The sequence below is a fragment of the Roseateles sp. GW835-FHT13E02 genome, from assembly GCF_058794035.1.
This window is the reverse complement of sequence record NZ_JBXAGJ010000025.1, coordinates 1-57,671: the sequence shown is the minus strand read 5'-3', so window position 1 is coordinate 57,671 and position 57,671 is coordinate 1. Positions and strand designations below refer to the sequence as shown.

At 67.0% G+C, this 57,671-nt stretch carries 41 protein-coding genes (1 of these 41 running past the window's edge); 23 read left to right on the top strand and 18 right to left on the bottom strand.

The window, feature by feature from the left end:
• From rpsA to AC1Q6P_RS20745, 7 genes are all read left to right on the top strand, one after another.
• Positions 1 to 818: the 3' portion of a 30S ribosomal protein S1 gene (gene rpsA / locus AC1Q6P_RS20775; RefSeq protein ID WP_102770221.1), read on the top strand. It extends 889 nt beyond the left edge of the window; 818 of the gene's 1,707 nt are visible here — the last part of the coding sequence; the start codon falls outside the window, past its left edge; its stop codon occupies positions 816 to 818.
• Between the two features lie 307 nt (positions 819 to 1,125).
• Positions 1,126 to 1,446, top strand: a complete 321-nt coding sequence (locus tag AC1Q6P_RS20770) for an integration host factor subunit beta (RefSeq protein WP_102770220.1) — start codon at positions 1,126 to 1,128, stop codon at positions 1,444 to 1,446.
• 98 nt (positions 1,447 to 1,544) lie between these two features.
• Positions 1,545 to 1,853 (top strand): LapA family protein, encoded by a 309-nt coding sequence (locus AC1Q6P_RS20765; protein WP_492663512.1) that lies wholly within the window; start codon positions 1,545 to 1,547, stop codon positions 1,851 to 1,853.
• On the top strand, positions 1,843 to 3,000 hold the full coding sequence (gene lapB / locus AC1Q6P_RS20760; protein ID WP_102770218.1) for a lipopolysaccharide assembly protein LapB: 1,158 nt from the start codon (positions 1,843 to 1,845) through the stop codon (positions 2,998 to 3,000). The genes AC1Q6P_RS20765 and lapB overlap by 11 nt, the downstream gene beginning before the upstream one ends.
• 112 nt (positions 3,001 to 3,112) lie before the next feature.
• Complete coding sequence (locus AC1Q6P_RS20755; protein ID WP_492663513.1) at positions 3,113 to 3,835, top strand: glycosyltransferase; 723 nt, start codon at positions 3,113 to 3,115, stop codon at positions 3,833 to 3,835.
• On the top strand, positions 3,832 to 4,806 hold the full coding sequence (locus tag AC1Q6P_RS20750; protein WP_492663514.1) for a glycosyltransferase family 32 protein: 975 nt from the start codon (positions 3,832 to 3,834) through the stop codon (positions 4,804 to 4,806). The genes AC1Q6P_RS20755 and AC1Q6P_RS20750 overlap by 4 nt, the downstream gene beginning before the upstream one ends.
• Complete coding sequence (locus AC1Q6P_RS20745; protein ID WP_492663515.1) at positions 4,803 to 5,855, top strand: glycosyltransferase family 2 protein; 1,053 nt, start codon at positions 4,803 to 4,805, stop codon at positions 5,853 to 5,855. The genes AC1Q6P_RS20750 and AC1Q6P_RS20745 overlap by 4 nt, the downstream gene beginning before the upstream one ends.
• On the opposite strand, the gene AC1Q6P_RS20740 is transcribed toward AC1Q6P_RS20745, so the two are convergent.
• Positions 5,845 to 6,999 (bottom strand): glycosyltransferase, encoded by a 1,155-nt coding sequence (locus AC1Q6P_RS20740; RefSeq protein ID WP_492663516.1) that lies wholly within the window; start codon positions 6,997 to 6,999, stop codon positions 5,845 to 5,847. The genes AC1Q6P_RS20745 and AC1Q6P_RS20740 overlap by 11 nt on opposite strands.
• Before the next feature lie 38 nt (positions 7,000 to 7,037).
• Between AC1Q6P_RS20740 and msbA the strand changes: the two genes are divergently transcribed.
• From msbA to AC1Q6P_RS20715, 5 genes are all read left to right on the top strand, one after another.
• Positions 7,038 to 8,825, top strand: coding sequence for a lipid A export permease/ATP-binding protein MsbA (gene msbA, locus AC1Q6P_RS20735; protein ID WP_492663517.1), 1,788 nt, complete (start codon positions 7,038 to 7,040; stop codon positions 8,823 to 8,825).
• Positions 8,826 to 8,860: 35 nt separating this feature from the next.
• Positions 8,861 to 9,208: a ComEA family DNA-binding protein gene (locus tag AC1Q6P_RS20730; protein WP_492663518.1), complete on the top strand. Its 348-nt coding sequence runs from the start codon at positions 8,861 to 8,863 to the stop codon at positions 9,206 to 9,208.
• A 160-nt stretch (positions 9,209 to 9,368) separates the two neighbouring features.
• On the top strand, positions 9,369 to 10,295 hold the full coding sequence (locus AC1Q6P_RS20725) for a peptidase associated/transthyretin-like domain-containing protein (RefSeq protein ID WP_492663519.1): 927 nt from the start codon (positions 9,369 to 9,371) through the stop codon (positions 10,293 to 10,295).
• Between the two features lie 53 nt (positions 10,296 to 10,348).
• Positions 10,349 to 11,086 carry a response regulator gene (locus tag AC1Q6P_RS20720; RefSeq protein ID WP_492663520.1) on the top strand — a complete coding sequence of 246 codons (738 nt, stop codon included), beginning with the start codon at positions 10,349 to 10,351 and terminating at the stop codon, positions 11,084 to 11,086.
• A complete protein-coding gene (locus AC1Q6P_RS20715) occupies positions 11,083 to 12,309 on the top strand; it encodes an ATP-binding protein (RefSeq protein WP_492663521.1) in 1,227 nt (408 codons plus the stop codon). The genes AC1Q6P_RS20720 and AC1Q6P_RS20715 overlap by 4 nt, the downstream gene beginning before the upstream one ends.
• A 2-nt stretch (positions 12,310 to 12,311) precedes the next feature.
• Here AC1Q6P_RS20715 and AC1Q6P_RS20710 read toward each other — a convergent pair whose 3' ends face one another.
• Positions 12,312 to 13,604, bottom strand: a complete 1,293-nt coding sequence (locus tag AC1Q6P_RS20710) for a patatin-like phospholipase family protein (RefSeq protein ID WP_492663522.1) — start codon at positions 13,602 to 13,604, stop codon at positions 12,312 to 12,314.
• A gap of 139 nt (positions 13,605 to 13,743) precedes the next feature.
• The gene (dnaE, locus tag AC1Q6P_RS20705) at positions 13,744 to 17,361 is read right to left on the bottom strand and encodes a DNA polymerase III subunit alpha (protein WP_492663523.1); all 3,618 of its coding nucleotides are present in this window, start codon (positions 17,359 to 17,361) and stop codon (positions 13,744 to 13,746) included.
• Positions 17,362 to 17,464: 103 nt separating this feature from the next.
• Here dnaE and AC1Q6P_RS20700 point away from each other — a divergent pair, with 103 nt between their 5' ends.
• On the top strand, positions 17,465 to 18,409 hold the full coding sequence (locus AC1Q6P_RS20700; RefSeq protein ID WP_492663524.1) for a peptidylprolyl isomerase: 945 nt from the start codon (positions 17,465 to 17,467) through the stop codon (positions 18,407 to 18,409).
• A gap of 13 nt (positions 18,410 to 18,422) precedes the next feature.
• Here the strand turns inward: AC1Q6P_RS20700 and AC1Q6P_RS20695 are convergent, their stop codons facing one another.
• On the bottom strand, positions 18,423 to 19,376 hold the full coding sequence (locus AC1Q6P_RS20695; protein ID WP_492663525.1) for a DNA ligase: 954 nt from the start codon (positions 19,374 to 19,376) through the stop codon (positions 18,423 to 18,425).
• Positions 19,377 to 19,559: 183 nt separating this feature from the next.
• Here AC1Q6P_RS20695 and AC1Q6P_RS20690 point away from each other — a divergent pair, with 183 nt between their 5' ends.
• Positions 19,560 to 20,330: a substrate-binding periplasmic protein gene (locus AC1Q6P_RS20690; RefSeq protein ID WP_492663526.1), complete on the top strand. Its 771-nt coding sequence runs from the start codon at positions 19,560 to 19,562 to the stop codon at positions 20,328 to 20,330.
• Between the two features lie 34 nt (positions 20,331 to 20,364).
• Here AC1Q6P_RS20690 and sbcB read toward each other — a convergent pair whose 3' ends face one another.
• Positions 20,365 to 21,807 carry an exodeoxyribonuclease I gene (gene sbcB / locus AC1Q6P_RS20685; protein WP_492663527.1) on the bottom strand — a complete coding sequence of 481 codons (1,443 nt, stop codon included), beginning with the start codon at positions 21,805 to 21,807 and terminating at the stop codon, positions 20,365 to 20,367.
• Positions 21,808 to 22,059: 252 nt separating this feature from the next.
• On the opposite strand from sbcB, the gene AC1Q6P_RS20680 reads away from it, so the two are divergent.
• From AC1Q6P_RS20680 to AC1Q6P_RS20670, 3 genes are all read left to right on the top strand, one after another.
• Positions 22,060 to 26,211, top strand: coding sequence for an MBG domain-containing protein (locus tag AC1Q6P_RS20680; RefSeq protein WP_492663528.1), 4,152 nt, complete (start codon positions 22,060 to 22,062; stop codon positions 26,209 to 26,211).
• Positions 26,208 to 27,950 (top strand): ShlB/FhaC/HecB family hemolysin secretion/activation protein, encoded by a 1,743-nt coding sequence (locus AC1Q6P_RS20675; RefSeq protein ID WP_492663529.1) that lies wholly within the window; start codon positions 26,208 to 26,210, stop codon positions 27,948 to 27,950. Before AC1Q6P_RS20680 ends, AC1Q6P_RS20675 begins: the two co-directional genes overlap by 4 nt.
• 128 nt (positions 27,951 to 28,078) lie before the next feature.
• Complete coding sequence (locus tag AC1Q6P_RS20670) at positions 28,079 to 30,358, top strand: penicillin-binding protein 1A (RefSeq protein ID WP_492663530.1); 2,280 nt, start codon at positions 28,079 to 28,081, stop codon at positions 30,356 to 30,358.
• A gap of 31 nt (positions 30,359 to 30,389) precedes the next feature.
• Here AC1Q6P_RS20670 and AC1Q6P_RS20665 read toward each other — a convergent pair whose 3' ends face one another.
• Positions 30,390 to 31,520, bottom strand: coding sequence for a beta-ketoacyl-ACP synthase III (locus AC1Q6P_RS20665; RefSeq protein WP_492663531.1), 1,131 nt, complete (start codon positions 31,518 to 31,520; stop codon positions 30,390 to 30,392).
• 334 nt (positions 31,521 to 31,854) lie between these two features.
• Between AC1Q6P_RS20665 and AC1Q6P_RS20660 the strand changes: the two genes are divergently transcribed.
• The 3 genes from AC1Q6P_RS20660 (at position 31,855) to AC1Q6P_RS20650 (ending at position 36,235) form a co-directional block, all read left to right on the top strand.
• Entirely contained in the window at positions 31,855 to 32,832 is a 978-nt protein-coding gene (locus AC1Q6P_RS20660; protein ID WP_492663532.1) for a GMP reductase, read from the top strand.
• Positions 32,833 to 32,976: 144 nt separating this feature from the next.
• Complete coding sequence (locus tag AC1Q6P_RS20655) at positions 32,977 to 33,225, top strand: hypothetical protein (RefSeq protein ID WP_171826090.1); 249 nt, start codon at positions 32,977 to 32,979, stop codon at positions 33,223 to 33,225.
• Between the two features lie 163 nt (positions 33,226 to 33,388).
• A complete protein-coding gene (locus AC1Q6P_RS20650; RefSeq protein WP_171826089.1) occupies positions 33,389 to 36,235 on the top strand; it encodes a valine--tRNA ligase in 2,847 nt (948 codons plus the stop codon).
• Here the strand turns inward: AC1Q6P_RS20650 and AC1Q6P_RS20645 are convergent.
• Entirely contained in the window at positions 36,183 to 37,157 is a 975-nt protein-coding gene (locus tag AC1Q6P_RS20645) for an NAD(P)-dependent oxidoreductase (RefSeq protein ID WP_171826088.1), read from the bottom strand. The two genes, AC1Q6P_RS20650 and AC1Q6P_RS20645, sit on opposite strands and share 53 nt — an antisense overlap.
• 84 nt (positions 37,158 to 37,241) lie before the next feature.
• Here AC1Q6P_RS20645 and galU point away from each other — a divergent pair, with 84 nt between their 5' ends.
• On the top strand, positions 37,242 to 38,135 hold the full coding sequence (gene galU, locus AC1Q6P_RS20640) for a UTP--glucose-1-phosphate uridylyltransferase GalU (RefSeq protein ID WP_492663533.1): 894 nt from the start codon (positions 37,242 to 37,244) through the stop codon (positions 38,133 to 38,135).
• Positions 38,136 to 38,139: 4 nt separating this feature from the next.
• Here galU and AC1Q6P_RS20635 read toward each other — a convergent pair whose 3' ends face one another.
• The 11 genes from AC1Q6P_RS20635 to orn all read right to left on the bottom strand — a co-directional run bounded on the left by AC1Q6P_RS20635 (position 38,140) and on the right by orn (position 55,218).
• Positions 38,140 to 38,535: a VOC family protein gene (locus tag AC1Q6P_RS20635; RefSeq protein ID WP_102770196.1), complete on the bottom strand. Its 396-nt coding sequence runs from the start codon at positions 38,533 to 38,535 to the stop codon at positions 38,140 to 38,142.
• A gap of 105 nt (positions 38,536 to 38,640) precedes the next feature.
• Positions 38,641 to 39,333 carry a helix-turn-helix transcriptional regulator gene (locus tag AC1Q6P_RS20630; RefSeq protein WP_171826087.1) on the bottom strand — a complete coding sequence of 231 codons (693 nt, stop codon included), beginning with the start codon at positions 39,331 to 39,333 and terminating at the stop codon, positions 38,641 to 38,643.
• Between the two features lie 13 nt (positions 39,334 to 39,346).
• Complete coding sequence (locus AC1Q6P_RS20625) at positions 39,347 to 42,166, bottom strand: ATP-binding protein (RefSeq protein WP_492663534.1); 2,820 nt, start codon at positions 42,164 to 42,166, stop codon at positions 39,347 to 39,349.
• Positions 42,166 to 42,930, bottom strand: coding sequence for a hypothetical protein (locus AC1Q6P_RS20620; protein WP_492663535.1), 765 nt, complete (start codon positions 42,928 to 42,930; stop codon positions 42,166 to 42,168). The genes AC1Q6P_RS20625 and AC1Q6P_RS20620 overlap by 1 nt, the downstream gene beginning before the upstream one ends.
• Complete coding sequence (locus tag AC1Q6P_RS20615; protein WP_492663536.1) at positions 42,927 to 44,273, bottom strand: hypothetical protein; 1,347 nt, start codon at positions 44,271 to 44,273, stop codon at positions 42,927 to 42,929. The genes AC1Q6P_RS20620 and AC1Q6P_RS20615 overlap by 4 nt, the downstream gene beginning before the upstream one ends.
• Positions 44,274 to 44,328: 55 nt before the next feature.
• Positions 44,329 to 46,455, bottom strand: a complete 2,127-nt coding sequence (locus tag AC1Q6P_RS20610) for a putative bifunctional diguanylate cyclase/phosphodiesterase (RefSeq protein WP_492663537.1) — start codon at positions 46,453 to 46,455, stop codon at positions 44,329 to 44,331.
• Between the two features lie 151 nt (positions 46,456 to 46,606).
• Positions 46,607 to 47,227, bottom strand: coding sequence for a DUF1294 domain-containing protein (locus AC1Q6P_RS20605; RefSeq protein WP_492663538.1), 621 nt, complete (start codon positions 47,225 to 47,227; stop codon positions 46,607 to 46,609).
• A 155-nt stretch (positions 47,228 to 47,382) separates the two neighbouring features.
• Positions 47,383 to 49,113, bottom strand: coding sequence for a DEAD/DEAH box helicase (locus AC1Q6P_RS20600; RefSeq protein ID WP_492663539.1), 1,731 nt, complete (start codon positions 49,111 to 49,113; stop codon positions 47,383 to 47,385).
• A gap of 568 nt (positions 49,114 to 49,681) precedes the next feature.
• Positions 49,682 to 52,660, bottom strand: coding sequence for an SNF2-related protein (locus tag AC1Q6P_RS20595; protein ID WP_492663540.1), 2,979 nt, complete (start codon positions 52,658 to 52,660; stop codon positions 49,682 to 49,684).
• A gap of 72 nt (positions 52,661 to 52,732) precedes the next feature.
• Complete coding sequence (locus AC1Q6P_RS20590) at positions 52,733 to 54,577, bottom strand: chorismate-binding protein (protein ID WP_492663541.1); 1,845 nt, start codon at positions 54,575 to 54,577, stop codon at positions 52,733 to 52,735.
• A 50-nt stretch (positions 54,578 to 54,627) separates the two neighbouring features.
• Positions 54,628 to 55,218, bottom strand: a complete 591-nt coding sequence (gene orn, locus AC1Q6P_RS20585; RefSeq protein ID WP_102770188.1) for an oligoribonuclease — start codon at positions 55,216 to 55,218, stop codon at positions 54,628 to 54,630.
• Positions 55,219 to 55,277: 59 nt separating this feature from the next.
• Between orn and AC1Q6P_RS20580 the strand changes: the two genes are divergently transcribed.
• Together AC1Q6P_RS20580 and rsgA are read left to right on the top strand one after the other, a co-directional pair.
• A complete protein-coding gene (locus AC1Q6P_RS20580) occupies positions 55,278 to 56,612 on the top strand; it encodes a M48 family metallopeptidase (RefSeq protein WP_271009217.1) in 1,335 nt (444 codons plus the stop codon).
• On the top strand, positions 56,609 to 57,526 hold the full coding sequence (gene rsgA, locus AC1Q6P_RS20575; protein ID WP_492663542.1) for a ribosome small subunit-dependent GTPase A: 918 nt from the start codon (positions 56,609 to 56,611) through the stop codon (positions 57,524 to 57,526). The genes AC1Q6P_RS20580 and rsgA overlap by 4 nt, the downstream gene beginning before the upstream one ends.
• Positions 57,527 to 57,671: the final 145 nt, after the last annotated feature.

Sequence of the window (57,671 nt, the reverse complement as noted above, 5' to 3'; positions counted from 1 at the left end):
ACTACGGCGCGTTCGTGGAAATCGAGCCGGGCATCGAAGGTCTGGTGCACGTGTCCGAAATGGACTGGACCAACAAGAACATTGCGCCTTCGAAGCTGGTCACCCTGGGTGACGAAGTCGAAGTCATGGTCCTGGAAATCGACGAAGACAAGCGTCGCATCTCCCTGGGCATGAAGCAATGCAAGGCCAATCCTTGGGAAGATTTCGCTGAAACCGTCAAGCGCGGCGACCGCGTCAAGGGTCCGGTCAAGTCGATCACCGACTTCGGCGTGTTCGTGGGCCTGGCCCAAGGCATCGACGGTCTGGTGCACCTGTCCGACCTGTCGTGGAACGAAACCGGCGAAGCTGCTGTGCGCAACTTCAAGAAGGGCCAGGAAGTCGAAGCCCTGGTGCTGGCCGTGGACGTCGAGCGTGAACGCATCTCCCTGGGCATCAAGCAGCTGGACAGCGACCCGTTCACGACCTACACCACGGTCAATGACCGCGGCCAGATCGTGACCGGCAAGGTCAAGACTGTGGACGCCCGTGGCGCCGAGATCGAGCTGGCTGACGAAGTGCTGGGCTACCTGCGCGCTTCCGAAATCAGCCGCGATCGCGTCGAAGACGCCCGCAATGTTCTGAAGGAAGGCGACGAAGTCTCCGCCCTGATCATCAATGTGGATCGCAAGACCCGCAACATCCAGCTGTCGGTCAAGGCCAAGGACAACGCCGACAACCAAGAAGCCATGCAGCGCCTGTCGGCCTCGGCCGAGCGTGAAAACGCTGGCACGACCAGCCTGGGCGCCCTGCTCCGCGCCAAGCTGGACAACCAGGGCTGAGCTCGCACGCAAACTCCGGAAGGAGTTTGTGGCTAGCGAAGGCCGAAACGCGATACACGCGTTTGGGCTGAGACCGGACATGAGTCCCGGAAGGGACTCATGCCTGTCGAAGGCCAATTCGCAATACCAGCGAAATGGCTGAGCTCGCACACAAACTCCGGAAGGAGTCTGTGGCTAGCGAAGGCCAAGTCGCGATACCAACGACTTGGCTGAGACCGCAAAGCCTCTACATCCAAAAGGCCCGCCCTCCGCAAGGAGCGCGGGCCTTTTTTATGAGAACCCCTGAGCCCACTGGACCCCGCATCCCATGACCCGATCCGACCTCGTTGCCCTGCTGGCCGACCGCTTTGGCCAGCTGACCCAGCGCGACACCGAGTTCGCCGTCAAGACCATTCTGGACGCCATGTCCGACGCCCTGGCGCGCGGCCACCGCATCGAGATTCGCGGCTTCGGCAGCTTCCAGGTCAACCGCCGTCCGCCCCGCATGGGCCGCAACCCACGCAGCGGTGAGCAGGTGCTGATCCCCGAGAAGCTGGTGCCGCATTTCAAGCCCGGCAAGGCCTTGCGCGAGGCGGTGGACGCCAACAGCTCGGCAGCCGCCGACTACGCCGCAGCCGCCAAGGTCTGAGTACCCCATGGACCTGCGGCGGGCGCCCTCTCGCGCCGCCACAGTGTCTCGCGCCAGCAGCGTGGCAGCCCGCGGCCACGCACTAGAATCATTGCTCCATGCGAATCCTTGTCTGGCTCCTGCGGGCCTTCCTCTTCTTCACGCTTTTCGCCTTCGCGCTGAACAACAGCCAGGAGAGCGTCGTGCGCTGGTTCTTCGGCCACGAATGGCGTGCCCCTCTGGTCATCATCGTGCTGCTGGCTTTTGGCCTCGGCTGCGCCGTGGGTGTGTTGGCCATGGTGCCGGCCTGGTGGAAGCACCGCCGCCTGGCCAAGCGCATCGCCCCGAACCCCGATGGCAGCACCCCGCCGGCCAGCGCTGCCCCCAACGACCCTTTGAACGGCCCCGCCCTGCACGATGGAATTTGACTTTCGCTGGCTTCTTTGGGTCCTGCCGATCGCCTTCGCGCTGGGTTGGCTGGCCTCCAAACTGGACACCCGCCAGTGGAAACGTGAGCAGCGCGATGCGCCCAAGGCCTATTTCAAAGGCCTGAATCTGCTGCTGAACGAGCAGCAGGACAAAGCCATCGACGCCTTCATCGAGGCCGTCCAGAACGACCCCGACACCACCGAGCTGCATTTCGCCCTGGGCAATCTGTTCCGTCGCCGCGGCGAGTACGAGCGCGCGGTGCGCGTGCACCAGCACCTCTTGCAACGCGGCGACCTGCCGCGGGCCGAGCGCGAACGCGCGCAGTCGGCCCTGGCGCAGGATTTCTTCAAAGCCGGCTTGTTCGACCGCGCCGAGGCGGCCTACCTCGCCCTGCGCGGCACGCCCTACGAAAACGAGGCGCAGCTGGCCCTGCTCTCGCTGTTCGAGCGTTCGCGCGACTGGCGCCGCGCCGTCGAGGTGGCGCGTGAGCTGGAGCGCAGCGGCACCGCCTCCTTCTCCGCTCGGATTGCCCACTACCTCTGCGAACTGGCCCTGGCCGCGCAGGCCCAGCAAGACCTTCTTGAAGCCGGCCGCCTGCTCGATGAAGCACGCCAGCAATCCCCGCAGTCGGCACGCGCCCATGTGCTGCGCGGCCAGATGCTGGCCCGCGCCGGCCAGCACGAAGCCGCCATGGCCGCCTACGCCGAGCTGCTGACGCTCAACCCCGAGGCCTTCAATCTCGTGGCACGGGACTACGCCGATGCGGCCCTGGCCCAGGGCCAGCCGGACACGCGCTCACGCGCGCTGGCGGCGCTGAGCGCCCAGTACCAGCGGGCGCCCGGCATGCATCTGCTGGCGGCCATCGCCAAGCTGGACCCTGATGGCCCGGCCCAGCGCCAGCGCCTGCAAGAGCATCTGCGCGAGCAAGGCAATCTCTCGGCCGCGCGCGGCCTGCTGCAACAATCCCACAGCCAGCTCAGCGAAGACGAAGCCCAGCTCGTCAACACCGCGCTGGAGCGCGCCGCGCGCCCCTTGCAGCGCTACCGCTGTGCCGCCTGCGGCTTTGAAGCCCAGCACTACTTCTGGCAATGCCCGGGCTGCCTCAATTGGGACACCTACCCGCCGCGCCACGTCGAAGAGTTATGACCCACCCCCTACCGGCTTCGCCGGCCCCCTCAAGGGGGCGCACCCGACGGCCCGGCCAAGCCGGTTCCGTGGGTGCCGCTCGGGAATACAGAAGAGTTGCAAAGTCGCTCCAATGAGAATCGTCATCTGCATGAAATGGGGCACCAAGTACGGCCCCGAATACGTCAACCGGCTCTACGCCATGGTGCGGCGCCACCTCAAGGGCGAGTTCAAATTCGTCTGCCTGACGGACCGCAGCGAAGGCATTCGCGCCGAGGTGCAATGCCTGCCCATCCCCGAGCTGACGCTGCCCAATGGCGAGCCCGAGCGCGGCTGGAAGAAGCTGACCACCTTCGAGGCTGACCTGCATGGGCTCAAGGGCACGGCCCTGTTCCTCGACCTCGATGTGGTGATCGTCGATGACATCACGCCCTTCTTCGAGGTGCCGGGCGAGTTCCTGATCATCCACGACTGGAAGCGCCCCTGGCGCATCACCGGCAACTCCTCGGTCTACCGCTTCGAGCTGGGCGCGCATGCCGATGTGCTGCAGCAGTTCCGCGAGAACCAGGCTCAAGCCAAGGCCGATTTCCGCAACGAACAAGCCTTCTTGACTGCCGTTCTGCACAAGCAGGGCAAGGTCCGCTACTGGGATGCCAGCTGGTGCGCCAGCTACAAATACCACTGCATACCCTTCTGGCCGAGCAGCTACTGGCGCGAGCCCTTCATCCCGCACGGCGCGCGCATCCTGATCTTCCACGGCGTGATGAACCCGCCGGACGCCCTGGAAGGCCGCACCAATGGCAACTGGCGCCACGCCAAGCCAGCGCCCTGGATCGCCCAGCATTGGCGGGAATGAGCAGCCTGGAATGGATGGGCCTGGCCGTTGGCCTGAGCCTGCTGCTGGCTCTGGGCCTGGCGCTGCGCGAACTGCTGCGCGTGCTGCGCGCCCAGGCACCGCTGCAGGTGCGGCAGCAACTGATTGGCGCGGACGCACAGCCCTCGCGAGCGCGCATCCCCAAGATCATCTGGACCTACTGGAACGAGGACCAGCCTCCGTTCTTGATCCAGCAGTGCCTGGCCAACTGGCAACGCCTGGCGCCCGACCATGAGTTGCGCCTGCTGCAGCGATCCACGCTGGAGCGCTGGTTTCCGGCCTCGGCTCTGGGCGCCTGCTTTGACGCCCTGCCCGCCTACCGCCAGGCAGACTGGCTACGCATCCAGTTGCTGGCCCGCCATGGCGGCATCTGGATGGATGCCTCCACACTGCTGAGCCAGAACCTGGATTGGGTGCACCAAGCTCAACAAGCGCAGCAATCCGAGTTCGTCGGTTTCTACATCGATCGATACAGCAACCGCCCCGAGCTGCCCTTGATCGAAAACTGGTTCCTGGCGGCCGTGCCCGGCAGCGGCTTTGCCAAGGCCTGGGCACAAGCCCTGGACCATGCCTTGCAGATTGGGGCCGAATCCTTGCTGCAATCGCTGCAAGACCAGGGACGCTTCGAACGTGTGGTGCAAGACCTGACCCCTGACTTTCAGCGCTATTTGCTGATGCACGTGGCCGTGGCGGACTTGCTGGACCGTGAGCCGCAGCGCTTCCGCCTCGCCCTGCTGCGCGCCGAGGATTCGGCCTACGCCCTGCATGCAGCCCTGGGTTGGCGCAAGCGTCATCTCTACACCCGCCTGGCCCTGACCCCCTGCCCCGCCCGACTACCTGCCTTGATCAAGCTTCGCGGCCCTGACCGCCGGGTTCTCGAACAAGGCTTGGCGCGACGACCTGTCCTGCCCTCCAGCGCCCTGGCGCAGCTGATGCCAGCGAGCCCACCATGAACCCGGCTCAATCCACACCCAGTTCCAGCTCGAATCCCTGGCTCAGCATCCTGATCCCGGTCTACAACGTCGAGGCCTACCTCGGCGAGTGCCTGAACTCGGTGCTCTCGCAAGAACTGAACGGGGTTGAAATCCTGCTGCTCGATGACGCCTCCAGCGACGGCTCGGCGCGCTTGATGGGCGAGCTGGCGGCGCAAGCGCCTCATCCGCTGCGCCTGCTCCGCCATGAGCGCAACCGCGGCCTCAGCGCCGCACGCAACAGCTTGCTCGAAGCCAGCCAGGGAGACTACCTTTGGTTCCTCGATTCCGACGACCTGCTGATGCCCGGGGCGCTCGCGGCATTGGCCGGCCAGATTCGCGAACTGCAAAGCCCGGATCTGGTTCTGGTCGATTTCCGGGTGCTGCGCGAACGGGAACGGCTCAAGCACCGCTTGCGCGGTGAATTGCACCGCCGGACTTTCGCAGGCCCTCCCGCCCAGCGACTGCAAGACCGTGGCGCCTTGCTCGAAGGGGTATTCCGCCAAGGTTTGCTGCACAGCTGGAGCAAGATCGCGAAGCGCGAGATCTGGGGCAGCGATCTCCGTTTCCCCGAAGGCCGCTACTTTGAAGACATGTACACCACGCCTGAGCTGCTGCTGCGCTGCCGCAGCTACAGCCACCTGCCACGGGTGTGCGTCGCCTATCGACAACGCGAAGGCAGCATCCTGGCCAGCATGAACACCCGCAAGGTGCAGGACATGATGGGCGCCCTGGTCGGCCTGCCCCAACGCTTGCGTGCTGCAGGCGTGCACCACGAAGGCGGCGAACAGGCCCTGGCACAGTACGCCGCACGAACCTTTGTCACGGCCTGCCGTTTTGCACAGCGCAGCCGTGAGCTCAGCGACGAGGCGCGCTCACAGCTGTTGCGTGACTATCGGGCCGATTTCGAGCGCAGTTCGCCGCTGGCGCCGCAGCAGCTGCTGCGCGCCTGCTGGCGGCGCGGCTGGTTCTGGCGAGGCCTGCGGCTGGCCCACTGGTTGCGGCAGGCCGGCGCCCGCTTCACCGGCTGAGCGACGCCGCCAAGCTGCGAAACAGCGCGGCATAGCGTTGCCGCATCAAATCCAGGCCATGCTCCTGCAAGGCCCGCTCTCGTGCGGCCCGACCGAGGCGGGCGCCGAAGTCCTCGTCTTCCAGCACCTTTTGCAAGGCATCGGCCAGAGCCTGGGCATCGTTCTCAGGCACCAAGAGTCCCGTGTGCCCTGACTGCAAAACCTCGCTGACACCGGCCACATCAGAGGCGACGCAGGCGCAGCCTGCAGCCATGCCCTCCACCAGAGCCAGTGGCATGCCTTCGTAATGCGTGGCAAGCACACAGATGCGCTGGCTCATCAGCAGTTCCGGCATGCCCGCGTGATGCCCGAGAAATTGCACCTGATCACGCAAACCCAGGCGCGCTGCCTCGGCCTCGGCACGGCGTCGATAGCCGGGCTTGCCGCTGCCGGCCAGCAGCAGCGAGGGACGCAAGCCACGCGCCTTCAAGAGCGCCAGAGCCCGCAAGAGCGTCAGGTGATCTTTCTGACGCGCGAAGCGCGCCGACATGACAATGCCCGGCTGCCGCTGTGCCCAATCGCGTTCGCCCGCCGAAGCAAAGGGCGCGAGATTCACCCCGTTGGGAATGGCCTGGGTTTTTTCAGCTGGCATGCCGAGCTTCAAGAGCTGCTGCCGCACGCCCTCGGAGACGCCGACCAAGCGCGCGCTGTGCAGGCTCAGGCGACGCGCTTGCCAGAGCTTCCAGGGGCTGTAACGCTCGCGTGAGTTGTGCTCCACCTGAACCAGCACGGGTACCCTCGCCCACCAGCCTGCCCAGCGGCCGAGCAGATGCTCGGGGAAACCATGCGCGACCAACAGATGTGGCTGCCAGCGCTGGCACACACGCCACAACGCCCACAAGGTCGCGAGATGCGACCAGCCCGGCACCAGTTCCACATCCAGCCCCCGATCTCGCAGCGCCTGAACCCGGGCCGCTTCGGTGCTGCGCTTGCTGCGCAAGACCAGCAAGGTCTGCATCCCGGCTTCCTGCGCGCCCGAGGCCGCCAGATCCACGGCCACCTGCGTGGCGCCTGAGAAACCGCCGGTGACGAAATGAAGCACGCGCAAGGGTGAACTGGTCGACGCTGGGCCTGTGGCGGATGCGGAACGGGGGGAATCGGTCATGCCCGGCAGTATAGGAACAGCGGCGACAATCCGAGGCTATGACCGCGCCTGTTCCCGAGCCCTCCTCCAGCACGCCGCCCGTTGAACCCGGCGACCTCGCCCCACAAACCGATCGTGAGATCGCGAAACGCCTGCGTCAGTTCGTGCGGCCCTACCGCGGCGGCCTGGCGCTGACCATCCTGGCCTATATCGGCGCCGCGGCCACCGAACCGCTGATTCCGCAGCTGATCAAGTACGTGTTCGGCGATGGCTTTGCCCGCGATGCCTTCAGCGTCTGGTGGGTGCCGGTGACGCTGATCGGCCTGTTCGCGGTGCGCGGCCTGTTCGGCTTCCTCGGCCAGTATCTGTTTCACTGGACGCTGAGCCGCAGCGTCATGGATTTCCGCGCCGCCCTGCTGGAGGCCTTGCTCAAGGCCGATGCGCGCGTCTTCACCAGCCTGCAACCGGGCACGGCGGTGACCAAGGTGGTCAACGATCCGCAGCAGATCCTCTCGCTGCTGGGCAATACCTTGATCACCGTGCTGCGCGACGGTCTGCCGGCCCTGGCCATGCTGGGCACCCTGCTCTACATGAACTGGCAGCTGACCCTGCTGGCCATGGTGGTGACGCCGCTGATGGCCGTGGTGGTGAAGAAGGTCAACCAGCGCGTGCGCGCCATGTCCAGCCGCAGCTACGAGGCCCAGCTGCAGCTGGTCAACAAGGTCGACGACATCACCCGCGCCTGGCGCGTGGTGCGCAGCTTCGATGCGGTCGAGCATGAGCGCAAGAGCTTTGCCGATCGCGCGCGCGAGCTGCAGCGCAGCAGCCTCAAGGCGGTGGCCGCCGGCGCTTTGAGCCAGCCGCTGTCGCAGCTGATCGCCAGCGTCGGTCTGTCCCTGATCATCTGCGTGGCCCTGCTGCAGGCGCGCCAGGCCAACACCGGCGTGGGTGAGTTCGCCGCCTTCGTCACCGCCTTGCTGCTGCTGACCTCGCGCCTGCGCCACCTCAGCGATCTGGCCCAGCCCATCACCAATGCCCTGGTGATCGCGCGCGGCTGCCTGGAGCTGCTGGACATGCCGGCCGAGCCCGACCGTGGCCAGCGTGAGCTGCAGCAATGCCGCGGCGAGCTGCAGTTGAGCGAAGTTCGATTGCAGTACCCGGGCAGCGAGCGCCCCGCGCTGGACGGGCTGAACCTGCACTTCTCACCGGGCCAGACCACCGCCCTGGTCGGATCCTCCGGCGCGGGCAAGAGCTCCATCATCCACCTGCTCTTGGGCTTCGGCACGCCCGACCAGGGTCAAGTCTTGCTCGACGGCGTGGACATCGCCGAGCTCAAGCGAGCCCATCTGCGCCGCCAGTTCGCCGTGGTGTCGCAAGACATCGTGCTGTTTGATGCCTCGGTGGCCGAGAACATTGCCTACGCCCAGCCGCGCGACCCGGCGCGGCTGGAGCAAGCCCTGCGCGCCGCCCATCTGTGGGACTTTGTGCAGCAGCTGCCCGAAGGCCTGGACACCCTCATCGGTGCCAACGGCAGCAAGCTCTCCGGCGGCCAGCGGCAGCGCCTGGCGATTGCCCGCGCGCTCTACCGCGACGCGCCGATTTGGGTCTTCGACGAAGCCACCTCGGCCCTGGACACCGAGAGCGAACGCGCCGTGCAGCAAGCGCTGGAGATGTGGCAGGGCCGCAAGACCCTGATCGTGATCGCCCACCGCCTGTCCACCGTCCGCAGCGCCGACCAGATCCATGTCATGAGCCAGGGTCGCGTCAGTGAATCGGGCAGCCACGCCGAGCTGCTGGCCCGCGACGGCGCCTATGCCGCCATGGTGCGGGCACAGAACGGCGAGTGAGCCCAGCGGCGAGGCGCGAGCACGAGATGACGCCGATGGACGCCGCCCCCTCTCGCCGCCAGCTGCTGATGTGCGGCCTGGCTGTGGCCAGCCTGGCGAGGCCACCCCTGGCCAGCGCCCAGAGCCATCCCAGCCTCAAGCCGCTGGAACTCAACACCGCCAGCCGCGCCCAGCTGGAATCGCTGCGCGGCCTGGGCCCTGCCCTGGTCGAGCGCCTGCTGCAGGCGCGCCAGCAGCAGGCCTTTGAAGGATGGGCCGATCTGCGCCAACGCGTGCGCGGCATCGGCCCGGCTCTGGCCCGGCAGCTGTCGGAGCAAGGCCTGCGCGTCGCAGGCCAGGCCTGGCTGGACCGCGAGCCCGCGGCCCGCGCGAGCGGCCCCTGAACGCGCTGTGTCAGCTCCGACACAAACTGACTGAACCGCCGACAAACGACGCCGCTCCAATGGCCTGCAGGCAGCCCCGCTGCCTGGCCGAGCCCCAGCATGCAGGTATGCCCAGGGCGCTCCGCCCCGATCAAGCCTTGTTGCAGCAGGAGTTCCCGTCATGTCGCGTCACACCTCATCCTCTCGCCCCATCACCGCCGCCCATGCCAGCGGCGAGCACCACGACCATGGCCTGCAGCTCGATCTGGCCCGCCTCGAAGCCGGTCGCCTGCAGCGCCGCCGGGCCCTGGCCTGGTTCGCCGCGGTGGCGGGCTCGGCCAGCAGCCTGGGCCTGGTGGCCTGCGGAGGCGGTGGCGGCTCGGACGGCAGCAGTTCCAGCTCCAATGGCGGCAGCTCGAGTGGAAGCACCGGCGGTGGCGGCAGCAACAACAGCGCCTGCCCCCTGATTCCCGAGGAGACGGCCGGCCCCTATCCGGGCGACGGCTCCAACAGCGCCAATGGCAGCATCGCCAATGCGCTGGCCCTGAGCGGCATCGTGCGGCGCGACATCCGCAGCAGCATTGCCGGCGCCAGCGGCCTGGCCGGCGGCGTGCCGCTGACGCTGACCCTGCGCCTGCAAAACAGCAACAGCAGCAGCTGCGCCGATCTGTCGGGTTATGCCGTCTACCTCTGGCACTGCGATCGCGAAGGCCGCTACTCCATGTACTCCAGCGGCGTCACCGACCAGAACTATCTGCGCGGCGTGCAAAGCAGCGGCAGCGACGGCCTGGTGGTCTTCGACACCATCTTCCCCGGCTGCTACGACGGCCGCATGCCGCATATGCATTTCGAGGTCTACCGCAGCCAGGCCCTGGCCAGCGGCTATGCCAACAAGCTGCGCACCTCGCAGATCGCCTTCCCCGAGGCGATCTGCCAGCAGGTCTACAGCAGCGCCACCGGTTACAACGCCAGCAGCAGCAACTTCGCCCGCATCAGCTTTGCGACCGACAATGTCTTCAGCGACGGCGTCAGCAGCCAGCTGGCCAGCGTCAGCGGCAACGTCAGCCAGGGCTATGCCGCGACCCTGAACGTCGGCGTGGGCGCATGAGGCCGGCGGCTGAGGTAGGCTCGGCAGCACCTGTGACGCGCGAGGAGCCGGTGATGGACTGCCTGGTGGTCGATGACGACCAAGAGATTCGCCTCAGCCTGCAAAGCTATCTGCAGCGCTTCGACATCCGCGCCCAAACGGCCGCCGATGGTGTGGAGATGCGCCGCCTGATCGCCAACCAGCATTTCGATGTCGTCATCCTCGATCTGATGCTGCCGGGCGAGGGCGGACTGAGCTTGTGCCAATGGCTGCAGCAGCGCGGCGGGCCGCCGGTCATCATGCTGACCGCTCACGGTGACCCGATCAACCGCGTGCTGGGCTTGGAAATGGGTGCGGACGATTACCTGGGCAAGCCCTTCGAGCCGCGCGAGCTGGTGGCCCGCATCCACGCCCTGATGCGGCGCATCAAGAAAGCCGGTGCGCCCGAGGACGTTCAGGGCGCCCACCTCGGTTCGGCCCGCCTGCTGCAGTTCGAGGGCTGGCGTTTCGACCGCATGCTGCGCCAGCTGATCTCGCCGGAGGACGTGGTGATGGCCCTGTCACAGGCCGAATTCCGCATGCTCAGCGCCCTGGTCGAGCGGCCCGGCCGCGTGCTCAGCCGCGAGCAGCTGATCGAGCTGACCCGCGCGCCCGGCGTGGACGTCAACGACCGCAGCGTGGACCTGAGCATCTCGCGCCTGCGCCAGAAGCTGGGCGACTCCTCGCGCGAGCCACGCCTGATCCGCACCCTGCGCGGCGAAGGCTATCTCTTCGATGCCACCCCGCAGGTGCTGAAGGACGGCACCGCATGAGCTGGGCGCAGCGCGCCTCGGCGGCGCTGTTCAAGGACAGCCTGGCCAAGCGGCTCTTCCTGCTGCTTTGGCTGAGCCTGGTGCTGAGCCATGTGCTGGCCTTTGCCACCGTGCGCTGGCTGCACTTCTCCGACGCCCCGCCACTTGGTTTGCAGCCAGCCGAGAGCCCCGGAGCTCACCCGCCGCCACCACCACCGCATCGAGCGGCAGGCCCGGAGGCCGGCCCGGGCGAACCAGGGCGCCTGCCCACCTTTCCTTCCCTGCCGCCCACGCGCGGCCTGCAGATGCTGGAGCAACCCTCCGGCCCGCCGCGCGGCGCGGGGCCTGGCGGCCCTCGCCCGCCCGGCCTGAATGCCGCGCAAACCGCGCTGGACTACGGCGTGCGCCTGCTGGTCATGGCGCTGGCTGCCTGGCTGGGATCGCGTTGGCTGGCCCAGCCCATGCGGCGGCTGATGCAGGCCTCAGCCGGCCTCGGCGACGCGGTCAAGGGCCGCGCGCCCCTGCCTCAGCTGGATGAAGGCAGCGGCACCTTCGAAGTGCGTGAAGCAGCGCGGCTCTTCAACCAGATGGCCCGGCAGATGCGCCAGCAGTTCAACGAGCGCGGCCTGCTGGTGGCGGCCATCTCGCATGATTTGCGCACGCCGCTGACCCGCTTGCGCATGCGCCTGGAAACCTTGAGCCTGGAAGAAGGCCCGCGTCGCGCGGCGGTGGGCGATATCGTCGAGATGAGCGCCATGATCGACTCGGTGCTGGAGCTGTTCCAGGGCGATGGCCTGGCCTCGACCGAGGCGGCGCAGATCCAGGACCTGAGTGCCCTGCTGACCGCCCTCAGCGACGACCTCAGCGAGCAAGGCCATGCCGTGCACTGCAGCGGCCCGCCGGCCCGGGTGCGGGCCCAGCCCAGCGCGCTGCGCCGTGTGTTCGGCAATTTGCTGGGCAATGCGATCCGCTACGGCGGCAGTGCCGAGGTCAGCGTGGTGCTGGAGGACGAGCGCGTGCAGGTGCGTATCGAGGACCCGGGGCCTGGCATCCCCACCGAGCAGTTGGAGGCGGTGTTTCAGCCCTTCTACCGGCTGGAGTCCTCCCGCAACCGCCACACCGGCGGCACGGGGCTGGGACTGTACATCGCGCGCGATTTGATCGAGCGCCAGGGTGGTCGGCTGCAACTGAGCAACCGCGCTGAAGGCGGGCTGTGTGCCGAAGTTGAGTTGCCTCTGACTTGAGCTCAAGCCTCCATGGGGGCATCCACGGGCGCCTGTGCAAAGCCTGCCTTGCGCCGCCGCATGGCGGCCGGGTCGAAGCTTGGCGCCTGGGTCGGCCAGCCAAAGAACTTCTGCACCTCGACACGCCGCGCCAGCGTGTCGCTCATGCCCAGATGGATCAGCTCGCCGGTGAAGGAGGGTTCAAACAGCAGATAGCTGGTCAGGGCCGAGCCGCTGGCCCCCTTGCCCTCACCCGCCACGCCGACGCTGCGCAGCAAGCCCTTGATGGCCGGTGGCAGGCTGCCCTGGTGCTCGGCCGCCAGCTCATCGAGGCGGCGGCTGGGCGCGATCACCAGCACATCGATGGGCCGCAAGGGCGTGGCCTGCAGTGCGTCCGGCGGCAAGAGCGACAAGGTGTTGTTGATGCGTTGCAGGCGCTCGACATCGACCGCCAGCGCATCGAGAAAGATATTGGACAAGGCATGGCCGGCAATCTGCGCCATGCTCGGGTGGCCGCTGACCAGGGTCTGGCGCCGGCCCGGGGGCTCGTGCATGCGACCGGCGCCGATCACCAGCACCCGGTCGGCGCCCAGATGCACGGCCGGCGAGATCGGTGCGCTCTGGCGCATGGAACCGTCGCCGAACCACTCGAGCTGGCCATCCAGATCCAGCTGCTGGGCCGGGAAGATGAAAGGAATGGCCGAGGAGGCCATCAGATGATCGATGCTGAGCTTGGCCCGCACGGCGATGCGCTGCGAGCGCAGCCAGGGCTCGAAGGGCAGATGGGTTTGGTAGAAGGTGACATGCTGGCCCGAGGTGTAGCTCGATCCGCTGATGGCCAGGGCCTGCATATGGCCGGCGGCCAGCATGGCATCGAGCCGATCCATGCGGATCCAGCGGTTGAGCAAGCGCCCCAGGGGTGAGTTGTCGAGCAGGCTGTTGGGCCGCGTGCGGCGCCAGCGGGCCAGGGCCCAGCCCAGGCTCATCATGGTCATCCAGCGCGCGCCGGTGCGGATCACGCCAAAGGCATCGGCGGCGTAAACCTGGTCCACATGGAGGTTCTGCCAGAGGTGCACCAGGCCATCGACCGCGGCGTCGAAATCATCGGCATTGCAGGCCAGGGTGGCGGCATTGATGGCACCAGCCGAGGTGCCGGCCACCACCGGAAACGGGGTCGAGGTCTGCGGGCCGCCCAGGCTGGCATCCCGGCGCAGCTGGGCAATGGCCGCCAGCACCCCCACCTGGTAGGCGGCTCGGGCGCCGCCGCCTGTGAGGATGAGACCGGTGCGGGGAGAGGACAAGGTGGACGCAGCCATGGTGTGAATTGCGTCACATCATCGCTGAATTCCAGCCCGGACGAAGCCTCGAGAAGCGGGCAAAACACCACGGCCTGCAGCCCAGCCGCCACAGGCCAGGCATGCGGTGGCCCGCGTCATGCGCCTGCAAGAATCACCGTCAACCGGCGTCGTAAATGATTTGCGCCTGCGGCAAGGGCTTGGCCTGGCCTTTCACCGGGCCGCCAAACTGGCTCAGGCGCGCCAGAGCCTCGTCGCAGGGCCAGAAGCGGCTGTCTTCGCCCAGCTCCAGCCGGAACTCGGCGCCCTCATGCTCGCCCTGCAAGAAATGGTGGGTCTGGATCTTCAGGCCCTGCAGCGTCACACCCTGCTCGGTCTGCACCTGGCGCGGCGGCCATTGCTTGACCACCTCCTTCAGATCCGGAAGGGTCGCGCCGACCGGCACGTAGAAGTAACGGCCAAATCGCGTGCGTGCCGCGGCCAGGTCCCAGATGGCCTGGACATTGAAGCGGTAGCCGCCAGCAAAGCGGTCGATCTGCACCTTGCCCTGCAGGATCAAGAGCTCGTCGTCGACCAGCAGCTCCTTGTGCAGATTGAGCAGTTCCTCGTTGGCCACGGCTTCGATGATGTCGCTCTTGTCGTCGAGCTTGAAGATCGCCACGCGGCCGCGGTTGCCGTTGATCACGCGCAGATCGCTGACGATGCCGGCCAGCATCACCACCTCGCGGCTCAGCGCGGCGTCCTCGACATTGGCAATGCGGCGCTTGACCATACGCCGCACCTCGTCGCCACTTTGGTCAAACAGGTGGCCGCTGAGGTAGTAGCCGATGGCCGTCTTCTCCAGCGTCAGCTTTTCCTTGATGCTCCAGGCAGGCACGTCCACCAGATCGGGCTCGGCCGTGGACGAGCCATGGGTGTCGCCAAAGTCGAACAGGCCGCCCTGGTCAGCGTTGGCCTCCTGGGTTTCGGCATGGGTGTAGCCGCGGGCCACGCTGGCCAGCAGGCGGGCACGGTCGGGCTCCAGGCTGTCGAAAGCGCCGGCCTTGATCAGCGCTTCCACCACGCGCTTGTTGCAGGCCTTGCGGTCGATGCGGCAGCAGAAGTCGTAGAAGCTCTTGAAGGGGCCGTCCTTCTGGCGCACTGCGACGATGGAGTCGATCGCGCCCTTGCCCGTGCCCTTGATGGCGCCCAGGCCGTAATTGATGCGCTTGGGCCGGCCGCCCGGCGTGCCCGGCGCCGCCCAGTTCGGGAACACGCCATCGCCCGGCATGATGGGTTCGAACCGGTGCACACCGAGGTTGACGTTCGGCGGCTCGAAATCGATGCCGAAGAGCTTGGCGTCATTCAACAAGACCTTGAGCTTGTCGGTGTCGTCCATTTCAATCGTCATGTTCGCGGCGAAGAACTCGGCCGTGAAATGAACCTTGAGCCAGCCCGTGTGATAGGCCAGCAGGGAGTAGGCGGCGGCGTGCGACTTGTTGAAGCCGTAGCCCGCGAACTTCTCCATCAGGTCGAACACTTCGTCGGCCTGTTTTTCATCCAGGCCGTTGACGGCCGCGCCCTTGCGGAAGATGGCCCGGTGCTCGGCCATCTCCTCGGCCTTCTTCTTGCCCATGGCCCGGCGCAGCATGTCGGCGCCGCCGAGGCTGTAACCGCCCAGCACCTGGGCGGTCTGCATCACCTGCTCCTGGTAGACCATGATGCCGTAGGTCTCGGCCAGCACCGGCTCGGTCAGCGGGTGCGGGTACTCGACCACTTCCTTGCCGTGCTTGCGCGCCACAAAGGTCGGGATCAGGTCCATGGGACCGGGTCGGTAGAGCGCGTTCAGGGCGATCAGGTCTTCCAGCCGCGAGGGTTTCGCGTCCTTCAACATGCGCTGCATGCCGGTCGATTCAAACTGGAACACGGACTCGGTCAAACCATCCGAGAACAGCTTGTAGGTGCGCCGGTCGTCGAGCGGAATGGTCTCGAAGGCGAAGTTCTTCTGGTCCGGGTAGCGGGCGACGATGAAGTCCTTGGCCAGCTCCAGAATCGTCAGCGTGGCCAGGCCCAAGAAGTCGAACTTCACGAGACCAATGGCCTCGACGTCGTCCTTGTCGTACTGGCTGACGGCCGAGGTGGAGCCGGGCTGCTGGTACTGCGGACAGAAGTCGGTGATCTTGCCCGGCGCGATCAGCACGCCGCCGGCGTGCATGCCGATATTGCGCACCATGCCTTCCACGCGGGCGGCCAGCTTGAGCAGCTCGGCCACTTCTTCTTCCTGGGCCTCGCGCTCGTTCAGCTCCGGCGCCTCGTGCCGGGCGTAGATCATCTTTTCCTTTTCAGGATCGAAGTTCTCCGGCAGCTTGGCCAAGGTCACGGTCTTGCCCGGCGGCGCCGGGATCAGCTTGGCGATGGAGTCCACCTGGCCATAGCCCATGCCCAGCACCCGGCCGATGTCGCGCAAAGCCGCCTTGGCGGCCATGGTGCCAAAGGTGGCGATCTGGCTGACGGCTGGGCGGCCGTACTTTTCCTTGACGTAATCGATCACCCGGTCGCGGTTGCCCTGGCAGAAGTCGATGTCGAAGTCGGGCATGGACACCCGCTCCGGGTTCAGGAAGCGCTCGAACAGCAGGTTGTACTGCAGCGGATCCAGGTCGGTGATCAAGAGCACATAGGCCACCAGGGAGCCGGCACCCGAGCCCCGGCCCGGGCCCACCGGGCAGCCATGGGTTTTGGCCCACTTGATGAAGTCGCCCACGATCAGGAAGTAGCCCGGGAAGCCCATCTTGATGATGGTGTTCAGCTCGAACTCCAGGCGTTCCACATAACGTGGCCGCTCGGCGTCACGTTTGGCCTCGTCGGGGTACAAGAGCTTGAGCCGGTCCTCCAGGCCCTCGAAGGACAGCTGGCGGAAGTACTGCTCCATCGGCATGGGCGTGCCGTCTTCCAGCAGCGGCGTCGGGAAGTTCGGCAGCTGCGGCTTGCCCAGCACCAGGCTGATGGAGCAGCGGCGGGCGATTTCCACCGTGTTGGCGATCGCCGACGGGATGTCGGCAAACAGCGCCTCCATATCGGCTTGCGAGCGGAAGTACTGGCCCGGCAGGAAGCGCTTGATGCGCTTGGGGTTGGTCAGGGTCTCGCCCTCGGCCACGCAGACGCGCGCCTCGTGGGCATCGAAATCATCTTCGCCCAAGAACTGGATCGGGTGGGTGGCCACCACCGGCAGGCCCAGCTCGGCCGCAAAAGGCACGCTGGCTTGGACCAGGGCCTCCTGACCGGCCAGGCCGGCGCGCTGCAGCTCGATGTAGAAGCGGTTCGGGAAGATGACCGAGAAGCGCTGCGCCCAATCGCGCGCCCGCACCTTGTCGCCGCTGAGCAGGGCCTGGCCCAGGCCGCCGAACTGGGCGCCCGAGAGGCAGATCAAGCCTTCATTGAGTTCCTGCAGCCATTCCCATTTGAGGCAGGCCTGGTTGCGCTGCACGTTCTGGATCCAGGCGCGCGAGAGCAGCTCGCAGATGTTCAGATAGCCCTGGTAGTTCTGCACCAGCAGCAGCAGACGGGTCGGGTTCTTGTCCGAGCCCTCGGGCTCCAGCCAGCAGTCGGCGCCCAGCACCGGCTTGACACCTTTCTTGCGGCAGGCGTTATAGAACTTGATGCCGCCAAACATATTGGCCAGGTCGGTGATGGCCAGGGCGATCTGCCCATCTTTGGCGGCCGCAGCGGCCGCGTCATCGGTTCTGAGGGTGCCGTCGACGACGGAAAATTCGGTGTGGGTGCGCAGATGAACAAAAGCCATGGCGGCATTGTAGGCAGGGGCATGGTTCTCCCCAGCCGCGAGCCCGCTGCCGGCGGCTATGCTGCCGGCCAGATTGCAACCGCATCCCCACGGAGGAGCCCTCATGCGCAAGACCTTGCCCGCCCTGGCCACCCGCCATGTCATCAAGCTGGCCACCAGCCTTGCAGCCGCCCTGCTGCTGAACCCCAGCGCCCAGGCCGCTGGCCAGCCCGACCCCGGCAAACGCCCTAGCAGCGCCGATGTGCTGGCTGCCGCCCAGCCAGGCGACTGGCGCGAAGTCAAGGCCGAGGATGCCCTGCTGATGGAGCTGGCCAGCGGCCCGGTGGTGATCGAACTGGCGCGCGAGTTCGCGCCCGTGCATGCCAGCAATATCGTTCGACTGGCCCGTGGCGGCTATTTCGACGGCCTGTCCATCATCCGCGTGCAGGACAACTACGTCACCCAGTGGGGCGATGCCGATGACGAGGCGCCCAGCGCCCGCGCCAAGCCCGCGGACCTGGCCAAGGCGCCGGTCGAGTTTTCCCGCGCGCTGAAAGGCCTGGACTTCCGCGCCCTGCCGGAGCGCGACGGCTGGGCGCCCCAAGTCGGCTTCGTCAACGGCTGGCCAGTAGCGGCCGATCCGAAGAAAGGTCGCGCCTGGCTGACCCATTGCAACAGCATGGTCGGCGCTGCCCGCGGCAATGAGCCCGACTCCAGCGACGGCAGCGGGCTCTACACCGTGATCGGCCATGCCCCGCGCGCCCTGGACCTCAACATCACCAGCGTCGGCCGCGTGCTGCAAGGCATGGAACGCCTCAGCGCCCTGCCCCGCGGCACCGGCGCCCTGGGCTTTTACGAGAAGGCCGAGCAACGCACGCCGATCCAGCGCGTGCGCGTGCTGGCCGATGTGCCCGAGGCCGAGCGCCCCAAGTTGCAGGTGCTGCGCACCGACACCGCCACCTGGAAGCGCTGGCTCGATTCGCGCCGCTACCGCAGCGGCTGGTTCGTCCACAGCCCCGACCGCGTCGAGCTCTGCAGCGCCCTGCCTCCGGTGCGCCCGGCGCCCTGAACCGGCCTCGGTGCTACAGCTCCTGCACGCGCACAAAGGTGGCGAAGCGCGGCAGGCCCGAGCCGGTCAGCCCGCGGTAGCGGTAGCTGACGGTGCTGCCCAGCGGCGGCGGCGCGCGGCGCTGGGCCTCGTTGAAGCCGCTGCCGATGTTGAACTCCTGGCCAGCGGCATTGCGCACGCGCAGCGCACCGAGCAGGCCGCTCCAGCGCCCCTGGCCCGGCAGGTGGGCGATGACCAAGGCGTCTTCATCGTCGTGGGTCTTGAGCTTGAGCAAGGCCTCATGACGACCACTCAAGTACGGCGCATCGGCCTCGTGCAGCATCAGGCCCTCGCCACCGGCGCGCAGCACCGCCTGCAAGCGCTGGCGGAGTGCGGCCAGGCTCTCCACGCGGTCCTGCGGCACGACCCGCAGCAGCGGCGCGTCGGCTGCGGCCGCGATCTCCTGCAATCGCGCCACACGCGCAGAAAACGGACCGGCGCCGCCGGGCAGCTCGAACAGCAGGTACTGCATCTGTTGCCACTCGTCCTCACGCGGCGCGCTGCGCCTCAGCGCCGCCGAGCAGGCCTCGAAGCGCCCTCTCCCCATCCACAGCTCACCATCCAGGGGCTGCTGGGGCGGCAGGCGCGCCAGAACACTCGGCGGCGCCGCCAAGACCAGGCCCTGGCGGCTGAGCAGGCGCTCGCCCGTCCAGTAGGCACGCACACCATCGAACTTCTCGCTGACCAGGTAGCGGCTCAGGTCCTGCCCGGCCAAACCGTCCAGCCCTCCGCGTGGTGTTTGTGCCAGTAGCAAGGGGGGCTTGGTTGCGCCGGCCGGCGACGTGGCTGCAGCAGCCCAAGTCCCGGCTGGCAGCAGGGCCGGGCTGAGTTGCAAGAGCTGGCGGCGCTGCAAGCCCACACCCGCCCGCCCGGCCACCTTCCCATGCACCTGGATACAGGGCTCAGACCCCGAGGCCATCGATTCCATGAGCAGCTCCTTGCATCAAGACGCCGTGGGCCCATTTCATGACGGAGGCCACACCAGCGTATGTGCTATGAGCCTACGCCGGCCCACGGCCCCCCTCAAGCCGCTTATGCTGCGGGAGCCGTACCGAACACCAGCGTGCGCCGGATTTCATCCTTCGAATCGAGGATTGAGGAGCTGCCCTTCATGCCCCATCGCCGCCATGCCCTGGCACTTCTGGCCGCGCCAGCCCTGGCACGGGCCGTCCCGTCCATGGCACCGGCCAACAGCAGCGCGGAAGGCGTCTTGCGCGTGGTGGCCACCGAGTTCCCGCCCTACACCACGCAGGAAAGCAGCGAGGGCGGTCCGGCGATCGCCATTGCCCGCGCCGCCCTGGCCCGCACCGGCCTGACCCTGGAGATGGACTTCCGCCCCTGGTCTCGCCTGATTGCCGAGCTGCAGCGCGGCCTGTGGGACGGGGTCATCGGCGTCTGGCGCAACCCCGAGCGCGAAAGCTATCTCAGCTTTCCGCAGCCTCTGGGCATTGCCAACCGGATCGGCTTCATGGCGCGCAGCGATCGCCGCTTCGATGTGCGCGAGCTGAGTCGCTTAAAACACCTGCGCATCGGCATCGTGCGCGGCTACGCCAACCCACCCGCCTTCGAGCAGGCGAACTTGCAATGCGACGAAGCCCTGGACGACCTGGGCAATCTTCGCAAGCTGCAAGCGGGCCGCATCGATCTGGCCCTGGTGGACAAGGGCGTGGCGGCGTACTTGCTGCGCCGCCAGCTGTCCGAAGCGGCGGCATCTCTGGTCTGGCTGGAACCCTCGGTGGCGGACATGCCGCTCTACATGGCCTTCAACCGCGCTCACGCCGCTCACGGGTCGCGCGTCACTGCCTTCAACAAAGGCATGGCCGAAATGCAAAGCAGCGGGCAGCTGGCCCGCTTGTTGATGCGCAGTGCCGAGTTGATGTGATGAGCCACGCCCCGCCGCGCGGGCAGGGCCGGGCTCAAGCTTCCGGGGCGATCTGCTCCGCGTATTCGTAGAGTGCGCCGAGGATGTCCTGGCCGCGCTCATCGGCCGCTTCGCTGAGCTCGTCCACACGCTCGAAAAACGCCGCCAGGGTCTGCGCGCCGCCGGCGCCCTCGTGCAGGCGGGCGGCGCAATGGGCCTGCCAGCGCTGTGCCTCGGCCGCGCTGAGGCTGGCCGGGAAGTTACGCGCGCGGTAGCGGAACACCAGCTCGGCCAGCCGCTCGTCGGCAAACGTGATCTTGCCCTCGGCCGCACGCTGAGCGATCTGCTCGGGCGTCTGGCTGCGCAAGCGCTGCAAGGCACGGCGGTCATCGGGGCCGATGAAACCGCCGTAGAGGTCTTCGTCCACATCCGCCGGGCCGGGCGTCGCTTCGCGCTTGAAGACATCGCCCCAGAGTCCATCGAGCAAGCGGCCTTTCTCCATCAGCATTTGGGCATGGGCCAGGCCCTGGGCCATATCCAGCCCCCAGCGCTCGGCCATGGTTGGGCTCAGGGTCTTGAGCTTGCCGATGACGACGGGCGACTTGTTGATGTGGATGGTCTTGATCGGCAGCCGGGTCTGGCCCTCGGGCAGATCCTCCTGCTTGACGAACATGCGGCCGCGGATGTCGGCTGCGTTCAGGGTCAGCAGCTCGGCGGGGTCGGTGGCCAGGTCCCAGACGATCAGCTCGTTCTTGTTCGTCGGGTGCGGCGCCAGCGGCCAAACCAGGGCGATGCAGCCGCGCTCGGGGCCATACATGCCCGAGATGTGCAGAAAAGGCCGGCCAACGCCGATCTCGGCCCAGACCGCGTCTTTCTTGCGCAGGCGCAGGCAGAAGTCAAAGAGCTTGGGCTGGGCGGTCTTGAGCAAGCGCGCCAGGGCGATGGTGGCGCGCACATCGCTGAGCGCATCGTGGGCCGCCTCGTGCACCAGGCCATTGGCCACAGTGAGGTGTTCGAGCTTGAAAGACGGGCGGCCATCCTCGTGGCGTGGCCACTCGATGCCCTCGGGGCGCAAAGCGTAAGCGCAGCGCACCACATCGAGGATGTCCCAGCGCCCGCATTCGTTCTGCCACTCACGCGCGTACGGGTCGATCAGATTGCGCCAGAACAGATGGCGCGTCACCTCGTCGTCGAAACGGATGGTGTTGTAGCCCACGCCCACCGTGCCCGGCTCGGCCAGCGCCGCCTCGATGGCAGCCGCGAAGGCATGCTCGGGCACGCCTCGCTCCAGGCAGGTCTGCGGCAGGATGCCGGTCAGCAAGCAGGACTCGGGGTCGGGCAGGCTGTCCGGGCTGGGCTGGCAGTACAGCATCAGCGGCTCGCCGATCTCGTTCAAATCGGCATCGGTGCGCACGCCCGCAAACTGGGCCGGCCGGTCGCGCCGCGGCACCCGGCCAAAGGTTTCGTAGTCGTGCCAGAAAAAGCTGAATTCACTCATGGCGCGCAGCGTAACGCATGCGCACAGCCACGCACCGGGATTGAGTCAACCGCACAGCCGACCTGAGCCGGCGTCCATCCCCGGCCTGGGGGTCGGAACGCCCACCGAGCCGTGATTTGGCAAATTGTTCACATTCAAGAGACCCCACGTTGTGCCGATAGGACGGAATGGATCACCAGCGTTCGACAGACTGCTGGGCGATCACCTCGTGCCACCAGGCCGTCCATCCTCCCCATTCCCCGGAGCGCGCACATGAGCCCCAACCCTGACGTGTCGGACTTCGACACCCTTCGCCCTGCCTCAGACCTGTGCAGCCACAGCCCTGTTGCTGGCTTGAGCCGCCCGCGACAGCCCAAGCGGGCCCTGGTTCAGGCCCTAGGTCTGGCCTTGTTGGGCCAGGTCAGCAGCGTCGCCTGGGCCGCCCTGTCGGCTCCCTTGCCCAGCGGCGGCCAGGTGGTGGCCGGCCAGGCCCAGATCAGCCAACGGGGCCAGGTCTTGACCGTGCAGCAGAGCAGCGCCCAGCTGATCACCGACTGGCGCAGCTTCAATATCGGCGCCGGCCACAGCGTCGAGTTCCTGCAGCCCAGCCGCAACGCCGTGGCGCTGAACCGGGTGCTGGGCAATGAGGTCTCGACCATCCAGGGCGCCCTGAAGGCCAACGGTCAGGTCTTCCTGCTGAACCCGAATGGCGTGCTCTTCACACCCAGCGCCCAGGTCAATGTCGGCGCCCTGGTGGCCAGCACCTTGAACCTGGACAACCAGGACTTTCTGGCTGGCCGCTACCGCTTCGAGGGCAGCAGCAGTCAGGCCATCATCAACCAGGGCTCGATCCAATCGGCCACGGGCGGCACGGTCGCCTTGATTGCCGCGCGCATCAGCAACAGCGGCAGCATCCAGTCACCCGGCGGCCAGGTGCTGATGGGTGCCGGCGCCAAGGTCACGCTGGACCTGGGCGGCCCGGTCAAGCTCAAGATCGACGAGGCTGCCCTCGATGCGCTGATTGAGCAAGGCGCTGCGATCCGCGCCGATGGCGGCCTTGTCTATCTGACGGCCAGGGCCGCGGGCCGACTGACGCAGACGGTGATCAACCACACGGGCATCACCGAAGCACGCACGCTCAGCGACGGGCAAGGCGAAGGACAGAGTGGCCGCATCTTCCTGCTGGGCGATGGCCCGCAATCGCGGGTGCTGGTGGGAGGCAGTCTCGATGCCAGCGCACCGCAGGGGGGGTCGGGTGGCTTCATCGAAACCAGCGCAGCCCGCGTCGACTTTGCCGAGGGCCGCAAGATCAGCACCCGCGCCAGCCACGGCGCCTCCGGCACCTGGCTGATCGATCCGAACGATTTCACCATTGCCGCCAGCGGCGGCAACATCTCCGGCGCGCAACTGGGCACCGACCTGGCCAGCGGCAATGTCGTGATCACCACCGCCAGCCAGGGCACAAGCGGCGGCAACGGCGATATCCATGTCAATGACCCCGTCAGCTGGGCCGCCAACAAGCTGACGCTCACGGCCGAGCGCCACATCAATGTCAACGCCGACCTGACCGCCAGCGGCAGCGGCAGCCTGGCCTTCGTCTACGGCCAGGCCAGCAGCGATGGCGCCGGCGCCAGCTACACGGTGGCCAACGGCGTCAAGATCCTGATCCCCAACGGCGCGGCCTTCACCTGGAAGAAAGGCAGCACCGGTGCCACCAAGAATCTGGTCCTGGACAACGGCCTGCTGCGCTTCGGCAATGGCACGCAGGATTCCATCGACACCAGCGGGCAGTTGCGTCAGCCTTTCTACTTTGACAACGTCTCGCCGGGTCGCAATGGCTGGTTCAAGATGACCTACAGCAGCAACCCGCTGGATCTGGCGGTAGGCGTGGGCGGCGATGGCAGCAACAGCTGGAACTACAACGGCACCGTCAAGACCACCCAAGACACGTTCAACACCGCGCTGAGCAACAAGTCGGTCAATATCGCCGGCTACCGCGAGGGGGTGGGCACCATCGTCAGCAGCGCCACCCTGGACATGGGCGGTGGGCAGCTGATCAGGGTCGAGAACAGCTTCGAACTGCTGGCGGGCAACCGTTACTCCAAGACCGACACCCAGCTGACCAATATCGGTTCGAGCGCGCTCAACAATCTGCGTCTCTGGATCGGCACCCGTGACGACTGGGTGGGCCAGGGCGATTCGAGCTTCAAGTCCAAGGGCAATATCGTCAACAACGCCTTTGTCAGCCTGCCGACCCAGAACACCGCCTCCAATGCGCTCAAGGTCACCGAGAGCAATGACGGCAGCACCGGCGGCGCCGTGCTGTTCTATTCGACTTCGGACGGCGTGGACATGGCACATGCCAGTTGCTGCAGCCTCTCCAACTCGACCAACAAGGATCCGCGGACCTCGCTGATCAGCAGCGCTCGCATTGACGGCTCCTACGCCATGTTCAAGCGCCTCTCGGACCTGGCCAGCGGCCAGTCCGGTGGCTTCATCTGGTACTACGCCGGCGCGCCAGTCAGCCTGATCAACAACGCCATCACCTCGGTGGGTCAAGCCGCCGGCGGTGGCAGCAGCCCCACACCGGTGTACCTGCGCTTGGTCTCGTCCAGCAGCGTCTACGGCGACCAGCCCCTGTTCAACTACTCGATCTTTGACGCCTTCAGCGGCGGCAACCTGATCAGCAACGCCTTGCCCACCGGCACCGCCGCCTGGAGCGGCGCGCCCACAGCCAGCTCCAACGTCGGCAGCTACAGCCTCAGCTACACCAGCGGCATCACACTAGGCAACGCGGCCTACAGCCTCAACCCCGGTGATGCGGCAAGCTGGACCGTCACCCCCAAGCCTTTGAACCTGAGCTTCACCAAGGTCTACGACGGCAGCAACAGCTTCGCCGCCAGCAACAGCAGCTACACCCTGACCGGCATGGTCAACGGCAACGCAGCGCCGAGCTTGAGCGGCAGTGCCACGGTCAGCAGCAAGAGCGTGGGCAGCTACAGCTATCTGCTCAGCAACAGCCTGGTCTTGTCGAACAGCAACTACAGCCTGAACGCCGGAGGCATCAGCGCCGCCATCACACCCAAGCCGCTGACCGCCAGCTTCAGCGTGGCGAGCAAGGTGTACGACGGCTCGGTCAGCGCCAGTGCAACCGGATCGTCCGGCGATGTGCTGACCAATGACAGCGTCGCCGTCGCACATGCCGGCGCGAGCTTCAGCGACGCCAACGCCGGCAGCGCCAAGGCCGTCAGCATCACCGGCATCAGCCTCAGCGGCGCCGATGCCGGCAACTACAGCCTCAACAGCGCCACCGCCAGCAGCACCGGCACGATCACCGCGCGGCCCATCACCGTCACCGCCGACAACAAGAGCAAGGTCTACGGCAACGCCGATCCGAGCCTGAGCTACCAGATCAGCAGCGGCAATCTGGTCGGCAGCGATGCGCTCAGCGGCGCCTTGAGCCGGGCGGCTGGCGAGAACGTCGGCAGCTACACCATCGATGCCAGTGCCCTGAGCAACAGTAACTACGCGATCACCGCGCAAAACGGCAGCCTGAGCATCAGCCCACGGCCGCTGACCGTCACGGCCGATAACAAGAGCAAGGTCTATGGCAATGCCGATCCGAGCCTGAGCTACCAGATCAGCAGCGGCAACCTGGTCGGCAGCGATGCACTCAGCGGCGCCTTGAGCCGGGCGGCTGGCGAGAACGTCGGCAGCTACACCATCGATGCCAGCGCCCTGAGCAACAGCAACTACGCGATCACCGCCCTGCCCGGCCAGCTGGCCGTGACACCGCGCCCGATCACGGTCCAGGCCGACAACAAGCAAAAAACCTTTGGCGCCCCCGACCCCGCGCTGAGCTTCAGCATCACCGAGGGCAACCTGGTGGCTGGCGACAGCCTGGCCGGCAGCCTGAGCCGGGTGGCCGGCGAATCGGTGGGCGCACATGCCATCCTGGCGGCGAATTTGAGCAACAGCAATTACGCCATCACCCGCCGTGACGGCGAGCTGAGCATCTCGCCGGCGCTCAATGCCAATGTGATCGCAGGCAATCAACCCGCGCTGACTTTTGTCATCAGCAGCAGCCCAACAGGCAGCCTGCCCAGCGGCGCGGCAATCTCCAGCGGCCTGCAGCTGGTGGACTCCGGGCCGGCGCCCACGCCGAGCGGTCCAGCCGCAGCGCCCGGAGCAACCACCGCCGCGGCGACGTCCGCGACGGGTGAAACGAGCGGCAGCAGCAGCAGCAGCAGCAGCAGCAGCAGTGACGGTGGCAACGCGCCTTCGTCTGCCGCTTTGCTCGGCAGCGGCAACACCAGCGTTGGCGGCACGCGCATCTTTGTCCGCCAAGGCGGCATTCGCTTGCCCGAGCCCGGCAGCAGTTCCAACAGCACCGGCAACGACGGCCAGCGGGAGGACAAGAAATGAGCCAGCCCCATGGCAAACCCCTGTCTTCGCAGGCCTTGAAACCCAACTCCCCCCACGCCGCCATGGACCACCACTCAGCCCCCTACCCGGCCCACCTTGTGGCCGTGGCCGTCTCCAGCCTGCTGGCCCTGGCCGCACCGATGGCCGCCCATGCGCAAGCGGCGCCGGATGCCGGGCAGATCCTGCAGCAAAGCCGCCGGGCCCCACCGGATGCACCCAAGCCCGGTGTGCAGCTCAAACTCAACAACCCCAAGAGCCAGCTGGCCCTGCCGGGCGGGCGCAAGGTGCAGGTCAAGGCCCTCAGTTTTGGCGGCAACAGCGTCATCGACAGCAAGACCTTGGAAGCGGCCGTGGCCGATCTGCTCAACACCGAGCTCGATCTGTCCGGCCTGCAGTCGCTGGCCGAGCGGGTCGGTCTGCTCTACCAACAAGCCGGCTATCCCTTCGCCCGCGCCTACCTGCCACCGCAAGAGCTCAGCGATGGCACGCTGCGGGTGGAACTGCTCGAAGGCCGCTACGGCCAGATCAAACCGATCAGCAACCGGCCGGACTGGGCCGAGCAGGCCGCGCCTTACCTGTCCATGCTGCAGCCCGACACCGTGATCCGCAGCCCCGAACTGGAGCGCAGTGTCTTGATCCTGGGCGACCTGCCCGGCGTGGCCGTCACCCCCCTGATGCAGCCCGGCGAGAAGGTCGGCACCGGCGACCTTCTGGTGGAGCTGGCCCCGGCACCCGCCCTGGTCGGTTCGGTCGGCGCCGACAACCATGGCAACCGCTACAGCGGCGCCCATCGCCTGCAACTCAATCTGGACTGGAACAGCCCCTTTTCGCTGGGTGACCAAGTCAGCCTGCGCAGCCTGTTCAGCGATCAAAAGCTCTGGCTGGGCAGCCTGGGCTACTCGCGCCCGCTGGGGCGGCACGGCCTGCGCGCCGAGGCCAGCTACTCGCACAGCGACTACCAGCTGGGCAAGGAGTTCGCCGATTCGAAGGCGCAAGGCTATGCCAAGACCGCCTCCCTGGGTCTGAGCTACCCGGTGCTGCGCAGCAATGCCGCCAATGTAAAGCTCTCCATGCGCTACCAGTACAAGCGCCTGCAGGACCGCACGCTCAATGGCAGCGACGACAAATCCAGCCAGAGCCTGCCGCTCTCACTTGACTTCGATCGCCGCAACAGCCTGGGCCTCGGCGGCATCAGCTACGGCAGCCTGAGCGTCACCAACGGGCGCCTGCGCCTGTCCGACGCCCTGGTCGGGCTGGACAGCAACCAGACGCGCGGTCGCTTCCTCAAGTTCAACCTCGACCTGGTGCAGCAGCAAACCGTGTTCACGCCGGACAGCAGCCTCTATGCCCGCTTCAGCGCGCAATGGGCTGACAAAAACCTCGACTCCAGCGAACGCATCAGCCTGGGCGGCATCAGCGGCGTGCGTGCCTACCCCAGCGGCGAAGGCGTGGGCGACCGCGGCGCCCTGGCCCAGCTGGAGCTGCGGCACAACATCGGCGCCGCCACGCCGTTTGTCATGCTGGATGCCGGCCGGGTGCGCATCAACACCGTGCCCACCGCCGGCACCGCACAGAACTACCGCACCCTGGCCGGTGCCGGCCTGGGCGTGCGCGTCAACGGCGAGCGCTGGCAGCTGGAAGCCGCCGCCGCCTGGAGCCTCAAGGGTGGCGAGCCGCAAGCTGACCCCATCACCCGCCACAAGCCGCGCCTGTGGTTGAGCCTGGGCTACCGGATCTGAGACCGCCCGCGGGCAGATACCGAAAAGCTGACGCCGCGATGCCAGGCGGGCCGGGGGGGCGCAGGCCGGCCCGCCCGCCATAATCGCGACTTCCTCTCAGCCCGGCGCCTGGTGCGCCGTGATCGCCCTTGAAGAAACTGCTTGTGATCGGCGCCGTGGCGCTGAGCCTGATCGCCCTGCTGCTCGGCGTTGCGGCCGCGCTGATCTATCCCACCCTGCCCGATCTGGCCGAGCTGAACGACTACCAGCCCAAGCAATCGCTGCGGGTCTTCACCAGCGACGAGGTGCTGATCGGCGAGTTCGGCACCGAGCGGCGCAAATACCTGCCGCTGGACCAGATCCCCAAGCTGATGCAGGACGCCTTGCTGGCCATCGAAGACAGCAATTTCTACGAGCACAGCGGCATCTACCTGCCCGGCATCCTCCGTGCCGTGGTGGCCAATGCCACCCAGGGCCGCACCCAAGGTGCTTCCACCATCACCCAGCAGCTGGCGCGCACCCTCTACCTGACCAAGAAAAAGGTCTACTCGCGCAAGTTCGTCGAGGCCTTGCTGGCCATGAAGCTGGAAAGCGAACTGAGCAAGCAGAAGATCCTCGAGGTCTATATGAACCAGATCTATCTGGGTCAGCGGGCTTATGGTTTCGAGGCGGCGGCCGGCGCCTACTACGGCAAGACGCTCAAGGATCTCTCCATCGCCGAAACCGCCATGCTGGCCGGCCTGCCGCAAAACCCGGCCTATGCCAACCCGGCGGTCAACCCGGAGCGCGCACGCCGCCGCCAGCATCTGGTGATCAACCGCATGGTCGACACCGGCGTCATCACGGCCGAGCAAGCCGAGAGCGCCAAGGCCGAGAAGCTGCACATCCGCTCGCCCCAGGATGCGCGCGTCCATGCCGAGTTCGCCGCCGAAATGGCGCGTGACGTGGTGTTTGAGCAGTACGGCGAAGAGGCCTACACCAAGGGCTTGCGCGTCTACACCACCCTGGTTTCGCAAGAGCAGGCCGCCGCCTATCGGGCCCTGCGCCGCAGCCTGCTGGAGCTGGAAAAGCGCAAGCCCTACCGCGGGCCGGAGGGCTTTGTCGCCCTGCCGGACGACGAGACCGAACGCGACAGCGCCATCGCCCAGGCCCTGGCCGAACACCCGGACCAGGACGATCTGCGCGCCGCCGTGCTGCTGCAAACCTCGGCGCAGAAAGTACGTGCCGTGATGCAGAGCGGCGAGGAGCTGACGCTCAGCGGCGAGGCCTTGCGCGGCGTGCAATCGGCCCTGTCTGACAAGGCACGCGAAGCCAGCCGCTTGCGCCCCGGCGCCATCGTGCGCGTGATGCGCGGCGCGCCCAGCAAGGCCGAGCCGCAAGGCGCCTGGTCCATCGTCCAGCCGCCCGAGGCCGAAGGCGCACTGGTGGCGCTGGAGCCGGGCACCGGCCGCGTCCATGCCCTGGTCGGTGGCTTTGACTTCAATCGCAAGCAGTACAACCACGCCACCCAGGCCAAGCGCCAGCCGGGCTCCAGCTTCAAGCCCATCGTCTACTCGGCTGCGTTGGAACAAGGCGTCAGCCCCAGCACCGTGGTGCCCGACGAACCCCTGGTCTTCGGCGACTGGGAGCCCAAGAACTCGGACGGCAAGTTCGATGGCCTGATGAGCGTGCGTCAGGCCCTGGCCCGCTCCAAGAATATGGTGACCATCCGCATCACCCAGCTGATCGGGCCGGCGCGGGTGCGGGAATGGGCCTCGCGTTTCGGCATCGAGATCGACGCCGGCCGCGAGAACCTGACCCTGGCCCTGGGCACCAGCGAGGTCACGCCCTTGCAGATGGCCAGCGCTTACGCGGTGTTTGCCAACGGTGGCTACCGCCTGCCGCCCGTCATCATCGAGCGCATCACCGACAGCAAGGGTCAGGTCTTGTTCGAAGCCCCCAAAGCCCAGCTGAGCGAGGACCAGCGCGCCATCTCCGAGCGCAATGCCTTTGTGACCGCCAGCCTGCTGCAGGAAGTGACGCGCAGTGGCACGGCCGCACGCGCCCAGGGCACGCTGCGCCGCCCCGACCTGTACGGCAAGACCGGCACCACCAACGATGCAGTCGACGCCTGGTTCGCCGGCTTCCAGCCCAGCCTGGCCACCGTGGTCTGGATCGGTTACGACCAGCCGCGCTCGCTGGGCGACCGCGAGTCGGGGGGCGGGTTGGCCCTGCCCGTCTGGATCGATTTCATGAGTGTGGCCCTGCGCAACAAGCCGGTTCAGGAAATCTCGCCGCCAGCCGAAGGCCTGCTGCGTGGCGCCAACGGCGACTGGAGCTTTGAAGAATTCGCCGGCGAGGCGGGCATTCGTGCCATCGGCCTCGATGGCACGGCGAGCCTGAGCCCGCCGTCTGCGGCCAGCGAGGCCGCCTCCGCACCCTTGCCCTGAACGGCAAGCGGCGCTGGGGCGTGCCGCGGGCTCAGCGCTTCTTGACGATCACGCTGCCGATGGAATAGCCAGCGCCGAAAGAGCAGATCACGCCCAGATCGCCGGCCTTCAGGTCGGCGCGGTGCTCGTGGAAGGCAATGATGGAGCCGGCCGAGGCGGTGTTGGCATAGGTGTCCAGAATCAACGGCGCCACGTCCGAGCCGGAGGTGCCCATGCTCTCGCCAATCAGCTTTTTGATGATGAGCTGGTTCATGCCCAGATTGGCCTGATGCAGCCAGAAACGGCGCACTGAAGCGGGCGCAGTTTCCAGCGTGCCCAGATGGGCCTCGATATGGGCAGCGGCCATGGGCACGACTTCCTTGAACACCTTGCGGCCTTCTTGCTTGAAGGTCTTGTCGCGCGCATTCGGGTCGCTGTCTTCGGCGCGGTTCATGAAACCGAAGTTGTTGCGGATGGCATTGGAGAACTGAGTCACCAGCTTGGTGCCCAGGATCTCCCATTGGTCGGCCGAAGTGGCCGTGTCGGCGCGCTCGATGATCAGGGCCGTGCAGACATCGCCGAAGATGAAATGGCAGTCGCGGTCTTTCCACTCCAGGTGGGCGGAGGTGATTTCGGGGTTGACCACCAGCACGCATTTCGAAGCACCGGAGCGCACGGCGTTGTAGGCCTGCTCGATGGCGAAGGTGGCCGAAGAGCAGGCCACATTCATGTCGAAGCCATAGCCGCTGGCGCCCAGGGCCTGCTGGATCTCGACCGCCATGGCCGGATAGGGGCGCTGCATATTGGCGCTGGCGCAGAAGATGGCGTCCACATCGGCCGGCTGTTTGCCTGCAGCGGCAATGGCTTTGCGGGCCGCGTCCACAGCGATCTCGGCCATCAGCGAGAGCTGCTCGTCGCTGCGCTCCTGGAAGCGCGGGTACATGCGCGTCGGGTCGAGCACGCCGTCCTTCTCGATCACATAACGCTGTTTGATGCCGGATGCTTTTTCGATGAACTCGACGCTGGAATGCGTCAGCGGCGCGCGCGTGCCGGCCGCGATTTCATCGGCATGCTGGGCGTTCTGCAGGTCTGCGTAGGCGTTGAAGGCAGCCACCAGTTCGGCGTTGCTGATGATGTGGGGCGGCTGGTAAAGACCGGTGCCGCTGATGACGACGGAATGCATGGGATGGAACCTTTGGTGTCGCGGAGCCTGGATGGCCCGGGTGTGGCAGGCAGTGTAGCCAGACTACATGCGGTGAGAACTGAGGGCCAGCTCCAGCTTTTCGCCGAGTTTGTGGACCGAAGGCGGTCAAGATCGGCGTAGAATCGCTCACCGGGCCCAAATTTTGGCGTCCGGTTTTTTTCGTCCGTACCACCCTCGCTGGTGGCTTCGCGGATGCAAAGCAGGCGTGACTCTTTCCCGAGACGCCACGCCGGCCGGATCTCCAAGTCAAGTGCTCGCAGCCCAGGGTCTGCACTGCATGAACGCAGCCCGAAACTTGCGAACGATTCGACTCATGGAAATCTTTGACTACGACAACATCCTGCTCCTGCCCCGCAAATGCCGCGTGGAAAGCCGCAGCGAATGTGACACCTCGGTCCAGTTCGGGCCCCAGCGCTTCAAGCTGCCGGTCGTCCCGGCCAATATGAAGACGGTGGTGGACGAACACATCACCGAGCACCTGGCCGCCAATGGCTACTTCTACGTCATGCACCGCTTCGACCTGGACACGGTGGCCTACGCCAAGTCCATGCGCAGCAAGGGCTTGCTGGTCTCCGTCAGCTCCGGCGTGCAGGCCGCGGACTATGCCGTCATCGACCGCCTGGCCGCCGAAGGCGTGGGCGCCGACTACATCACCATCGACATCGCCCACGGCCATGCCGAAAGCGTGCAGCGCATGATTGCCCACATCAAGCAGCGCCTGCCCGAGACCTTTGTGATCGCCGGCAATGTCGGTACGCCCGAAGGCGTGATCGACCTGGAGAATTGGGGCGCAGACGCGACCAAGGTCGGCATCGGCCCGGGCAAGGTCTGCATCACCCGGCTCAAGACCGGCTTCGGCACCGGCGGCTGGCAGCTCTCGGCCCTGAAATGGTGTGCCCGCGTGGCGACCAAGCCCATCGTCGCCGACGGCGGCATCCGCCACCATGGCGACATCGCCAAGAGCATGCGCTTTGGCGCCTCCATGGTGATGATCGGCTCGCTGTTCGCCGGCCACGAGGAATCACCCGGCAACACGGTGGAAGTCGACGGCAAGCTCTACAAGGAGTACTACGGCTCGGCCAGCGACTTCAACAAGGGCGAGTACAAGCATGTGGAAGGCAAGCGCATCCTGGAGCCCGTGAAGGGCAAGCTGGCCGACACCTTGCGCGAGATGCGCGAGGACCTGCAAAGCTCCATCTCCTACGCCGGAGGCCGCAGCCTGGCCGACCTGCGCAAGGTCAACTATGTGATCCTGGGCGGGGAGAACGCGGGGGAACATTTGTTCTTGTGAGCAAGCAAGGCTGTCGAACCCGAGCAACCCGGGTCCTGCACACCCTCAGACACAGGCTCCCTCAGCGACGGCTCGCATAGACTGCGGACCGCTGCCCTGCGGGGCCTTTTTGCTTGAGAGGCCCAGCGCTGACACCGCCCCACCATGAACCGCCCTGCCCTGAACACCTGGCGCCGCGCGCCCAAGTCCTTGCTGATTTGCCTGATCCTGCTGTCGCTGTGCTTGGGTCTGTTCGCGCGTGCCTTGGTCCGCGTGGAGCGCGAACGCCAGGCCTTGGCGGTGGGCCTGTGCATGCTGGACCCCGCGGGGCGCAGTTCCTTGATTCCCTGCCAGGACCGTTTCGCCCCGCGTGAAAGCTGGGCCGAGCACCTGCTAGACCTACTCTTTCCCTGAGGCGCTCGCCCCAGGCGCGGAGCCGCGCGCATGGTGGACAATCGCGCCATCCCTTTTTGTGCTTTTCCTCCCATCCATATTCCGGCCGAACAGGGGCCCGGGTGCTGGCTGAATGCTGGCACACCGGCCCCTTTGCCGTTTTCTCAGCAGCGACCCTTGTGCCATGACCGAACTTGCCAAATCGTTTGAGCCCGCCGCCCTCGAAGCCCATTGGGGCCCTTTGTGGGAGCAAAAAGGCCTGTACAAGCCCACCCTGGATGCGAGCCGCGAGTCCTTCAGCATCCAGCTGCCGCCGCCCAATGTGACCGGCACCCTGCACATGGGCCACGCCTTCAACCAGACCATCATGGACTCGTTGACGCGCTACCACCGCATGCTTGGCCACAACACCTTGTGGGTGCCGGGCACCGACCATGCCGGCATTGCCACCCAGATCGTGGTGGAGCGCCAGCTGGCCGAGAAGGGCGCCGAAGGCCAGAAGACCCGCCACGACCTGGGCCGCAAGAACTTCGTCGCCCGCGTCTGGGAATGGAAGCAGGAATCCGGCAACACCATCACCGGCCAGATGCGCCGCCTGGGTGACTCGGTGTCCTGGGACCATGAATACTTCACCATGGACGAGAAGCTCTCGCACGTGGTGCGCGACACCTTCGTCAAGCTCTACGACGAAGGCCTGATCTACCGAGGCAAGCGCCTGGTCAACTGGGACCCGGTGCTCAAATCCGCCGTGTCGGACCTGGAGGTCAGCAGCGAAGAGGAAGATGGCTTCCTCTGGCACATCCGCTACCCGCTGGCTGATGGTTCCGGCGATCTGACCGTGGCCACCACCCGCCCCGAAACCATGCTCGGCGACGTGGCCGTGATGGTGCACCCGGAAGATGAGCGTTATGCCGCCCTGATCGGCAAGCAGGTGACCCTGCCGCTGTGCGGCCGCAGCATCCCCGTGATTGCCGACGACTACGTGGACCGCGAGTTCGGCACCGGCGTGGTCAAGGTCACGCCCGCGCACGACACCAATGACTACGCCGTCGGCCAGCGCCACGGTCTGGCCATGATCTGCGTGCTGACCCTGGACGCCAAGATCAATGACGAAGCCCCCGAGGCCTACCGCGGCCTGGACCGCTTTGTCGCACGCAAAAAGATCGTCGCCGACCTGGAGGCCCAGGGCTTCCTGGTCGAGGTCAAGAAGCACAAGCTGATGGTGCCGCGCTGCGAGCGCACCGGCCAGGTGATCGAGCCCATGCTGACCGACCAGTGGTTTGTGGCCGTCAACAAGGTCAGCGCCAGCACCGGCCGCAGCATCGCCCAGGGCGCGGTCGATGCCGTCGAGAGCGGCGCGGTCAAGTTCTACCCCGAGCAGTGGATCAACACCTACAACCACTGGATGGGCAATATCCAGGACTGGTGCATCTCGCGTCAGCTCTGGTGGGGCCACCAGATCCCGGCCTGGTACGGCGAGAGCGGTGAGCTCTTCGTCGCCCGCGACGAGGACGAGGCCCGCGCCAAGGCCACGGCGGCCGGTTACAGCGGCACGCTGACGCGCGACGAGGACGTGCTGGACACCTGGTACTCCTCCGCCCTGGTGCCCTTCTCCACCCTGGGCTGGCCCGAGAAGACGCTGGAGCAGGACCTGTTCCTGCCCTCCACCGTGCTGGTGACGGGTTACGACATCATCTTCTTCTGGGTCGCCCGGATGATCATGATGACCCAGCATTTCACCGGCAAAGTGCCCTTCAAGCATGTCTACATCCACGGCCTGGTGCGTGATTCGCAAGGCCAGAAGATGAGCAAGAGCGAAGGCAATGTGCTGGACCCGGTGGACCTGATCCAGGGCGTGGACCTGGACACCCTGGTGGCCAAGTCCACCGTCGGCCTGCGACGCCCCGAGACCGCGCCCAAGGTGGCAGCCCGGGTGAAGAAGGAATTCCCCGAAGGCATGCCGACCTACGGCGCCGATGCCCTGCGCTTTACCATGGCCTCGTACGCCAGCCTGGGCCGCAACATCAACTTCGACACCAAGCGCTGCGAGGGCTACCGCAATTTCTGCAACAAGCTCTGGAACGCCACCCGCTTCGTGCTGATGAACACGGAAGGCCAGGACTGCGGTCTCCTGGAGCACACGAAAGAGCAATGCGCTCCGGGTGGTTCCGCGCACGGCTATCTGGACTTCAGCCGCGCCGACCGCTGGATCAGCAGCGAGTTGCAAAAGGTTGAGCTGGCCGTGGCCCAGGGCTTTGCCGAGTACCGCCTGGACAACGTCGCCAACGCCATCTACTCCTTCGTCTGGGACGAGTACTGCGACTGGTATCTGGAAATCGCCAAGGTGCAGATCCAGAACGGCAACGAGGCCCAGCAGCGCGCGACCCGCCGTACCCTGATCCGCGTGCTGGAAACCACGCTGCGCCTGCTGCACCCGATCGCGCCCTTCATCACCGAAGAGCTGTGGCAGACCGTGGCACCCATCGCCGGCCGCAAGAACACGGACTACATCGTCAGCGCGGCCTATCCCGTTGCCCAGCCCGAGCGCATCGACGAGGCCGCCTGTGCCTGGGTCCACAACCTCAAGGCCGTGGTCGGCACCTGCCGCAGCCTGCGCAGCGAGATGAACCTTTCGCCCGGCACCCGCGTGCCCTTGCTGGTCGGTGGCGACACCGGTTTCATCGCCGAAGCCGCGGCGCTGCTCAAAGCCCTGGCCAAGCTCAGCGAGGTGCAGATCATCAGCGACGAAGCCGCCTTCCAGGCGGCCAGCGCCAGCTCACCGGTGCTGGTCCATGGCGAAGCCCGCCTGGCCCTGCATGTGGAGATCGATGTGGCCGCCGAAACCGCGCGCCTGGCCAAGGAAATCGCCCGCCTGGACGGCGAGATCGCCAAGATCGAAGCCAAGCTGGGCAACGAGGGCTTTGTGGCGCGCGCGCCGGCGGCGGTGGTCGAACAGGAGCGTCAGCGCCTGAACGACTTCAGCGCCACCGTCTCTCGCTTGCGGGATCAGGCAGCTCGGCTGGCCCGCTAGCCCGAAACTCCGCCACCTCGGGTGGCGTAGCCAGGATCTCATCCATGCGCCGCGCCACCCCCCAGGCGGCGCGCGTGCGCGACTCGCGCGTGGTGCTGGCCAGGCGCGGTGTCACCTGCAAATTGTCGAGCCCATGCAGAGGCAGGCCCGGCTCCTGCAAGCCCGGCTCCAGGCTGTCGAACCAGGCCGCCAGCAGGCGCCCCTTGCGCAAAGCATCGGCCAGTGCGGCGTCATCGAAGATGGCGGAATGGGCGATGCTGACCAACACCTGCCCCGGCTTGGCAAAGCTCAGCACCCGCTCGCCGATCAGGCCACGGTAGCGTGGGAAGTAGTTCAGCTGCACGCAGACCCCTTCGCTGTGCTCCATCAGCTCGCGCAGGGGCAAGGGCTCGATGCCCCACTGGGCCCAGATCGGGTCGCTCTGGTGCAGGCTGGGGTCGTAGCCCACGACCCGGGTGCCGAAGGCCGGCAGCAGCTGCGCCAGCATGCGCGCGGCCGGCGTCATGCCGATCAGGCCCACCGTCACGCAACCGAGCTCGCGGCCCACCCACATGCCGTCCGAGCCTTGCACCGGCACGCGGCGCAGCAAGGCCAGCAAGGCGCCGACCATGAACTCCGCCTCGGCGCTCGCCGTGGCAGTCAAGCTGCGGATCACTTCCACATGGGCCGCGCGGCAGGCCGCCAGGTCGATGTTTTCACCGCCCGAGCTCATGCGTCCAACCACGCGCAGCCGCGGCGCGGCACGCAGCAGGGCCGCATCGACGGACACATTGGGCGGCAGGATCAGACCCTGCGTCTGATGCAAGGCCTCCAGCAAGCGCGCGGGCTCGGCGGCCAACTCCGGCGCAAACTGCACCGAATGGCGCTCGCTGAGCCACTGCATGACTTCGATTTCCAGCGGTTCTACGATCAGCAAAGTCATGTTTTGAATCGGTCCAGGGCAGGTCGAAGAGCCGTCATCTGCCCATGCAACAATGCGCGAAAGCAAATCAAGGAGTGTACTTTTATGGCGTCCAAGCCCAGCTCAGTCATCACCAAGGCCATCTTTCCCGTCGCCGGCCTGGGCACCCGTTTCTTGCCGGCCACCAAGGCCCAACCCAAGGAAATGTTGCCGGTGGTGGACAAGCCGCTGATCCAGTACGCCGTCGAAGAAGCCTATGCCGCCGGTGTGCGCGAGATGATCTTCGTGACCGGCCGCCACAAGCGACCGATCGAAGACCACTTTGACATGACTTTCGAGCTCGAGATAGCCCTCGAACAAGCGGGTAAGCAGGAGCTGCTCGAGGTGGTGCGCAGCGTCAAGCCCGATGACATGGAGTGTGTCTACGTGCGCCAGGCCCAAGCACTGGGTCTGGGCCATGCCGTTCTTTGCGGCCAGCGCCTGGTCGGCAACGAACCCTTCGCCGTGCTGCTGGCTGATGATCTGATGGTGGGCCCATCAGGTGGCCAACCGGTGCTCAAGCAGATGGTGGAGCAATTCGCCGAGTGGCGCGCCAGCATCCTCGCGGTGCAGGAAGTGCCGGCCGAACACACCCGCCGCTACGGCATCGTCGCCGGCAGCCAGGTCAACGAGCATCTGGTCGATGTGAGCCGCATCGTCGAGAAGCCGGCGCCCGAAGACGCCCCCTCGCGCCTGGCCGTGGCCGGCCGCTACATCCTCACGCCCGGCGTCTTCCACGAGATCGCCAACCAACCGCGCGGCGTCGGCGGGGAGATCCAGCTGACCGATGGCATCGCCGGCCTACTGCGCCGGGAGAAGGTGTTCGCCTACCGCTACGAAGGCAAGCGCTACGACTGCGGAAGCAAGGAAGGCTTTTTGCAGGCCAATGTGGAACTGGCCCTGGCGCACCCGCAGCTGGGCGCAGGTTTCCTTGACTACCTGCGCTCGATCGAGATCTGAGCGATCAGGCCGCGCCGGGCGCGAACACGCGCAGGCGGTGGCCATCGGGATCGCTGGCCGTGAAGGTGTAGCCAAAGTCCATGGCGGTGGGTGCTTGCAAGACCAGCACGCCGCGTGCGACCCAGGCCGCATGCACCGCATCCACTGCGGCCGCGCTGTCCTGGACAAAGGCCAGCTCGCTGCTGCCCCCCTGCCCGGCCGAGGCCGGCGCCACCGTGTCGCGCGCCCAGAGGCCCAACATCAGGCCCGGGGCCAGGGCAAACATGGCGAAGGTGGGCGAGGCCTCGACCGGCTCTGCAGCAAGGATCTGGCGGTAAAAGCTCGCGCTGGCGGCCGGGCTCTGCACGTGGAGCAGAACAAAGTGGGCCTGGCTTTGCAGGCTGAAGTTCGTGGGGTTCATGCTGGAAGTTGGCTGCGAGCCGTGGGTTGAAAGAGCCGCCATGCTAGGCAGCCGCCCTGTCAATTTCTGGCAGCAGCAGGCAGCCCAGGTGCTGCGCCAGTCGGCTCACTGCGCGGCGATGCCCTCGGCCTCGCGCCAGGCTTTCAACAAGACCTGGCGGCGCTGAGGGTAGCGCTGCTCCAGCACCTCCAGGCCCTCGATCTGGTCGCATCTGAAGCTGCGCCTCTCCCCGCGCAGTTCACACCACGCCACCAGCACACGGGCCTGATCGAAAAAACCCAGGGCAAAGGGCCAGACCACACGCTCGCTGCTGCGGCCTTTCAAGTCGCGGTACTGCAGCCTGACCTTGCATTCCTGCCGCATGGCGGCACGCAGCCGGGCCAGCACCTGGTCCAGGCGCGGCAGCGGCTCGCCCGGCCCCACCAGCAGGGCCGTGCTGTCCATCTCATGGCGCAGCCCGGCCGGCAACACGGCTGAAATCTTGGCCAGGGCGTGGCGCGCTGCCGCGGCCAGCACCTCATCATCAGCGCGGCCTGCCACCCATCGCGATCCCAACACCAGGGCCTCGACCTCGTCGGCCGAGAACATCAGCGGGGGCAAGGTGAAACCCGGTTTGAGTACATAGCCAAGGCCTGCCTCGCCCTCGATCTGGGCGCCCTGCGCCTGCAGGGTGGCGATGTCACGGTAGAGGCTGCGCAGGCTGATGCCCAGCTGCGCGGCCAATGTCGGGCCGGGCACCGGGTGGCGGTGCCGGCGCAGCAGCTCCATCAGGTCGAGCAGGCGCGCGGCGCGGGACATTGCTGAAGCGCTCTCAGTCGTAAATCGACTTTTCCGGCCGCCGCGCCAGCACCGCAATCGGCGGTGCCCAGCGCTCGCCACGCGGCTTCTTGCTGGTGACCAGGGTGATCTCGCTGGGCTCGAAGACCTCGACGTTGTGCGTGATCGGCGTGGTCAGCAGGTACTGCGCGCGCGTGGAGCGCAGGAAATGGCCGACCAGCTGGATGTTGCGCACGTCCAGGTGGGCAAAGGGCTCGTCGATGAAGACAAATCCGCCCGGCGAGTCATCGTCCTTCATCAGGCCCACCAGCAGGATCAGGCTCTTGAGCACCTGCTGGCCGCCCGAAGCCTCACCGTCGTTCAAACCCACCTCACCCTTGCCGTCGAAGTTGAACTTGACCTGCAGCCCCGCCTGGGCGAGCACCATATCGTCATTGTCCAGATGCGGCAGCTCGGCCTGCGCCATCACGCCGGCCAGCTCGCCCAGCTCCTGCACGTTCTTCTTGTAGCGACGCACCGTGGCGCGCAGCACATCGATGTAGCGCTCGCGGGCGTTGAAGGCGGCGATGCGAGCCATCTCATTGCTGGCGCGGCGGTCGTCAAGCTGGGCGGTCTGCTCCAGCACCGACACGCTCATGCGCGCATGCCGGTCCTGCACCTGCGGGTCGGTCTCCCAGACGCCGTTCTCCAGCTCCGCCTGCACATGGCGGCCGGCAATCTCGGCCTGCTTGGCGTTCTCGAACTCATCGCGCAAGGCCTGCAGCGCCGCCGGTGTGACCCAGGACGCCGGGAACCGCGCCTTGGCCGCACGCGATTCGCGTGCCTGGGCCAGCAACTCGCGCTTGCGGCCCTCATGCTCGCGCTGGGCGCGCCCGACGTTCTCTTCGCTGGCCTTGAGGCTGGCCTGGGCCGACTCGTAATCGCGCTCGCTGCGGCTGTGCTGGGTCAGGGCACGATCGTGCTCGGCATCGAGCGCGGTCATGCGGCCCGATGCCTCGACACGGGCCTGGCGTAGGGCCGGCAGGCGCTCGCGCACGGCGGCAAAGTCCTCGGCCTTCTCGGCCAGTTCCTGTGCGGCCTTGTGGCCCAGGGCAGCGCGCTGCGCATCCTTGAACTGGCGCTCGATCTCGGCCTGCTCCTTGGCGATGCGGCTCAGCTCCGCGTCGTAGCGGTTGAGTTCGCTCTCCAAGGCCTTGCGACGCGACTCCAGGGCCGACACACCGAACTGGAAGTCACGCGACTCGACCCAGAGGCTGCGGCCCCCACGGCCGTCCTTGTAATAGGCATCGGGTGTGATCCACTCGCCGCCGACCTTGGCACCGGCCTCGGTGTCCTTGACGCGGCGAATGCCGCCCAGTTGCCGGATCAGCCAGCCCGGGGCCTTGGCATTGAAGCGCAGGGCCGCGAGCAGGGAATCGGGCGGCACGCTGGCCGGCACGTTCTCGGCCTCGGCCACCACGTAATGGCGATAGCGCTCGCGCGAGGCCAGGGCAAAGGCATGGGCCTCGTCCCCGCTGCGCTGCAGTACCACCACCCAGCGCGAAGGCCGCAGCATGCCTTCGGCGGCGGCGCGCCAGCTTTCATCGGCGATGTCGATGCAGTCGGCCAGCACATGGTGAGCAATGCCGGCATCGTCCAGCGCGCGGCGGAAGCGCGTCACCTCGGCCGGCGGAGGCGGCAGGCGCTGGCCGCTCAAGGCCTCCAGCGCGGCCTGGGCCTTGCGGCTCTGGTCATTCGCTCGGGTGAAGGCTTCGCGCAGGCGGTGCTGTTCGCCGCTGAGCTGCTCCACGCGCTGGGCCAGCTCCTGCGCATCAGTCTCCACCGCGGCCAGGGTGCGCAGCTCTTCCTCGCGCTTGGCCAAGAGCTCCAGCGGCCGCTCCGCCTCGCGCGCGGCGTCAAAGGCGGCGCGGGTCTGGCGGCGCTCAGATTCCAATTCCACCAGGCGCTGCTTGGCGCGCTCCAGGGCCTCGAACAAGCTGTGCAGCTCGGCCCGGCGTGCGGCCTGCTGGCGCGCATCGGCGCCGGCAAACAGGCGCTGGCGGTGCAGCTCGCGCAGGCCCTGGGCCGTGCGCGCGCGCGCCTCGCTCCACTGCAGCACCGGCAGCACCTCGGTGGCCAGGCGCTCGCGCTCCTTCTGACGCAGCTGGTACTGCTGGAAGCTGTTGACGCGGTTGGCCAGGTCGGACAGCTGGGCCTGGGTGTGCGAGAGCTCGTGCGTGGCCTGCTCGACTTCTTTCAGCAAATGCTGCTGATGGCTGCGGGCCTGGTCGTAGCGGTCCAGCACCTCCTGGTCGCCGAAGACTTCAAACACCAGGCGCAGCAGCTCCTTGGGGCTGAGCTCGCACAAGCGGTCGGTCTGGCCCTGCTCCAGGGCCAGCACGCGGCCGATGGCGCGGGTCAGGCCAGCCGCTTCCAGGCGGCGGCGCCAGGCTTCGATGCCCATCCAGTCCTTGTCGCCGCGCTCGGCCAGGGCCTCGATCTCATGGACGCCGTCCACCATCATGTAGCGACGCTGCCAGTCGCCCCCATGGCGCTCGATGCGGCAGACCAGGGTCACCTGGTCGGCGTAGAGCAGGGAGCTGGCGAAGGGCCGAGAGCTGTTCTGGCGGCCGCGCGGGCGGTTGTCCACCAGGGCGCGCAGCCAGGCGCTCTCGGCATTGGCGTGGCGGGCATAGGTCTTGTACGTGCGGCCGCCCGAGCATTCCAGGCCCAGCAAGGTGCGCATGGCATCGAGCAAGGTGGTCTTGCCCGAGCCATTGGGGCCGGCGATGGTGATGATGGCGCCGTCCAGCGGCATGCTCACCCGCCGGCAATAGTCCCAGTGCAGCAGTTCCAGCGATTGCAGGTGAAACATCAGGTCTCGCTCTTGTTCTGTTCTTGTTCGGGCCGGGTTTGGGCGTCCAGCGCCGGCTCGGGCTCGGGCTCAGGTTCAGGCAGTTCAGGCTGGCGCGCCTTGGCAATGGCCGCGGCAATCTCCGGGTCGGTCGTGCGGGCCAGCACATCGCCCAGGGCGCCGTCCAGGATGCGCGGCGCAAGGGTGTCGTAGTCCAGCAGCAGATCCAGCAGCGGGCCCTCGGCAATATCCTCGCCGCGACGGGTGATGAAGCCATTGCGCTCCAGCAGCTTGAGGTTGCTGTCCAGGCGCATCTTCTTGCCCAGTTGGTTGCCGAAATCGGCCAGCAGGCTGCGGTAGCTCAGGGTTGGGCTGACGCTGGCCGCCGTGGGCAGGGGCTTGTCGGTGGCAAACATCTCGCCCTGCCCTTCTTCCTTGGCCTCGGCGCGCGCCACCTGGCGCTGGCGCTTGGGCAGCACGATCAGCGACCACAGCACCACCAGCAGGGCCACACCATCGCGCGGCAGGTCGAGGTTGTTATTGGCAGCCAGGCCGGTTTCGCCAAACACCGCCACCTCGGCCGGGCGCAGCATGGCCAGGCTGATGTGGTCGGCATAGAGGTTGTCGATCACGCGCAGGCCGACCGCGGCCAGGCGTTGGCCCAGGGCGTTCCAGACCTCCTGGTCGATCAGGGCGCGGCGCACCAGCGGGTGGCTGCGGGGCAGCCAGCGGCGGGCCAAGAGCTGCGCGGCCAGGGCGGCCGCGTCGTCGAGAGCAGCGCTCATGCTTGGTCTTCTTCCTTCGGTTCTTGTTGTTCTTCTGCAGATGCAGCGTCAGCCGGCGGGCGGCGCAGCACGCCGCGGCTCATCCAGCGGATGTACTCGTCATCGCACTCGCCCTGCTCGGCCGACCAGTGCACGCGCCAGGGCTGGCGCGCCATATCGCCGGTGGCACCGGTCAGATGCTGGGCCTCCTTGTCGCCCAGCAGGGGCAGCAGCTGGGCGCGGTAGCTGGCGCGGGCATAACTGCCGCCCAGCACGGCCGGGGCCAGGTCTTGCTCGACCTCGCCCGCCTCGCTCCAGCGCGTCAGCAGCGCCTGCATGATGGACATCTCGGGCGGCAGGCTCATCACCGCCAGCTCACCCTCGGGCGCGGCCTGGGCATGGGGCAAAGCCTCGGGCGTGGGCGCGGCCGGGCGGTCGCGTTCGAACTCGGCCTCGGCGGTGTCGAGCAGCTCATGCTGGGCCACCAGCACCGGGTGCACCGGGCGCGACAAGGCGCCCAGGGCCAGGTTCTCCAGAAAATGCACGCTCTGCAGCCAGCGCCGCACATCGGTGGTGGTGATGCCGGTGGAGCCCAGCGTGACGCGCTGGCGGTCGGCTTGCTGCAAGGCCCGGTTGAACTGGCTGGCCATGGACAGCAAACGCGCCTGGGCCAGGCCCAGCTCGCGCGCCAAGCGCTCGAGCCGGGCATTGCCCTGCTCCTGGGCCTGCACCATGATGGCGGAAAGCGCCTCGCTGGCCTTCTCGACCAGGCTGAGCGCCCGGCCGAAACGCTGGCGGGCGCGGCGCAGGTGGAACTCCGAGCCGCTGGCGATCGCGTCGGCGAACTCGTCGTAGAGGCGCGAGAGCTGGGCCTGCAAATGCTGCAGCTGAGCCGGGTCCAGGGTGCCCAGCTGGTGGGCACCGGCCACATTGGCCAGCAAGGCGCTGAGGTCGGCGTCCTGCTGGGCGCTGCTGCTGACCAGGGGCTGGAGCAGACCCAAGAGCTGCTGAGCCAGAGGCGTGACGCCGTAATGCTGGTTGGAAGGGTCCCAGGCCAGCAGATCGGCCTCGCGCAGGCGCTTGAGCACCAGCTCCAGCGGCTCGTCGCGCAGCATGTGGAAATGCTGGTTGAGCGCCTCGCGGCTGATGCGCGAGGCCGGCATGGCCATCACTTCCAGGAACACCCAGACGCGCAGCTTGACCAGGCTGGCCGGGCCGTGAAAGAGCGCGCGCAGGCCGGCCATCAGGCCATCCTGCCGCTCCATCTGCCACAAGAGCTGCGCCTCACCGGGGGCAGCCGCGTCGCGAAAAAAATCTTCAAAGCGAGCTTCGTCTTCGCTCGCTGGGTTTGGGGTCTCCCGCATGGCCGTGATTATCCCCGCTGGCGCGCCCATTTCCGGACCGCAGCCCCGCGGAAGTTCAGAGCTGGTCGATCTCCTGCGTGTCGCCAAACAGCGAGGCGCGGAAGGCCGGTGCCGAGTTCTTGTCGTCCATGGCCCAGAGCAGGATGGCCTGGGCCGACATGGGGCGGGCAAACAGATAGCCCTGCAGCTCGTCGCAGCCCATGGCCACCAGCACCTGCTGCTGGCCCTGGGTCTCCACGCCTTCGGCCACCACGCGCAGGCCCAGGGCATGGGCCAGGCGGATGACGGCATCGACCACCGCGCGGGCATCGGCGCTGGCCACCAGGTCGGTGACAAAGGCCCGGTCCACCTTCAGCTCCTGGGCCGGCAGCTGGCGCAGATAGCTGAGCGAGGAATAACCGGTGCCGAAATCGTCGATGGACAAGTGCACACCCAGCTCGCCGAGGCGGCGGAAGGTGTCCTGGATGGCCTGGGTGTTCTCCATCACCACCGACTCGGTGATCTCGCAGGTCAAGAGGGTCGGGTGCATGCGCGAGGCTTCGAGCGCCTTCTGGATGCGATCGACAATGTCGGCCTGGCGCATCTGCTGCGCCGAGAGATTGATGGCCACGCGCATGCGCAGGCCGCTCTCGCGCCAGACCTGGGCCTGGCGGCAGGCCGCATCGATCACCCAGTTGCCCAGCTCGCGCATGAAGCCAAAGCGCTCGGCAATCGGAATGAAGATCACCGGCGACACCATGCCGCGGGTCGGGTGGTGCCAGCGCAGCAAGGCCTCGGCGGCCGTGACCTCACCGCTGCGCGCATCGATCTTGGGTTGAAAATACAGCTCGAGCTGGTTGCGCTCAACCGCATGGCGCAGGTCACGCAGCAGATCCAGCTGCTCACGCGTGTCACCGTCCATGCCGGCGGCATAAAAGCAGTAGCAGGCGCCGCCCAGGCGCTTGGCGGCGCTCTTGGCCGCGTCCGCGCAGGCCAGCATGCGGGCCTTGCCGCCGTCGAGCGGATAACGGGCAATCCCCGCCGAGCAAGAGATCGCCAGCTCGCGCCGGTCCAGCAGATAGGGCCGGGCCAGCTCGGCCAGGACCCGGGCCGCAAAACTGGCCACCGCCTCCTTGCTGCCTGCCTCGTGCAAAAGGATGGCGAACTCATCCCCGCCGATCCGGGCCGCCACATCGTGCACGCCCAGACAGCCGCGCAGGCGATCGGCCGCCAGACGCAGCAAGGCATCACCCTTGTCATGGCCGAAGCTGCTGTTGACGGGGTTGAAACCATCGAGATCGAAGAGCAGCAAGGCCAGCGGCTGCTCCTTGGCATCGCTCTCCAACACCGCCTGCGCCAGCTGTCGCTCCAACCCCAGGCGCGTGGCCAGGCCGGTCAGCGGATCGGTGAAACGGGCGTCGCTTTCCTTGTCCGCCGCCACTTGCATCTCGCCCACATGGCGCAGCAAGGCCGGCAAGGCCCGGGTCATGAGCAGCACCAGCAAGAGCAAGGCCAGCTCGCGCGCCCCCAGCGCCCAGCGCGGCCACATCGCCAGCACCGCCTGCCAGCGGGCCTCACCAAAGCCCTCGCCCGCCTCGGGCCCGCTGAGCAGCAGGCGCACGCCCAGCGGCAGCAACACCGCCGCCGCCATCACCACGCCACGCAAGCCGCGCGCCGCGAGTGATCCGCCGTTCAGCCACAACAGGCCGGCCACGGCCAGCAAACTCAAGACACCCGCCGCCGGCGCCATCGGCACGCGCGCCAGCAGCAGCCCCTGCCCGGCTGCCAGCAGCAGAGCCCACAGGCCCATGGCCACGCGAAAGCCGTTGCTCAAGGCGCGACGCGGCTGCAAGGCCTGGAGCAAGGAGCGCGAGGCGGCATAGGCCATCAGCAGGGATAGGAGCAGGGGCACCGCCGGCGTATCTGCCGACATCCACGGCCACCACAGGCCCGCGGCCAGCAAAAGGCTGCCCAGCCAGCGGCTGCGCGGCACGCCGCGTGGCTGCACATTCAGCTGAGCCATGGCCCGGGCCTGTGCGCCCGCCAGCAGTGCGGCCGCACTGAGCAGCAGCCAGCCGGCCGGCAGCAACCCAAACAGCAGCACGCATGCACTGCCGCGCAGCCAGGGCCAGGCCGACTGCCAGCTGGCCGGCAGGCTGTGCAAGAGCGTCTGCATCAGCAGATCCGGGTCAAGTGCGTTCAAGGCATCCACGCCAGACGCCCAGCTCCCGTGGGCCGAGGAAAAAACAGCAGGTCCATGATCGAGCAGCCTAGCGCGGCTGCGGCCACAAGGCCGCGGAAAACTAAGCCACTTTGCCCACTTTGTTTCGCCAGACGCAAACGGCGGCGCGAGCTCAAGGGCCGGCGAGGCGGCGCAACAAGGAGAACAGCGGGGTGAACAGCAGCGCGAAGCCCAGGAGATTGCCCAGCACCGTCCACCAGAACTGGCGCCGGAACGCCGGCTTGCTGGACTTGTGGCGCAAGAGCTGCTGCGCCAGCAAAGCGCCCGGCCAGCCTCCCGCCACAGCCAGGCCGTGCAAAGTGCCCTCACGCACCCGCCAATGCCCCAGCCGCGCGGCCCGCTTGTCTCCGGCGTAGACGATGAAGGTGGCCAGGCTCAGCGCCATGTAAGCGCCCCACAACGCCGGCGGCAGGCCCCAGAGCAGGTGGCAGCTCAGATAGGCCGCAGCGAAACCAGGGATCAAGAGCAAGCCAGCGCTACCCGCGCTTGCGCTCGGCCGCCGCGCAGGAGCGGCCGGCGCCGCCCGAGGCCGCCGCACCCGCACCGCCCGCCGCTTGCCCTGGCCATCCACACCGAGCTCGAAACTGAAAGTTTCCCCCTGCTGGGGCCGTTGCGTCAGCAGTTCGAAATCACGGATGTGGACGAACAGCTTGGCGTCTGGCGCCGAGGGCGAGCGCACAAAGCCATAGCCTTTGCTGTCGTCCCACTGGATCAGGATGCCGGTGTGGCGCATGGACAAAAAACAAGAAGAGAACAGTGAACCCGGCGAGCGAGTCGCGCCGACGAAAAAAGGCCCGCCAGGACGAACCTTGGCGGGCCTTTTGATCTTAGTGCAGCTCCGGGTCAGAACCCGGTTCGCTCAGCAGGCGCTGCGCTGCAGCGCAGGCTTCAGCGGCCGAAACCGCTGCGGCGCGGGCCGGCCGGGCCGCCACGCTTGGCGCCCGGGCCGCCAGGGCCACGCGACTCAAAACCGCCGGGGCGGCGGTCGCCACCAAAGCTGGGCTTGCCACCGAAGGCCGGCTTGTCGCCGAAGCTGGGGCGATCGCCACGCGGGGCGAAAGCAGGCTTGTCACCGCGGGGGGCGAAGCCGGCATTGCCGCGATCAAAGCCACGGTCAAAACCACGCTCAGCCGGTGCACGGTCGAAGCCGCGGTCTTGGCCACGGTCGAAACCGCGATCGAAGCCACGATCCGAACCACGATCAACAGGACGCGCATCAGGGCGGAACTCACCACCACGCGGCTCGAAGCCTTGCGGGCGGCCACCGTCACGGTTGTCACGAACGAAAGGACGACCCGCATCGCGGTGGAAAGGCTTGCCGCCACCGAAGCTCTTGCCGCCGAAGCCGGGCTTGCCACCCCAGCCCGGACGGGCACCGCGGTCTTCAAAACCACCGGCGCCGGCAGGACGCGGCGGGAAGATGCGCGGCTCTTGCGACTTCGGCTCCAGGCCTTCGATCTGCGCCGAAGGGATGGTCTGGGTCGTGAACTGCTGGATGCGGCGGATCATGGACACATCGTCACGCGTGGCCAGGGTCACGGCCAGGCCTTCACGGCCGGCACGACCGGTGCGGCCGATGCGGTGCACATAGTCCTCGGCCTTCATGGGCAGACCGTAGTTGATCACGTGGGTGATGGTGGGCACGTCGATGCCGCGGGCGGCGACGTCGGTGGCCACCAGCACGCGCACTTCACGACGGCGCAGGGCCATCAGCACGCGGTTGCGACGACCTTGCGGCATACCACCGTGCAGGGGCGCCACGGCATGGCCCAGCTCCTGCAGGCGCTCGCTCAGCCAATCGGCATCGCGCTGGGTGCTGGTGAAGACCAGGGCCTGGTCGACATCCTTGTCGGCCAGCAGATGCTCGAGCAACTGGTCCTTGTGGTTGTTGTTGTCGGCCCAGTGCAGACGCTGGGTGATGTTTTCGTGGGTATCGGTGTGCGAGGCAACATCGATGCGCTGCGGCTCGCGCAGCAGATCGTTGGCCAGACGGCCGACGTGACCGGCGAAGGTCGCGCTGAACATCACGGTTTGGCGGGTGGCGGGGATACGGTCGGCGATGAACTTGATGTCATCGATGAAGCCCATGTCCAGCATGCGGTCGGCTTCGTCCAGCACCAGCATTTCGACGTTGTCCAGCACGGCCTTGCCGGACTGGATGTGGTCCATCAGACGGCCCGGGGTGGCGATCAGGATGTCCAGGGGGCCGCTCAGCTGGCGCAGCTGCAGGGCATAAGGCATGCCGCCCAGCACGGTCGACAGCTTCAGGCCTTGCACATGGCGGCCGTAGGTTTGGGCAGCCTTGGCCACTTGCATGGCCAGTTCACGGGTGGGGCACAACACCAGCACGCGGGGGCCTTGCACACGGCCTTTTTCGCGGCGAGTGTTCTCGCCACCGGCGGCGGCGGCAGCGGCTGCACGGGCTTCGATGACCTTCTGCAGCGCGGGCAGGGTGAAGGAAGCGGTCTTGCCGCTGCCGGTACGCGAGGACACCATCAGGTCCACGCCCTTCAAGCCGGCGGGGATCGCCAGGGCTTGCACTTCGGTGGCGGTTTCGTAACCGGAATCCTTCACGGCACGCAGCAGGGACTCGTGCAAACCTAGATTTTCAAAACTCATATCTTCTTTCAACAAAGCCATGCCCCGCCTCGCAAAAACGAGACGAAAACACGCGCATGCCACGCAACAAAAAAATGCGCGTCACGCCAGTAAAGTCGCTGGGAGAAAGCTCGCGTCGTGCACCGGGACTTGAAGGGGACAGCCGGGCAAAAGCCAGCCGATTGGTGCCAGGTGCGGCGCCGGGGGAACAGTCAAAGCGACGGCATCGCCGCCGACCGAACCCGAAGGGTGTTCAGCACACCATCCCGGTGAGGGATGTTCGCGAGGCCTGGGGCGCGCCCGGGATTTCGCGTCACTGAGCGCAACATGCCCAAAAACTCGTGAACGAGTGTTTGACTGTGGTCAGCGGCCTGAACGAGGTCAGAGGAGACGAACGAAATGCAAAACAGCTTCAGCTGCAAGCAAGACCACGACTATAGCACACTAGGGTTTTCACGGAAGCTTCATCGCGCCGTCAAATTCAGATTTATCTGAGTTGCGCGTCGAAAGCCTCAAGAAGAAACGGCCGGCCGTGACAAGTTCACGACCGGCCGCACACTCGGAAAGACGCTTGTTCTGACGCCTTGTCTCAGGCCACCAGGTCCAGCAAGGCCGCCAGGGCCGAGGCCAGGGCCGAGAGGTAGTCGGCCAAGGCCTCGCCCTGCAGCAGTTGCAGGCCGGCGTCACCGTCCAGGCTGCAGGCCGGCATGGCCTCACGGGTGTCTTGCAGCTGCAGCAAGGCGGCTTCGAAACCGCTTTGTGCCTGCAGCTGGATCAGCGGCAAGCCGCGCGAGTCCTCATCGGCCACACGAGCCAGGCGCTCTTCCAGCACCGATTCACCCCAGGCCAGCTCCAGATTGAGCAGGCCGCAGCGCGGCACCTGCAGATCCAGGCCTTGCGCCGCCGCATCGCTGCACAGCAGCACGCTGGCTCGAGCATCCTGGCGCCAGCGCTCGGCCAGAGCCCGGCGCTGCGCCAGTGGCAGCGAGGCCGGAATGGCGACCTGCGCAATGCCGGCCGATTGCAGCACCGGCTGCAGCTGGGCGAGCGCGTCGTCCCACTGGCTGCATACCCAGAGGCGATCCAGGGCCTTGCCCTGCAGCTCGCGGGCCACCGCCGCCACGGCCAGCAGCTTGGGCGCCTCGGCCTGACGGCCAGGTTCTGCGGCATCGTCCAGCAGCTGCGGGCTGATGGCCAAGCGGCGCAGGGCTTGCACCGTGCGGTTCAGCTGCAACTGCTCCGCACCCGAGACAAAACCGCTGCGCTGCCAGCGCGCCACCGCCTGGCGCAGGCTGGCCAGCAGCGGCGCTTGGAGGGCCTGCTGCGCTTCGCTCAGCGGCACAGCACGCAACTGCACCAGGGCCAGCGGCAGATTGGGCAGCAGCTCGGCCTTGGCGCGGCTGAACACCAGGCGCTCGAGGGTCTCGTCCACATCACCCAGTGACATGAAGCCGGTCACGCGGCCCGAGCCGTCGCGGTGCACATGCTCGGCCAGGAAATCGGCCAGCGGGCCCTGGCGGTGGCAATCCAGCAGCTCCACCAGGGGCAACAGGATTTGCGGCTGGCTGTTGAGCAACTGGCTGCTCAGCATCAGCACAAAGCCGCCGCGCGCATCGAGCTGCTGCAGGCGCTCCAGCGTGGCCGCATCCAGGCGCTGAGCTTCGTCGACGATGACGAGATCGGCGCCATGCGCTTGCAGCGCATCCAGATCCTGGGCCAGGGTGTTGAGTGCGGCAATCTTGATCTCGCCGGCGGCGGCCAGTTGCTCGCGCCGCACCGCCGCATCGCCCCAGACCAGGCTGGCGCGGCGGTGGCTCAGGCTTTGCGCCTCGCTGAGCCAGCGGGTCTGTGCCGACTCCGCGCACAGCAGCAGCACGCGCTCCACGCCAAAGTGACGCAGCATCAACTCGGCCGTGCCCAGCGCCGGGGCGTAGAGGCCCAGCCCCAGATCGTCGGCCACCAGGCTGCGACCGGCGCAGGCGGCGAACAGGGCCGCCTCCAGCTGGTAGTGGGGCAGCGGCAACTTCAAAAGATTGCGCAAGCCCTCGCTGTCAAACAGCTGCGGATATGCCTGGCCCAACAGGCGCACCCGCTCGGCCGCATCGGCGGCCAGGGCCAGGTGTTGCCAGACGGCGTCCGACACCCGCAGCTCATGGCCGGCCTCGGCCGCCTGGCTCAGCAGCCCGGCCACGGCGCTGGCGCCCGCCAGCTTGCCTTGAGCAATGCCACGCAGCACGGCCTGAACCTCGGCCGCCAGCGCCTCCGGGCAGGAGGGCGAAGCACGCCAGACCAGCTGGCGGCGGGCGCCGCCACCGAGGTCCAGCTCGCTGTGCTCGGCCTGCCAACCGGCCGCCAGGCGATCGCGCAGCTGAGTGAGCAGGAACTGGCCATGCTCGCAGCCGGCCGGATCGCTGAGTGCAAAGCTGCGGCAGCTGCACTGCAAATCGCGGGCACGCGGGCCACGCAGGCTCAGCTGCCAGCGCTCACCGCCCTCGATGGCTTGCACCTCGTAGCGGCCGAACAGGCGATCGCTGCGGGCCTCCAAGATGAACCGAGGGGCCGGCGCTGGTGCGGGCTTCGGAGCCGGGGCCTCGACTGGCGCCGACTGCACAGCGGGCACTGCTTGCGGCGCTTGCGGCTGGTTCGGCGCAGTACGGGTCGAAGTCGCAGCCGGCCTTGATTTGCCGTTCTTGCGCTGAGATTGCTGTGCCTTGGCTGGGGCCGGAGCAGCAGGCGCGGCGGGCGAGACCGGAGCAGCTGCAGGAGCCGCTGGAGCCGGTGGAGTTTCAGCGTCCACACTCACCGCCGCAGGCTTCTTCTTGGCCTTGGCCGCCGTCGTTTTGACAGGCTTGGCGGCAGCCTGAACCTCAGCAGGAGCAGGAGCTTGCACCTCCGGTTCCGCCTTCTTCTTGCGAGCCTTGGTGGCTGACTTCGCAGGCGCAGGTGCCGGAGCGCTGACCGGCTCGGCGGTGGCGGCTGCGCGCTTGGTTGTCTTCTTGCTGGCCGTCTTGACCGCAGCGGCAAGCGGCTCGGCGGTCGCGGGTGCTGTGCTCACGGTCTTGGAGGCCGCCGCCTTGCGCGCTGACTTGGCAGCGGGGGCTTCAGCGACCTTGGTGGCCTTGGCGACTTGAGCGGTCTTGACAGCCTTCTTGCTCGCCACGACGGGCTCGCTGCCAGCCTTCGGGGCGGCAGCGGCTTTCTTGGCGGGTGCCGCCTTCTTGGCCGGCGCAGTCTTGGCAGCCGCCTTGCTGGGCGCCTTGGCTTCCGCCTTGACGGCGGGCTTGGAGCTCGCCTTCTTGGCGGGCGCTTCAGCGGTCACCGCGCGGTTGGCCACCGCCTTCGTGGCCACGGTCTTCTTGGCCGCTGCCTTTGTGGCTTCCGCCTTTTTGGGCGCCGCTTTGGCGGGGGCCGATTTCTTGGCCACAGCGCTCGGGGCCACCGCCTCGGTCACGGCCGCAGCCTTGGCTTTCTTGGCGGGCGCGGTCTTGATCGCCGTCTTGGGCGCTGTTTTCTTGGCCGCTGCGGCCGGCTTGGCGGCGGCAGTGCGTGCTTGGGTTTTGGTAGCCATGGGGATTCAGTCAGATGGTCGCAACAGGGTGAGGCCTTGAGCGCAACTCAATGCTCGCGCTTCTTGTTTCATTCAGAGCGGCAGCTCACCCGGGTTCAGCAGGCTGGCAGGACACCAACCGCGCAGGCTGTTAAAAAATGCAAGGGCTTGGGCGCGCTTCAGATCGCTCTTCATCAGCTGCGCCTCGCGCAGCCGCCCTTCTTGCAGCAGTTCTTCTCGGTAAACACCGGGCAGAAGCCCGGCTTGCAGGCGTGGCGTCAACCACTGCCCCTCAATTTGCACGGCGATATTGCCAAAGCTGCACTCGGTCAGTTCCCCGGCCTCGTTCCACAGCAAGACATCAAATGCCCCAGCGGGCTTGGTCGCGGCGAAGGCCTCGTACACCTCTCGCCGCGTGGTCTTGTGCTGGATGAACTCGGCCGCCGCCCCTTGCGAGGCGATGGCATGTGCAGCCAGCGCGAGTATCACGCAATTTGGTGTCGGCTCCAGCGGCGTGGCGCGCATTTGCAGGCCCGCTTGTGCGCAGAACGTGAGGCGCACACGCCATTCACCCTGGGCATGCGCGGCCGCCAGATCGGCCAATGCGGCGCGCACATCGGGCAGCTTGGGCTTGAGCCCGAAATGCTGGCAGGTGCGCTGCAAACGGGCCAGATGGCCGCTCAGCCGCACCCACTGCCCCCCGGAGAGTCGCAGTGTTTCCAGCGCCGCCACCGGCGCCTGGGCCCGCAGCAGAAAGCGCGCCTTGGCTCGCCACTCGGCCACCTCGGCCGCGGCTTCGGAATCGAGCGTGATGGCGCTGCCGACGCCGGCCGACAGAGGGGCGGCATCGGCGCCCTCACCCTGCTCCACCGTGCGGATCGGCACGTTGAAGGTGGCCACGCCGCCGGGCTGCATCAGGCCCAGCGCGCCGCAATACCAGCCGCGCGGCTGCGGCTCCAGCTCGGCAATGATCTGCATGGCCCGCACTTTCGGCGCACCGGTCACCGAGCCACACGGAAACAGGGCCGCGAACAGCTCCGACAAGCGCAGACGCGGCCGGCTGACGGCGCTGATGGTGGATGTCATCTGCCAGACGGTCGGCAAGGCATGCAGCTCGAACAAACGCGGCACACGCACGCTGCCAAGCTGGGCCACGCGGCCGATGTCGTTGCGCAGCAGGTCCACGATCATCAGGTTCTCGGCCCGCTCTTTTTCGCTGGTGCGCAGATGGGCCTGGGCCGCCTCGTCTTCCACCACATCGCGGCCACGCGCCGCCGTGCCTTTCATGGGCTGGGCGGCCAGGAGCCAGCTGTGCTGGGCATCGGGCACGGGCCGCCAGTCAAAGAACAACTCGGGCGACACGCTGGCCACCCCCGCCTCGCGCAGGAATAGCGAGAAGCCGCCGGGCTGGCTGCGATGCAAGGCTAGGAAAAAGGTGGCCAGATCGACCCCAGGCGACAGGCGGGACAACAACCGCGTGGTCAGGTTGACCTGGTAGCAGTCACCACTGCGAATCCACTCGCGGATGCGCTCGATCTGCGCCGACTCAGCCACCTCGTCCTGGGCGTCGACCCAGCTTTCGGTGAGCAAGTCGGACGACGACGCCGCAGCATCGGGCCAGGGCTGCGGCGCTTGCTCGTACACCGCGAACTCGGCCAGAGGCGCGCTGCCCGCGGACTGGGTGCGCAGCGCCGGGTCGAGCGCAGCAGCAGCCTCGTAGCGCAGGCCGCCCAACACCCAGGCGCCGGCACGGCTGGCCGCATGCGCGGCATCCAGCACGGCGGCGACTTCATCGGGGGCATGGGCACGCAGCCAACGCGCCGGCGGCGCGTAAAAAGCGCCCCGCACCCGTTCGCCGTCTTCACGCGCCAGCGGGTGGCGCGGGAAATCAAAAGCCGCCCAGAGTGCGGCGGCCAAGGGCGCCGCGGACTCAGCCATGGGCCGCCATCCTGCTCAAGAACATGGCTGGAGGATGAAAACGAGAGGGATCAAAGAGACAGGAAGTGCTCGCGGTAATAGGCCAGCTCATCGATGGACTCGTGGATGTCAGCCAGGGCCGTGTGGGCCTGGGCCTTCTTGAATCCGTCGAGGATGCCGGGCTTCCAGCGGCGTGCCAGCTCCTTGAGCGTGGACACATCGAGGTTGCGGTAGTGGAAGAACTCTTCCAGCTTGGGCATGTAGTTGGCCAGGAAGCGGCGGTCCTGGCAGATGCTGTTGCCGCACATGGGCGATTTGCCGGCCGGCACATACTGCTTCAGGAAAGCGATGGTCTGGGCCACGGCCTCGTCCTCGCTGATGGTGGAGGCCTTGACGCGGTCGATCAGGCCGCTCTTGCCATGCGTGCCCTTGTTCCAGGCATCCATCTTGTCCAGGGTCTCGTCGCTCTGGTGGATGGCAAACACCGGGCCTTCGACCCGGACATTGAGCTGCGCATCGGTGACCACCACGGCGATCTCGATGATGCGGTCGGTCTCGGGGTAGAGGCCGGTCATTTCCAGGTCGATCCAGATCAGGTTCTGGTCCTTGATGGGCAGCAGGGGCGCGGCGTCGGCCGGGGCGGAAGGGGTCAGGTCGCTCATGGGCAGGGCTTTCAATGCAATCAGTGCGCCGCATTGTCGCAGCCCTACACTTGCCACCCATGTTTGCAAGCCTTTCCCCGACCCTCCACCCCACGATGCTGAGCCTGGCCTTTGCCCTGGCCCTGCTGCTGTCCCTGGGCCTGAAATTCTGGTTGAGCAGCCGCCAGGTGCGCCATGTGATGCAGCACCGCGGCGCCGTGCCGGCCGCTTTTGCCGCCACCGTGCCCCTGGCCGCGCACCAGAAAGCCGCCGACTACACCGTGGCGCGCAGCCGCTTCGGCCTGCTGAACCTGGCCTTCGACAGCGCCCTGTTGCTGGCCTGGACCCTGCTCGGCGGCCTTGATCTGCTCAACAGCTGGGTGCATGCGGCCACGGCCGAGCGCTTCGGCCCCATGGTTTATCAGCTCAGCCTGCTGGTGGCGTTCACCCTGGTCGGCAGCCTGCTGGACCTGCCCTGGGAGCTGTACAACACCTTTCGCATCGAGCAGCGCTTCGGCTTCAACCGCATGACGCTCAAGCTCTATGTGGCCGATGCGCTCAAGGGTGCCCTGGTTGGCGCTCTGATTGGCCTGCCGATTGCGGCCCTGATTCTGTGGCTGATGGGCACGGCCGGCAGCATGTGGTGGCTGTGGGCCTGGGGCAGCTGGATGGGCTTCAATCTGCTGATCCTGGTGCTCTACCCCACCGTGATCGCGCCACTGTTCAACAAGTTCACGCCCCTGCCCGACGAAGCGCTGAAAGCGCGCGTCGAGGGCCTGATGCAGCGCTGCGGCTTTGCCTCGCAAGGCCTGTTCGTGATGGATGGCAGCCGCCGCTCGGCCCATGGCAATGCCTATTTCACCGGCTTCGGCCCGGCCAAGCGGGTGGTGTTCTTCGACACCTTGCTGCAACGCCTCAACGGCAGCGAGGTCGAGGCGGTGCTGGCCCATGAGCTGGGCCATTTCAAGCACCGTCACGTGCTCAAGCGCATGCTGACGATGTTTGCACTGAGCCTGGCCGGCTTTGCCCTGCTGGGCTGGCTGGGCACGCAGGCGGGCTTCTACATCGCCTTCAATGTGCAGCCCAATATGGCGGCGCCGAACGACGCGCTGGCCCTGCTTCTCTTCATGCTGGTGGTGCCGGTGTTCAGCTTCTTCTTCACGCCGCTGGGCAGCCGGATGTCGCGCCGCGACGAGTTCCAGGCCGATGCCTATGCCTGCGCCCATGCCAGCGGCGCTGAGCTGTCCTCGGCCCTGCTCAAGCTGCATGAAGACAATGCCGGCACCTTGACGCCAGACCCGGTCTACGCCGCCTTCTACTACTCGCACCCGCCGGCCAGCGAACGCCTGGCCGCCATCGCGCGCCAGCCCTCGGGCACGGCGGCGCCGGTGGCCTTGCAAGGGGCGGCCTCGTGAGCCAGGCCGGCAAGTTTGCGCAGCTGGACCTGGGCCTGGTGGTGCGCGGCCACGGCCGGCACTACATCGTCGAGGACGCCGAAGGCCAGCGCCGGGTCTGCCACCCGCGCGGCAAGAAAAGCGATTGTGTGGTGGGGGATCAGGTGCGCTGGGCGCCGTCGGGCTCGGACGAAGGGGTGATCGAAGCGGTGGAGCCGCGCCGCAACCTGCTGTTCCGCCAGGACGAATGGAAGACCAAGAGCTTCGCCGCCAACCTGGACCAGTTGCTGATCCTGGTGGCGGTGGAGCCGGTGTTCAGCGAGAGCCAGCTCTGCCGCGCCATGATCGCGGCCGAAAGCGCCGGCATCGCCACCACGATTGCGCTGAACAAGACCGATCTGCCCGGCACGGCCCATGCCCGCGAACGCCTGACGCCTTACCGCGCCATGGGCCTGCCGATGATGGAACTGGCCATGAAGGCCGAGCCCGACGCCGCGCGCGCCCAGTTGCTGCCCTGGCTGCAAGGCAAGCGCAGCTTTGTGCTGGGGCCCAGCGGCACCGGCAAGAGCACCTTGATCAATCTGCTGGTGCCCGACGCCAAAGCCCAGGTCGGCGATATCTCGGTGGCCCTGAACTCAGGCCGCCACACCACGACCACCACACAGTGGTACTGGGTCGATGCCCAGCGCGAGAGCGCCTTGATCGATTCGCCTGGCTTTCAGGAATTCGGCCTGCACCAGATCGACCCGGCCGCCCTCGCCCGCCTGATGCCTGACCTCAGCGCCCACGCCGACCACTGCCGCTTCTACAACTGCAGCCACCAGCACGAGCCGGGCTGCGGCGTGCGCGAAGCCGTGGATGCAGGACTGATCAGCGCCTCACGCTACCGCATCTACGGCGAGATCCTGGCGGAGCTGTCGAACAAGCGCTACTGACTCCGGACCGTATGCGAGGGCGCAGGCATCAACTGACTTTGGGTTTGCTCGTGGGACCCTGCAGCCCCTGCCGCCACCGGGCTCATGGTTCCGGGGTCGGCCCTGGCGGGCCGACTTCCCTGCGCTGCTCGCGCCTCGGGGCTGG

What these genes read in the sequence shown, in the direction of transcription:
- galU (WP_492663533.1), top strand. Translation starts at nt 37,242, where the DNA reads ATGGCGTCCAAGCCCAGCTCAGTCATCACCAAGGCCATCTTTCCCGTC.
- AC1Q6P_RS20710 (WP_492663522.1), bottom strand. Translation starts at nt 13,604, where the DNA reads ATGGCTGCGTCCACCTTGTCCTCTCCCCGCACCGGTCTCATCCTCACA.
- AC1Q6P_RS20755 (WP_492663513.1), top strand. Translation starts at nt 3,113, where the DNA reads ATGAGAATCGTCATCTGCATGAAATGGGGCACCAAGTACGGCCCCGAA.
- AC1Q6P_RS20590 (WP_492663541.1), bottom strand. Translation starts at nt 54,577, where the DNA reads ATGGCTGAGTCCGCGGCGCCCTTGGCCGCCGCACTCTGGGCGGCTTTT.
- AC1Q6P_RS20690 (WP_492663526.1), top strand. Translation starts at nt 19,560, where the DNA reads ATGCCCCATCGCCGCCATGCCCTGGCACTTCTGGCCGCGCCAGCCCTG.
- AC1Q6P_RS20725 (WP_492663519.1), top strand. Translation starts at nt 9,369, where the DNA reads ATGTCGCGTCACACCTCATCCTCTCGCCCCATCACCGCCGCCCATGCC.
- AC1Q6P_RS20620 (WP_492663535.1), bottom strand. Translation starts at nt 42,930, where the DNA reads ATGAGCGCTGCTCTCGACGACGCGGCCGCCCTGGCCGCGCAGCTCTTG.
- AC1Q6P_RS20650 (WP_171826089.1), top strand. Translation starts at nt 33,389, where the DNA reads ATGACCGAACTTGCCAAATCGTTTGAGCCCGCCGCCCTCGAAGCCCAT.
- AC1Q6P_RS20765 (WP_492663512.1), top strand. Translation starts at nt 1,545, where the DNA reads ATGCGAATCCTTGTCTGGCTCCTGCGGGCCTTCCTCTTCTTCACGCTT.
- AC1Q6P_RS20720 (WP_492663520.1), top strand. Translation starts at nt 10,349, where the DNA reads ATGGACTGCCTGGTGGTCGATGACGACCAAGAGATTCGCCTCAGCCTG.
- AC1Q6P_RS20605 (WP_492663538.1), bottom strand. Translation starts at nt 47,227, where the DNA reads ATGCGCCACACCGGCATCCTGATCCAGTGGGACGACAGCAAAGGCTAT.
- AC1Q6P_RS20655 (WP_171826090.1), top strand. Translation starts at nt 32,977, where the DNA reads ATGAACCGCCCTGCCCTGAACACCTGGCGCCGCGCGCCCAAGTCCTTG.
- AC1Q6P_RS20645 (WP_171826088.1), bottom strand. Translation starts at nt 37,157, where the DNA reads ATGACTTTGCTGATCGTAGAACCGCTGGAAATCGAAGTCATGCAGTGG.
- lapB (WP_102770218.1), top strand. Translation starts at nt 1,843, where the DNA reads ATGGAATTTGACTTTCGCTGGCTTCTTTGGGTCCTGCCGATCGCCTTC.
- AC1Q6P_RS20745 (WP_492663515.1), top strand. Translation starts at nt 4,803, where the DNA reads ATGAACCCGGCTCAATCCACACCCAGTTCCAGCTCGAATCCCTGGCTC.
- AC1Q6P_RS20615 (WP_492663536.1), bottom strand. Translation starts at nt 44,273, where the DNA reads ATGCGGGAGACCCCAAACCCAGCGAGCGAAGACGAAGCTCGCTTTGAA.
- AC1Q6P_RS20770 (WP_102770220.1), top strand. Translation starts at nt 1,126, where the DNA reads ATGACCCGATCCGACCTCGTTGCCCTGCTGGCCGACCGCTTTGGCCAG.
- AC1Q6P_RS20665 (WP_492663531.1), bottom strand. Translation starts at nt 31,520, where the DNA reads ATGCATTCCGTCGTCATCAGCGGCACCGGTCTTTACCAGCCGCCCCAC.
- AC1Q6P_RS20660 (WP_492663532.1), top strand. Translation starts at nt 31,855, where the DNA reads ATGGAAATCTTTGACTACGACAACATCCTGCTCCTGCCCCGCAAATGC.
- AC1Q6P_RS20600 (WP_492663539.1), bottom strand. Translation starts at nt 49,113, where the DNA reads ATGAGTTTTGAAAATCTAGGTTTGCACGAGTCCCTGCTGCGTGCCGTG.
- AC1Q6P_RS20580 (WP_271009217.1), top strand. Translation starts at nt 55,278, where the DNA reads ATGTTTGCAAGCCTTTCCCCGACCCTCCACCCCACGATGCTGAGCCTG.
- AC1Q6P_RS20680 (WP_492663528.1), top strand. Translation starts at nt 22,060, where the DNA reads ATGAGCCCCAACCCTGACGTGTCGGACTTCGACACCCTTCGCCCTGCC.
- sbcB (WP_492663527.1), bottom strand. Translation starts at nt 21,807, where the DNA reads ATGAGTGAATTCAGCTTTTTCTGGCACGACTACGAAACCTTTGGCCGG.
- AC1Q6P_RS20675 (WP_492663529.1), top strand. Translation starts at nt 26,208, where the DNA reads ATGAGCCAGCCCCATGGCAAACCCCTGTCTTCGCAGGCCTTGAAACCC.
- dnaE (WP_492663523.1), bottom strand. Translation starts at nt 17,361, where the DNA reads ATGGCTTTTGTTCATCTGCGCACCCACACCGAATTTTCCGTCGTCGAC.
- AC1Q6P_RS20630 (WP_171826087.1), bottom strand. Translation starts at nt 39,333, where the DNA reads ATGTCCCGCGCCGCGCGCCTGCTCGACCTGATGGAGCTGCTGCGCCGG.
- AC1Q6P_RS20700 (WP_492663524.1), top strand. Translation starts at nt 17,465, where the DNA reads ATGCGCAAGACCTTGCCCGCCCTGGCCACCCGCCATGTCATCAAGCTG.
- AC1Q6P_RS20715 (WP_492663521.1), top strand. Translation starts at nt 11,083, where the DNA reads ATGAGCTGGGCGCAGCGCGCCTCGGCGGCGCTGTTCAAGGACAGCCTG.
- msbA (WP_492663517.1), top strand. Translation starts at nt 7,038, where the DNA reads ATGACCGCGCCTGTTCCCGAGCCCTCCTCCAGCACGCCGCCCGTTGAA.
- AC1Q6P_RS20750 (WP_492663514.1), top strand. Translation starts at nt 3,832, where the DNA reads ATGAGCAGCCTGGAATGGATGGGCCTGGCCGTTGGCCTGAGCCTGCTG.
- AC1Q6P_RS20625 (WP_492663534.1), bottom strand. Translation starts at nt 42,166, where the DNA reads ATGTTTCACCTGCAATCGCTGGAACTGCTGCACTGGGACTATTGCCGG.
- orn (WP_102770188.1), bottom strand. Translation starts at nt 55,218, where the DNA reads ATGAGCGACCTGACCCCTTCCGCCCCGGCCGACGCCGCGCCCCTGCTG.
- AC1Q6P_RS20740 (WP_492663516.1), bottom strand. Translation starts at nt 6,999, where the DNA reads ATGACCGATTCCCCCCGTTCCGCATCCGCCACAGGCCCAGCGTCGACC.
- AC1Q6P_RS20730 (WP_492663518.1), top strand. Translation starts at nt 8,861, where the DNA reads ATGGACGCCGCCCCCTCTCGCCGCCAGCTGCTGATGTGCGGCCTGGCT.
- AC1Q6P_RS20635 (WP_102770196.1), bottom strand. Translation starts at nt 38,535, where the DNA reads ATGAACCCCACGAACTTCAGCCTGCAAAGCCAGGCCCACTTTGTTCTG.
- AC1Q6P_RS20595 (WP_492663540.1), bottom strand. Translation starts at nt 52,660, where the DNA reads ATGGCTACCAAAACCCAAGCACGCACTGCCGCCGCCAAGCCGGCCGCA.
- AC1Q6P_RS20695 (WP_492663525.1), bottom strand. Translation starts at nt 19,376, where the DNA reads ATGGAATCGATGGCCTCGGGGTCTGAGCCCTGTATCCAGGTGCATGGG.